The 57,671-nt window shown below is 51.1% G+C and carries 50 protein-coding genes and 2 pseudogenes (2 of these 52 only partly in view); 27 read left to right on the top strand and 25 right to left on the bottom strand.

From position 1 onward, the window contains the following. Window positions 1–74 carry the 5' portion of a tetratricopeptide repeat-containing sensor histidine kinase gene (locus EHT87_RS02775; RefSeq protein ID WP_124903610.1) on the bottom strand. 2,032 nt of this gene lie to the left of the window's left edge, so only the first 74 of its 2,106 coding nucleotides appear in the window; its start codon is at window positions 72–74; its stop codon lies beyond the left edge, outside the window. A gap of 180 nt (window positions 75–254) precedes the next feature. Between EHT87_RS02775 and EHT87_RS02770 the strand changes: the two genes are divergently transcribed. From EHT87_RS02770 to EHT87_RS02755, 5 genes are all read left to right on the top strand, one after another. Next, a complete protein-coding gene (locus EHT87_RS02770; protein WP_124903608.1) occupies window positions 255–488 on the top strand; it encodes a hypothetical protein in 234 nt (77 codons plus the stop codon). 28 nt (window positions 489–516) lie between these two features. Further along, window positions 517–651: a hypothetical protein gene (locus EHT87_RS31720; RefSeq protein ID WP_262707736.1), complete on the top strand. Its 135-nt coding sequence runs from the start codon at window positions 517–519 to the stop codon at window positions 649–651. Window positions 652–675: 24 nt separating this feature from the next. After that, window positions 676–3,570 (top strand): TonB-dependent receptor, encoded by a 2,895-nt coding sequence (locus EHT87_RS02765; RefSeq protein ID WP_124903606.1) that lies wholly within the window; start codon window positions 676–678, stop codon window positions 3,568–3,570. A gap of 89 nt (window positions 3,571–3,659) precedes the next feature. Next, window positions 3,660–3,932, top strand: coding sequence for a DUF4242 domain-containing protein (locus EHT87_RS02760; protein WP_124903604.1), 273 nt, complete (start codon window positions 3,660–3,662; stop codon window positions 3,930–3,932). A gap of 32 nt (window positions 3,933–3,964) precedes the next feature. Then, window positions 3,965–4,477, top strand: coding sequence for an OsmC family protein (locus EHT87_RS02755; RefSeq protein ID WP_124903602.1), 513 nt, complete (start codon window positions 3,965–3,967; stop codon window positions 4,475–4,477). Window positions 4,478–4,557: 80 nt separating this feature from the next. On the opposite strand, the pseudogene EHT87_RS31715 reads toward EHT87_RS02755, so the two are convergent. Both EHT87_RS31715 and hemH read right to left on the bottom strand, forming a co-directional pair. Next, a pseudogene (locus EHT87_RS31715) lies at window positions 4,558–4,809 on the bottom strand (Uma2 family endonuclease); the annotation flags it as partial. 53 nt (window positions 4,810–4,862) lie between these two features. Then, on the bottom strand, window positions 4,863–5,927 hold the full coding sequence (gene hemH / locus EHT87_RS02745) for a ferrochelatase (RefSeq protein ID WP_124903600.1): 1,065 nt from the start codon (window positions 5,925–5,927) through the stop codon (window positions 4,863–4,865). Between the two features lie 254 nt (window positions 5,928–6,181). Between hemH and EHT87_RS02740 the strand changes: the two genes are divergently transcribed. Next, a complete protein-coding gene (locus EHT87_RS02740) occupies window positions 6,182–7,117 on the top strand; it encodes a hydrogen peroxide-inducible genes activator (RefSeq protein WP_124903598.1) in 936 nt (311 codons plus the stop codon). Here the strand turns inward: EHT87_RS02740 and EHT87_RS02735 are convergent. Continuing rightward, entirely contained in the window at window positions 7,114–8,382 is a 1,269-nt protein-coding gene (locus EHT87_RS02735) for a DEAD/DEAH box helicase (RefSeq protein WP_124903596.1), read from the bottom strand. The two genes, EHT87_RS02740 and EHT87_RS02735, sit on opposite strands and share 4 nt — an antisense overlap. 56 nt (window positions 8,383–8,438) lie before the next feature. Continuing rightward, window positions 8,439–9,521: a complex I subunit 1/NuoH family protein gene (locus tag EHT87_RS02730; RefSeq protein WP_124903594.1), complete on the bottom strand. Its 1,083-nt coding sequence runs from the start codon at window positions 9,519–9,521 to the stop codon at window positions 8,439–8,441. Window positions 9,522–9,729: 208 nt separating this feature from the next. On the opposite strand from EHT87_RS02730, the gene EHT87_RS02725 reads away from it, so the two are divergent. The 4 genes from EHT87_RS02725 (at window position 9,730) to EHT87_RS02710 (ending at window position 15,580) form a co-directional block, all read left to right on the top strand. After that, window positions 9,730–11,058 carry a cryptochrome/photolyase family protein gene (locus tag EHT87_RS02725; RefSeq protein ID WP_124903592.1) on the top strand — a complete coding sequence of 443 codons (1,329 nt, stop codon included), beginning with the start codon at window positions 9,730–9,732 and terminating at the stop codon, window positions 11,056–11,058. Between the two features lie 88 nt (window positions 11,059–11,146). Then, the gene (locus EHT87_RS02720; RefSeq protein WP_124903590.1) at window positions 11,147–13,504 is read left to right on the top strand and encodes a TonB-dependent receptor; all 2,358 of its coding nucleotides are present in this window, start codon (window positions 11,147–11,149) and stop codon (window positions 13,502–13,504) included. Then, the gene (locus EHT87_RS02715) at window positions 13,504–14,505 is read left to right on the top strand and encodes a DUF4249 domain-containing protein (RefSeq protein WP_124903588.1); all 1,002 of its coding nucleotides are present in this window, start codon (window positions 13,504–13,506) and stop codon (window positions 14,503–14,505) included. Before EHT87_RS02720 ends, EHT87_RS02715 begins: the two co-directional genes overlap by 1 nt. Before the next feature lie 37 nt (window positions 14,506–14,542). Continuing rightward, on the top strand, window positions 14,543–15,580 hold the full coding sequence (locus EHT87_RS02710; RefSeq protein ID WP_124903586.1) for a DUF4249 domain-containing protein: 1,038 nt from the start codon (window positions 14,543–14,545) through the stop codon (window positions 15,578–15,580). Here EHT87_RS02710 and EHT87_RS02705 read toward each other — a convergent pair whose 3' ends face one another. From EHT87_RS02705 to EHT87_RS02695, 3 genes are all read right to left on the bottom strand, one after another. Beyond that, window positions 15,581–16,825, bottom strand: coding sequence for a lytic transglycosylase domain-containing protein (locus tag EHT87_RS02705; RefSeq protein ID WP_124903584.1), 1,245 nt, complete (start codon window positions 16,823–16,825; stop codon window positions 15,581–15,583). Window positions 16,826–17,033: 208 nt separating this feature from the next. Next, complete coding sequence (locus EHT87_RS02700; RefSeq protein WP_124903582.1) at window positions 17,034–17,951, bottom strand: helix-turn-helix domain-containing protein; 918 nt, start codon at window positions 17,949–17,951, stop codon at window positions 17,034–17,036. Continuing rightward, a complete protein-coding gene (locus EHT87_RS02695; RefSeq protein WP_124903580.1) occupies window positions 17,938–18,930 on the bottom strand; it encodes an NADP-dependent oxidoreductase in 993 nt (330 codons plus the stop codon). Before EHT87_RS02695 ends, EHT87_RS02700 begins: the two co-directional genes overlap by 14 nt. 344 nt (window positions 18,931–19,274) lie before the next feature. Here EHT87_RS02695 and EHT87_RS02690 point away from each other — a divergent pair, with 344 nt between their 5' ends. The 3 genes from EHT87_RS02690 (at window position 19,275) to EHT87_RS02680 (ending at window position 23,207) form a co-directional block, all read left to right on the top strand. Next, window positions 19,275–21,764, top strand: coding sequence for a glutaminase family protein (locus EHT87_RS02690; RefSeq protein ID WP_124903578.1), 2,490 nt, complete (start codon window positions 19,275–19,277; stop codon window positions 21,762–21,764). A gap of 25 nt (window positions 21,765–21,789) precedes the next feature. Continuing rightward, complete coding sequence (locus EHT87_RS02685; protein WP_374756022.1) at window positions 21,790–22,650, top strand: sugar phosphate isomerase/epimerase family protein; 861 nt, start codon at window positions 21,790–21,792, stop codon at window positions 22,648–22,650. A 332-nt stretch (window positions 22,651–22,982) separates the two neighbouring features. Further along, a complete protein-coding gene (locus tag EHT87_RS02680) occupies window positions 22,983–23,207 on the top strand; it encodes a hypothetical protein (protein ID WP_124903574.1) in 225 nt (74 codons plus the stop codon). 50 nt (window positions 23,208–23,257) lie between these two features. Here EHT87_RS02680 and EHT87_RS02675 read toward each other — a convergent pair whose 3' ends face one another. Together EHT87_RS02675 and EHT87_RS02670 are read right to left on the bottom strand one after the other, a co-directional pair. Then, window positions 23,258–25,234, bottom strand: coding sequence for an adenylate/guanylate cyclase domain-containing protein (locus EHT87_RS02675; protein WP_124903572.1), 1,977 nt, complete (start codon window positions 25,232–25,234; stop codon window positions 23,258–23,260). A gap of 18 nt (window positions 25,235–25,252) precedes the next feature. Next, on the bottom strand, window positions 25,253–27,229 hold the full coding sequence (locus tag EHT87_RS02670) for a DUF5995 family protein (RefSeq protein WP_124903570.1): 1,977 nt from the start codon (window positions 27,227–27,229) through the stop codon (window positions 25,253–25,255). 143 nt (window positions 27,230–27,372) lie between these two features. On the opposite strand from EHT87_RS02670, the gene EHT87_RS02665 reads away from it, so the two are divergent. Together EHT87_RS02665 and EHT87_RS02660 are read left to right on the top strand one after the other, a co-directional pair. Further along, window positions 27,373–28,431: a sensor histidine kinase gene (locus EHT87_RS02665; protein ID WP_124903568.1), complete on the top strand. Its 1,059-nt coding sequence runs from the start codon at window positions 27,373–27,375 to the stop codon at window positions 28,429–28,431. Beyond that, window positions 28,428–29,138: a LytR/AlgR family response regulator transcription factor gene (locus tag EHT87_RS02660; protein ID WP_124903566.1), complete on the top strand. Its 711-nt coding sequence runs from the start codon at window positions 28,428–28,430 to the stop codon at window positions 29,136–29,138. Before EHT87_RS02665 ends, EHT87_RS02660 begins: the two co-directional genes overlap by 4 nt. Window positions 29,139–29,146: 8 nt before the next feature. On the opposite strand, the gene EHT87_RS02655 is transcribed toward EHT87_RS02660, so the two are convergent. The 4 genes from EHT87_RS02655 to EHT87_RS02640 all read right to left on the bottom strand — a co-directional run bounded on the left by EHT87_RS02655 (window position 29,147) and on the right by EHT87_RS02640 (window position 34,401). Beyond that, the gene (locus EHT87_RS02655; RefSeq protein ID WP_124903564.1) at window positions 29,147–30,040 is read right to left on the bottom strand and encodes a DUF4249 domain-containing protein; all 894 of its coding nucleotides are present in this window, start codon (window positions 30,038–30,040) and stop codon (window positions 29,147–29,149) included. Between the two features lie 3 nt (window positions 30,041–30,043). Continuing rightward, window positions 30,044–32,716, bottom strand: coding sequence for a TonB-dependent receptor (locus tag EHT87_RS02650; RefSeq protein WP_185716124.1), 2,673 nt, complete (start codon window positions 32,714–32,716; stop codon window positions 30,044–30,046). Window positions 32,717–32,724: 8 nt separating this feature from the next. Beyond that, window positions 32,725–33,720 (bottom strand): FecR family protein, encoded by a 996-nt coding sequence (locus EHT87_RS02645; RefSeq protein ID WP_124903560.1) that lies wholly within the window; start codon window positions 33,718–33,720, stop codon window positions 32,725–32,727. A gap of 75 nt (window positions 33,721–33,795) precedes the next feature. Continuing rightward, window positions 33,796–34,401, bottom strand: a complete 606-nt coding sequence (locus tag EHT87_RS02640; RefSeq protein ID WP_124903558.1) for an RNA polymerase sigma factor — start codon at window positions 34,399–34,401, stop codon at window positions 33,796–33,798. A 212-nt stretch (window positions 34,402–34,613) separates the two neighbouring features. On the opposite strand from EHT87_RS02640, the gene EHT87_RS02635 reads away from it, so the two are divergent. Next, a complete protein-coding gene (locus EHT87_RS02635; RefSeq protein WP_124903556.1) occupies window positions 34,614–35,579 on the top strand; it encodes a fasciclin domain-containing protein in 966 nt (321 codons plus the stop codon). Between the two features lie 84 nt (window positions 35,580–35,663). On the opposite strand, the gene EHT87_RS02630 is transcribed toward EHT87_RS02635, so the two are convergent. Then, entirely contained in the window at window positions 35,664–38,723 is a 3,060-nt protein-coding gene (locus EHT87_RS02630; protein ID WP_185716123.1) for a caspase family protein, read from the bottom strand. A 79-nt stretch (window positions 38,724–38,802) separates the two neighbouring features. Beyond that, window positions 38,803–39,465, bottom strand: coding sequence for an endonuclease III domain-containing protein (locus EHT87_RS02625; RefSeq protein WP_124903552.1), 663 nt, complete (start codon window positions 39,463–39,465; stop codon window positions 38,803–38,805). Window positions 39,466–39,583: 118 nt separating this feature from the next. On the opposite strand from EHT87_RS02625, the gene EHT87_RS02620 reads away from it, so the two are divergent. The 10 genes and pseudogenes from EHT87_RS02620 to EHT87_RS02570 all read left to right on the top strand — a co-directional run bounded on the left by EHT87_RS02620 (window position 39,584) and on the right by EHT87_RS02570 (window position 48,189). Next, complete coding sequence (locus EHT87_RS02620) at window positions 39,584–39,913, top strand: DMT family protein (protein ID WP_124903550.1); 330 nt, start codon at window positions 39,584–39,586, stop codon at window positions 39,911–39,913. Between the two features lie 77 nt (window positions 39,914–39,990). Next, window positions 39,991–40,827: a TIM barrel protein gene (locus EHT87_RS02615; RefSeq protein WP_124903548.1), complete on the top strand. Its 837-nt coding sequence runs from the start codon at window positions 39,991–39,993 to the stop codon at window positions 40,825–40,827. Between the two features lie 507 nt (window positions 40,828–41,334). Further along, a complete protein-coding gene (locus tag EHT87_RS02610; protein WP_185716122.1) occupies window positions 41,335–42,492 on the top strand; it encodes a carbohydrate-binding protein in 1,158 nt (385 codons plus the stop codon). Further along, window positions 42,389–43,876 carry a hypothetical protein gene (locus EHT87_RS02605; protein WP_185716121.1) on the top strand — a complete coding sequence of 496 codons (1,488 nt, stop codon included), beginning with the start codon at window positions 42,389–42,391 and terminating at the stop codon, window positions 43,874–43,876. Before EHT87_RS02610 ends, EHT87_RS02605 begins: the two co-directional genes overlap by 104 nt. An 18-nt stretch (window positions 43,877–43,894) precedes the next feature. Beyond that, window positions 43,895–44,368, top strand: coding sequence for a hypothetical protein (locus EHT87_RS02600; protein WP_124903542.1), 474 nt, complete (start codon window positions 43,895–43,897; stop codon window positions 44,366–44,368). A 153-nt stretch (window positions 44,369–44,521) separates the two neighbouring features. After that, window positions 44,522–44,983, top strand: a complete 462-nt coding sequence (locus tag EHT87_RS02595; RefSeq protein ID WP_124903540.1) for a hypothetical protein — start codon at window positions 44,522–44,524, stop codon at window positions 44,981–44,983. A gap of 1,306 nt (window positions 44,984–46,289) precedes the next feature. Next, window positions 46,290–46,478 (top strand): annotated as a pseudogene (locus EHT87_RS02585) (hypothetical protein); the annotation flags it as partial. 161 nt (window positions 46,479–46,639) lie between these two features. Beyond that, entirely contained in the window at window positions 46,640–46,969 is a 330-nt protein-coding gene (locus tag EHT87_RS02580; RefSeq protein ID WP_124903534.1) for a hypothetical protein, read from the top strand. Between the two features lie 182 nt (window positions 46,970–47,151). Beyond that, window positions 47,152–47,544 carry a hypothetical protein gene (locus tag EHT87_RS02575; RefSeq protein WP_124903532.1) on the top strand — a complete coding sequence of 131 codons (393 nt, stop codon included), beginning with the start codon at window positions 47,152–47,154 and terminating at the stop codon, window positions 47,542–47,544. A gap of 180 nt (window positions 47,545–47,724) precedes the next feature. Continuing rightward, window positions 47,725–48,189, top strand: a complete 465-nt coding sequence (locus EHT87_RS02570; protein WP_124903530.1) for a hypothetical protein — start codon at window positions 47,725–47,727, stop codon at window positions 48,187–48,189. A 617-nt stretch (window positions 48,190–48,806) separates the two neighbouring features. On the opposite strand, the gene EHT87_RS02565 is transcribed toward EHT87_RS02570, so the two are convergent. After that, the gene (locus EHT87_RS02565; protein WP_124903528.1) at window positions 48,807–49,568 is read right to left on the bottom strand and encodes a LytR/AlgR family response regulator transcription factor; all 762 of its coding nucleotides are present in this window, start codon (window positions 49,566–49,568) and stop codon (window positions 48,807–48,809) included. A 159-nt stretch (window positions 49,569–49,727) separates the two neighbouring features. Here EHT87_RS02565 and EHT87_RS02560 point away from each other — a divergent pair, with 159 nt between their 5' ends. Next, window positions 49,728–50,387 carry a hypothetical protein gene (locus tag EHT87_RS02560; protein ID WP_124903526.1) on the top strand — a complete coding sequence of 220 codons (660 nt, stop codon included), beginning with the start codon at window positions 49,728–49,730 and terminating at the stop codon, window positions 50,385–50,387. Window positions 50,388–51,187: 800 nt separating this feature from the next. Here EHT87_RS02560 and EHT87_RS02550 read toward each other — a convergent pair. The 8 genes from EHT87_RS02550 to EHT87_RS02515 form a co-directional block, all read right to left on the bottom strand. Beyond that, complete coding sequence (locus EHT87_RS02550) at window positions 51,188–52,096, bottom strand: helix-turn-helix domain-containing protein (RefSeq protein WP_124903524.1); 909 nt, start codon at window positions 52,094–52,096, stop codon at window positions 51,188–51,190. A gap of 15 nt (window positions 52,097–52,111) precedes the next feature. Next, window positions 52,112–52,456, bottom strand: a complete 345-nt coding sequence (locus EHT87_RS02545) for a hypothetical protein (protein WP_124903522.1) — start codon at window positions 52,454–52,456, stop codon at window positions 52,112–52,114. 136 nt (window positions 52,457–52,592) lie between these two features. After that, window positions 52,593–53,369 carry an SDR family oxidoreductase gene (locus EHT87_RS02540; protein ID WP_124903520.1) on the bottom strand — a complete coding sequence of 259 codons (777 nt, stop codon included), beginning with the start codon at window positions 53,367–53,369 and terminating at the stop codon, window positions 52,593–52,595. A 120-nt stretch (window positions 53,370–53,489) separates the two neighbouring features. After that, on the bottom strand, window positions 53,490–53,918 hold the full coding sequence (locus tag EHT87_RS02535; RefSeq protein WP_124903518.1) for an SRPBCC family protein: 429 nt from the start codon (window positions 53,916–53,918) through the stop codon (window positions 53,490–53,492). Between the two features lie 591 nt (window positions 53,919–54,509). After that, window positions 54,510–55,574, bottom strand: coding sequence for a serine hydrolase domain-containing protein (locus EHT87_RS02530; RefSeq protein WP_124903516.1), 1,065 nt, complete (start codon window positions 55,572–55,574; stop codon window positions 54,510–54,512). Continuing rightward, on the bottom strand, window positions 55,571–55,789 hold the full coding sequence (locus EHT87_RS02525) for a DUF4287 domain-containing protein (protein ID WP_124903514.1): 219 nt from the start codon (window positions 55,787–55,789) through the stop codon (window positions 55,571–55,573). Before EHT87_RS02525 ends, EHT87_RS02530 begins: the two co-directional genes overlap by 4 nt. Before the next feature lie 113 nt (window positions 55,790–55,902). Then, window positions 55,903–57,207, bottom strand: coding sequence for an amidohydrolase family protein (locus EHT87_RS02520; RefSeq protein ID WP_124903512.1), 1,305 nt, complete (start codon window positions 57,205–57,207; stop codon window positions 55,903–55,905). Between the two features lie 76 nt (window positions 57,208–57,283). Next, a protein-coding gene (locus tag EHT87_RS02515; protein ID WP_124903510.1) for an amidohydrolase family protein crosses the window boundary here: on the bottom strand, window positions 57,284–57,671 show its end. The gene runs 2,663 nt beyond the window's last position; only the last 388 of its 3,051 coding nucleotides appear in the window; the start codon falls outside the window, past its right edge — the gene reads right to left on this strand; the stop codon is at window positions 57,284–57,286.

Below are 57,671 nucleotides of genomic sequence, written 5' to 3'. Positions count from 1 at the left end.
TAACGCTGGGCCTGAAGCGCAAAACTTACGCCAAGCAAGCCCATAAATAACACCAGGTGTTGAAACAATTTCATACAATACGCTGAACGGTCACCACGGCTTTTATCTCGACCTGCAAGCACCCATCTGAAAGCAAAATCACGGATTTCAGTGACAGGAAATCACGGATTTCGGTGATTTTTCGGATCGACGAAAGCAGGACATTTGTACCGTTAATTTTCTGATACACACCATAAAGGTACTCTTCTTACGCTGTGAAACGAATCACTTTAGCAACCGCTTACTTAACGGTCATCGGCATTCTGGCTTTGCTCCGGTTGCCCGGTTTTTTATTCGCCTGCAACAAGCCCTTCGAGACGTTTCTTTCGGGCGATCAACCGCCGACCTTGACCATCCAGGAATGCGATGAGTCGGCCCCGGCTCCCCCGTCAATTTACCCAACACGGCCCAACCGGCCCCTTCCCGACATTCAGATCGTACAACTCTAAGCCAATTCTATCCATTTCAGTAGTGCCCATGAAAACCCTTTTTATTTCCCTGACCACCGTCTTGTTTACCCTGGTTCTGCTCGGCTTTTCCCGTTTCGATTTCTACGATAATGACGAATCGGACATCACTTGGGATGAAATCGACGAGGACTTATGGCCGTAGTATTTCCACTTCATCTCCGTACCTATGAACCTCTTAAAAAAAGCAAAAATTACGCAGCTTCAGGTAGTGATCGGTTTATTACTAAGTATGGCGGCTCGGGCGCAAACCGTTCGGGGACGCGTCACGGATGCCGCTTCGGGAAGGCCCATCCGTGGCGTTAGCATCGTGGGACTCAACACCCAAACCGGTACAACAACCGACGCCAACGGCTCGTATTCCCTGCGCCTGAGTCCGGGCAGCCACACCCTGCGGTATAGCTTCGTTGGATACGAAACCCGGAGCGAACCGGTTCAGATTCAGGATGAAACAACGGTTTCCATAAACATCAGCCTGACCGAGTCCCGGGCCAGCCTCAACGAGGTGATCGTTGTCGGATCACGGGCGCAAACCGCCCGAACCAACATCCAAACGCCCGTACCCGTCGATGTGATCGGTTCGAAGGAACTCAAAGCCTACGCCCAGACCGACCTTTCCCAGATCCTGAATTATGCCGCACCTTCGTTCAGTTCAAATCGTCAAACCGTGTCCGACGGCACCGATCACATCGATCCGGCGTCGTTACGCGGCCTTGGCCCCGATCAGGTGCTGGTGCTTGTCAACGGAAAACGGCGGCATACCACGGCGCTCGTCAACATCAACGGCACGTTCGGACGTGGAACCGTCGGGACGGACCTGAACGCCATTCCGGTGGCGGCCATCGAGCGCATCGAAGTGCTGCGCGACGGTGCTGCGGCTCAATACGGTTCCGACGCAATTGCCGGAGTAATCAATGTGGTGCTCAAAAAAGAAACCCCCTGGGCGGCCAGTTTGCAGTACGGACAACACGCTTCGCATACGCTGGGCCGCCACTTCAACGACGGGGCAACGACGCAGTTCGATCTGAGCAAAGGATTCCGCATCGGTCGGCGCGGTTCCATCAGCTTCGGAGCCCAGTACCTCGACCGGGGCGCTACCAACCGGGGCGGCATCGACACGCGGCCGCTTCTCTATAGCAACCTGCCCACGCGGGGCGCGAATGAATCCGAAACCGACTTCGGGACCCGCTACCGGGTTCTAAAGGCCGACGACGATGCCAGGGCCCAGGCAGCCGGTTTGGACCGCAACAATATGCGGGTCGGCAATGCCGCCGTCCGGAACCTGGGTTTTCTGGTCAACGGTGCGTTCGGAATCGAAAAAACCGCCGAAGTCTATTTTCAAACCGGCTTCACCGACAAACAGGGCAAAGCGGCCGGTTTTTACCGGCTTCCGTCGCAAAGTACGCAGGTCGATCTGACTCTTTATCCCAACGGTTTTCTGCCTTTTATCCATACCGGTGTTCAGGACCTTTCCGCATCGGCGGGGCTGCGCGGTTTGGCGGGCGGCTGGCATTACGACCTGAGTAATACGTTTGGGCAAAACCGCATTCGCTTCGACATCACCAACACGGTCAACGCATCCCTGCCGACCGGAACGAGCCCCACCGAATTCTACGCCGGAACCTTGCGTTTTGCCCAGAACACCATCAACGCCGATGTTAGCAAACGGCACGAAGCCGGTGGTATTTTAACCGCCCTGAATACCGCTTTCGGGGCCGAATTCCGAATCGACTCGTACGAGATTCAGGCAGGAGACGAGTTGTCGTATTCGTTCGGTCAGCCGTCTCAAGGAATCGAGGGTCGCAAAATCGGAACGGCCTTCACCGCGGCCGGGGCGCAGGTGTTTCCGGGTTTCAAACCAGCGAACGCATTGACCAAATCGCGGAATAACCAGGGGTTGTATGCCGATCTGGAAGCCGAATTTGGCCCCCGGTTTTTGCTGGGTGTTGCGGGTCGCTACGAAAACTACAGCGATTTTGGCCACAACTTTTCCTACAAAGCCACGGGGCGGTTTACAGTTTACAAAGCCATTTCGATCAGGGGCGCGGTGGCGACCGGTTTTCGGGCTCCGTCGCTCCACCAGCGGTTTTTCAACAACGAGAGCACGCAGTTTGTCAACAACGTACCCCGTCAGATTCTCACGGTCAACAACGACAACGGCATCGTCCGGCAGTTCGGCGTTGGCTCGTTGAAGCCCGAGCTGGCGACGAGTTACAGCCTGGGTCTGGCGGGCCAATTGGGTAAAACCGTAACCTTTACCGTCGATGCCTACGAGATTGCCATCAAAGACCGGATTGTTTTTTCAAGCCAGTTTGTCCGCGAAACCGCCCCCACCGGAACCGTCAACACCATTCTGAATACGGTGGACCCGAACCAGCAGATCAACAGCGTTCAGTTTTTCACCAATGCCATTTCGACCCGGACGCAGGGCCTGGATGTGGTGTTAACCGACCGCATCCGCATCGCCAGAAACAGCCTGACACTTTCGGCGGCTGCCAACTTCAACCAGACGAAAGTGACCCAGATCAAAGGGTCCAGCACCCTTGAAACCAATCCGGATCTGCGCGCCCGGCTCTTCGACCGAACCGAACAATCGCGGTTTGAATCGTCGGTTCCCAAGAGCAAAATCAACCTCAGTGGCGGGCTTACAACGGGGAAATGGGATTTCCTGATCCGGGCCCTGCGTTTCGGCGAAGTGACGTTCCTGAGCACGACGGACCCGTTTACCACCGACGGAAAACCGCGGATTGTGGATGGCGTGCCGTATCCAACGGAAAACGACCAGACTTTTTCGGCCAAATGGGTCACCGACCTCACCGTGACGTACCGGTTTCTAAAAACCGTCTCGGCGACCCTTGGCGCAACCAATCTGTTCGATGTGTACCCGGATCGGGCCTATCTCAACCCCCGAAACAGCGAAACAAACCTGACCGGCGACCCCGCGACGCGGTATTCGGGCAACCTCGACAACACCTCGAATGGCCGGTTTCTCTACAGCCGGACGGTTACGCAGTTCGGCTTCAATGGCCGGTTTCTTTTTGGACGCATCAATCTTACATTTTAGTATACCTGTCCAGTGGAGACCAGAAACCACTCAAAAAAACGGAACGAAGCCGAAAGGCCAATTATGTATTCAACCAAAAATTAACGATCATGCCTAAGTATGTCATTGAAAGGGAAATTCCGGGAGCCGGAAATTTAACCGGCGACCAATTAAAAGCCATTTCACAAACGTCCTGCAACGTGCTGACCAAAATGGGGCCTCAAATTCAGTGGGTTCATAGCTATGTGGCAACGGATAAACTGTATTGCGTTTACAATGCTCCAAACAAAGAAATGGTACGGGAGCACGCCCGGCAGGGCGGTTTTCCGGCCAATTCGATCATGGAAGTTTCGGTCATTATCGACCCGGTAACGGCCGAATGATTCGTTATTTCAACAATTGGTTACCTTGCTACATGAATTCAGACGAACTAAGAAACCGACAGGCGCCACTCAAGGATCAATACCGGGCGCAACCCGAATCCGCGATTCTAACGCTGAAAGCAACGGGAAAACTAGGCGAAGGCATTTCGTGCAAAGTGGAAACCGGCCGCGCCTTGGTGGAAGCCGGGTTGCATCCCGCAACGGGGGGCGATGGTCTGCTGGTTTGCTCGGGCGATATGCTTCTGGAAGCGCTGGTTGCCTGCGCCGGTGTGACCTTGCGCGCGGTGTCGACGGCCATCGGTATCGACCTGAAAGACGGCACGATAAGCGCCGAGGGCGATCTGGATTTTCGCGGAACGCTGGGCGTTTCAAAGGAGGCACCCGTCGGTTTTAAAACCATCCGGTTGTCTTTCCATCTGAATACGGACGCAACGGATGAACAGCTGCAGACGCTGGCCAGGTTGACCGAGCGGTATTGCGTGGTTTACCAGACGCTGACCCGGGGTGTCTCCGTGGAAACCCGGTTTTCAACTAAGTCGATGTGAACACAAGGGATCAGGGGTCAATTCAGATGCTTTATCTGACGGTTTAAATGAGAGAAGGCCCGCTGCTGAGCGGGCCTTCTCTACTCTTCGTCTTCCCGAACATCAAGGCCGAGGTAAATCTCGCTCATGGGAATCTCCGCATCGACGGATTCAAGTCGAACGGTATGAGCCCATTTCCAATAAGAAGAGATTTTCCACAAGTTATCTTCCATTTTCGTAAATACTTCAACCAAGACACTGTCGGGACTAATTTGAACGTATTGACGAAAAGACGGTATTTGACGGTATAATCTAAATTTTTTGCGTTTATCGTACCCTTTAGTTGAGGGAGAAAATACCTCTAAATGACAACTGGATTAGCTGTCAATATAGTGAAAATCTGCTATTAAGCCGGTCGTTTTACCAAATCGACCAGCGTTTCGATCCAGATCGGGCTGTCGTTCAGGCTCTCGACCAGTTGCCAGTGTTCTCCGCCAAATTTCTCGAACAGTTCCCGGTATTCCACGCCCACTTCGATGATCGTTTCCAGACAGTCGGCCACGAAGGCGGGCGAAAAAGCCAGCACCCGTTTGACGCCTTTCTGCGCCAGTTGCGGAATCACTTCATCCGTATAAGGCTGAATCCAGGGATTTTTCCCCAGCCGCGACTGGAACGAGGTCGTGTATTTTCCTTCCGGGATGCCCAGTTCCCGTACCAGTCGCCGGGTGGTGTCGAAACACTGCGCCCGGTAGCAATACTGGTTCATGGCGTGTAACGAATCGCAGCAATCGCCCAGTTTACACACCTTTCCGGTAACGTCGCCCTTTAGAATCTGGCGCTCGGGCAAGCCGTGGTAGCTGAACAGAATGTGATCATATTCCTCCCGTTCCAGGTATTTACGGCCCAGGCGGACAAATCCTTCGATAAATTTGGGATGATCGGAAAACCGGTTGGTGAACCGGATCTGCGGAATCACCTGCCATTGCCCCACGATTTCCATCACTTTTTCATACACCGAACCCGTGCTGGCCGAGGCATACTGCGGAAAAAACGGGATGACAATGATCTCCGTCAGACCCAGTTGCTGAAACGCCGAAAGCCCGGCATCGATGCTTGGATTCTGATACCGCATCGCCAGTTTGACCACGTAATCGTCGCCCAGCGCTTTTTGCAGTTCCCGCTCCACTATTTCACCATAATACTTTAAGGGAGAGCCGTTTGTGGTCCACACTTCGCGGTATACTTTCGCGGATTTGGGGGCGCGAAAAGGCGCAATGATCCCATTGACCAGAAACGTACGGGAAACAACCGGAATATCGATCACCCGGCCGTCCATCAAGAACTCGCGGAGGTATTTACGGACATCCGGCACCGATGGGCTGTCGGGCGTCCCCAGATTGACAATCAGAACGCCGGTTTTACCGGGCTGTTTCTGAACGGGTATTGATTGCTGCAAAACAGGCACTTCCATAGCGAATAACTTGATTGACAAATCAAAATTACAACGGAATTGGTATCAACTCAATCAATATGTTTTATTTTTACATCGAAATAATCGATATTAATTAGAGGGTTAAAAAGGGTTGGGATGGCTGGAATGGTTAAACGGTTAAAGATGGTTGTCCGGTTAACGACTCTTAACCATTCCAGCCATCTTTAACCATTCAAACCATTTTAAGCCATTCAACCGTCCCAGCCATTTCCAACCATCGTACCCATCCGTTCATGACACTTTCGCAGTTAGAATACATTGTTGCCGTTGATACCTACCGCCATTTTGCCACTGCCGCCGACCATTGCCACGTAACCCAGCCGACACTAAGTATGCAAATTCAGAAGCTGGAGGACGAGTTGGGTGTTTTACTTTTTGATCGGTCTAAGCAACCCGTTGTCCCGACCGAAACCGGGCAACTTATTCTGAATCAGGCGCGTGATGTGTTGCGGACCGCCCGCCGGATTCCGGAAATCGTGAAAGAGTCGAAAGAAGATTTTAGTGGCGAACTACGGCTGGGCATCATTCCAACGCTGGCACCGTATCTGTTGCCGTATTTCATCGGCCAGTTCATCGACCACTACCCGGCCGTGACGGTGCAGATTCAGGAAATGATGACGGAGCAGGTGCTGGAGCGGCTGAAAAACGGACTCATCGACGTGGGCATCGTCGTAACGCCGTTGGACGAGAATGGGCTGCTGGAAATTCCGCTGTTTTACGAACCGTTTGTGGTGTATGCGGCCAACTCGCATCCGCTTTTTCAAAAAACCACCATTTCGGCCACCGATCTGAAAACCGATGGATTATGGCTATTGACGGAAGGTCATTGCTTTCGGAATCAGGTCGTTAGCCTTTGCGGTACGGATAAACGGCTAAACGGAAGTCAACCGTTGCGGTACGAAACGGGTTCGCTCGAAACACTGATCAAGCTGATTGACAAACAGGACGGTTTTACGCTTCTCCCCTACCTGGCGACGATTGACATGGACAATGTCCGGAAGGCCCGCACCCGGCCTTTCGAGGCTCCACAGCCGGTGCGGGAAGTCAGTCTGGTGATGCACCGCAGTTTTCTGAAGCGGAAACTGATCGATGCGTTAAAACAGGAAATAGTAACCCATTTGCCCGCCGAACTGACTACGAAGAAAAAAAATACCGTCGTCGGGATTTAACGGCGTCCAAACCGCCGGCGGCTACCGCCCCGGAAATCATTTCCGGCGGATTCGCTCCGGTTTCCGTTGGAACCACTCCCCGATTGCGACCGTGCCGATTGGCCCGTGCCCGATGAGGCAGCCGCGGTTTCCATCGGATACGGATGGTTATCGATCACCGGAATGGCTTTGGTAATCAGCTTATTAATATCGCGCAAATATTCTTTTTCTTCCGCATCGCAGAACGACAGCGCGATTCCGTCGTGACCCGCCCGACCCGTGCGGCCAATGCGGTGTACGTAGGTTTCGGGAACGTTCGGCAGTTCGTAATTGATCACGTGCGAGAGTTCGTCGATGTCGATTCCCCGCGCGGCAATATCCGTAGCGACCAGAACCCGTGTTTGCTGGGTTTTGAAGTTGGTCAGGGCGCGCTGACGGGCGTTTTGCGACTTATTACCGTGGATGGCTTCGGCCTGAATACCGGCTTTCACCAGATCTTTGGCGACTTTATCCGCACCGTGCTTGGTGCGGGCAAACACCAGTGCCGAGGCAATGGCTTTGTCGTTGAGGAGGTGAATCAGCAGGCGTTTTTTATCGGTTTTGTCCACAAAATAAACCGCCTGTTTCACCTTTTCGGCCGTCGAAGAAACCGGCGTCACTTCCACCCGAACGGGTTTTCTCAGAATGGTATCGGCTAATTTAGAAACGTCCGGCGGCATGGTGGCCGAGAAAAACAACGACTGACGTTGCGCGGGCAGTTTGGCAATTACTTTTTTGACGTCATGGATAAATCCCATGTCTAGCATCCGGTCGGCTTCGTCGAGCACGAACAGTTCAATGTTTTGCAAATGGACAAACCGCTGATTCATCAGATCGAGCAACCGGCCCGGCGTGGCAATCATGATGTCGACGCCCGCTTTGAGGGCCAGCGTTTGCGAATGTTGCGGAACACCCCCAAAAATAACCGTGTGACGCAGGTTCAGATATTTGCCGTAGGCGGCAAAACTTTCACCGATCTGGATGGCTAATTCACGGGTAGGCGTCAGAATAAGGGCTTTTATGGGGCGGGGCCCACGGTCCGGGGCTTTTTCGGCGCTCAGGATTTGTAGAATCGGAATGGCGAAAGCGGCCGTTTTGCCGGTGCCGGTCTGGGCACAACCCAGCAAATCCCGACGTTCCAGTAAAATGGGAATGGCCTGTTCCTGTATGGGTGTGGGAGTGGTATAACCTTCGGCGCTCAGAGCCTTCAGAATTGGCTCGATGAGCGATAATTTGGTAAAAGACATGTGTTGAATTTTGGTACTTATACGTGTACAACTGTTTCGGTACAAATAAAGTGCCATTACACCATCAACAACCGCCAAATGCCCGAGATTAGCAGCAGGATCAACCCGATTGGCGTCAGCACTTTCCAGCACAGGAACATCATCTGATCGACCCGCACCCGGGGCAGCGTCCAGCGAACCCACATCTGTACCAGCACCGCCAGCATGGCTTTTGAGAAGAGCCAGAAGACCCCCGTGATGTTCCCCCAGGCCGTGCCCGGTAATCCGCTGGTCCAGTCGGCCAGGCGAACCGGGCCGAGGTTCGGCAGGGGCGTATTCCAGCTTCCCAGAAATAAAATGGCCCCCAGAAACGAAACCAGCAGCATCATGGCGTATTCCGACAGCATCAAAAGCGCAAACCGCATGCCGCTGTATTCGGTATTGTACCCCCCAACGAGCTCGGATTCGCCTTCGGGTAAGTCGAACGGCGCGCGGTTGCTCTCGGCCAGGGTCGTGATGAAAAAGACGATGTAGGCAATCAAAAGAAACGGATTGCGGAGAATGTTCCAGCTAAAAATACCGCCCCAGTTCGTAACGTCGATGCCCAGCGCTTTCAGACCGAACAGGTAATTCGTTTCTTCCGCATAAATGCCCTGCTGAAAACTGATGGTCTGCAAATTCAGTGTCTGGCAAACCATGACGGCGCACAGAATCGTCAGGCCGAGCGGTATTTCGTAGGAAACAATCTGGGCCACGGACCGCATGGCCCCAAACAGTGAATACTTGTTGTTGGAACCCCACCCCGCCATCAGGATGCCAATCACATCGACGGACACAATCGCCATCAGGTAAAACACGCCGACATCCGTGGTCGAACCCTGCAAATCGGGGGTCAGCGGCATCACGGCGTATCCCGCAAAAACCGACGCAAAAATCACCAGCGGAGCCAGCAGAAACAGCTTTCGATCGGCGGCTTTCGGCACAATATCCTCTTTCTGAAGCAGTTTCAGCAAATCCGCAATCAGCTGCAGCAGGCCGTATTTCCCCACTTCCATCGGGCCCAACCGGTCCTGAATGAAAGCCGAAACCTTGCGTTCGAGGTAAACGCCAACCACCACAAAACTAACCGCAATGACTAAAAATATCGGAAGAGCGAGCATATTCGTATGTACCCACGGACTTTAGTCCGCGTTTGAGACCTGAGCATTCAAATTTTCATCAACAGTCAAATATAGGCAGCTTGGCCTAATTTTACGGTCTTAAGGCTGTCAGTACTGTTAAAATACGGACTAAAGCCTGCGCGGCCCGGTTCGTCGGTACGGCAAACATTTTTATTCAACCGACCGTTGCCCAGAAAAACCCCATCGTATGACAAACGTATCGCCTGAACCTGTGGCCCTGTTCTGGTATCGCCGGGATTTGCGCCTGCACGACAATGCGGGGCTGTATCATGCCCTCCGCAGCGGCCTGCCGGTTGTGCCCGTTTTCATTTTCGATCAAACCATTCTGGACGCGCTCGACGACAAACACGACCGTCGGCTGGAGTTCATTTACAACACCATTCTGGACCTGCAAACCGAGTTTCGGAAACTCGGAACGTCACTGGTAGTTCGTTACGGAAAACCGCTGGAGGTGTATAAAGACTTACTGAAAGACTTTGACATTCAGGCAGTTTACACCAATTACGATTACGAAGGATACGCCAAAGCGCGCGACAAATCGGTGGCCGATCTGCTCTATGAAAACGGCGCGGAATTTTATGCTTATAAAGACCAGACCATCTTCGACCGCGACGAGGTGCTAACCGGCAGCGGATCGCCCTACACGGTTTTTACGCCTTACAGCCGCAACTGGCACCACAAGCTGAATGATTTTTACCTCAAATCATATCCGACCGAAAGCTACTTCCGCAACTTCCTGAAAAGCGATGCCCAGCCGATTCCAACGCTGGAAGAACTGGGGTTTAAGCCCCTGAATGAACCGTTTCCGGGCAAAACCGTCCCGTCGGATGTGCTCAAAAATTACAAGGAAACCCGCGATTTTCCGGCCATCAAAGGCACCAGCGAGTTGAGCATCCACCTCCGTTTTGGCACCATCAGCATCCGGGAACTGGCCCGAACCGCCCGGAAACTCAACTTTACGTTTCTGAACGAACTGGTCTGGCGGGATTTTTATTTTCAGGTGCTCGACCATTTTCCGCACGTCGAAACGAATTCGTTCCGCCGGGAATATGACAGCATTCCGTGGCGCAACAACGAAGCCGAATTTCAACGCTGGTGCGAAGGCCGGACGGGCTACCCGATTGTCGATGCCGGTATGCGGCAACTCAACGAAATTGGCTGGATGCACAACCGCGTCAGAATGATTACGGCCAGTTTTCTGTGCAAACACCTGCTGATCGACTGGCGCTGGGGTGAAGCCTATTTTGCCAAAAAACTCCGCGACTACGACCTCTCGGCCAACAACGGCGGCTGGCAGTGGGCGGCCGGTTCGGGCACGGATGCCGCCCCCTATTTCCGGGTTTTCAATCCAACGTTACAGGCGCAGAAATTTGATCCGAAAGGCGAATACATCCGGCGGTGGGTACCCGAATTTAATTCGCTCGACTATGTTCCCCCGATGGTCGAGCATACGATGGCGCGAAACCGGGCAATAGAAGTTTACAAAAAAGGGCTTTTGGCAGGGAAAATGGCGTAAAATTGCATTAATAAAATTGTATCTTGGATCATTACAACGTACAAGCTCGTTTTGGTGTCTATACGAATACAACCCATCTGCCCTTTGCATGCTCAACCGTTACCTTTTCTGTTCCGTTTTTTTACTACTCAGCTTTCAGGAACTTATCGCTCAACGGGTCACGCTGAGCGGTACCGTTATGCGGGCCGATACCGCTCTTCCCGTCGTGGGAGCCAGCCTCTTCGTGGTTGAATCCGGCGCGGGGACGACCACCGATGAGCAGGGTCGCTTTACGGTTTCGCTGCGCCCCGGATCCTACCACATCAACCTCTCGGCAGTGGGCTTCAAGTCCGATCGTCCGTTCATCGTAGTCAACGCGAATCGAACGGCGGTTTTCCGGTTGATTTCCCAAACTTTCGAACTCGACGAAGTGGAAGTTCGGGAGCGACGCGCCGACCAGAATGTGAAGGACATCCGCATGAGTCAGATTCAGCTGGATGTCCGGCAATTGAAAAAAATGCCCGTGGTGCTGGGTGAACCCGACATCCTGAAAGCCCTCACGCTACAGGCTGGCGTTTCGACGGCGGGCGAAGGCGCGGGCGGTTTCAACGTCCGCGGGGGCCGCACCGACCAGAATCTGGTGCTGCTCGACGGTGCACCGATGTACAACACCTCGCATTTACTCGGTTTTTATACCAACGTCAGTTCGGACGTGGTGCAGGATGTTAACCTCTACAAAGGCAGTTTCTCGTCGCAGTACGGCGGCCGGATTTCGTCGTTGCTGCTGGTCAACACCCGGGCCGGAAACAGCGAACGCTGGCGGTTGTCGGGCGGAATCAGTCCGATCAGCGGACGCGTGGTGGTCGACGGCCCAATTGCCAAAGGGCTGACGCTGATGGCCGCCGGTCGGGTTGCCTATCCGAACTGGATCTTGAAGTCGTTTCCGGAGCGCAGTGCGGCCAAAGAAAGCCGGGCGTTTTTCTACGATGGCAACCTCAAACTCAACTACTCCCCCAATGCCGCCAACACGTTTTCGCTGTCGGCCTACCGCAGTGTGGACCACTTCAAGTTTCCGGGCGACACCACCTACGGCTGGCAGTCGAACGTCGTGTCGGGCCGGTGGAGCGGTTTGTTAAGCCGGAATTTACAACTGAATATCAATGCGTTATACTCTGGCTATCAATACCATGTCGATGGCGAAACCGAGGGCTACACCTTCCGGCTGACGTCCTATATCCAGCACCGTGAAGCCAAAGCCGATCTGTTTTATACGTTGTTCGATAAGCACAAACTACAGCTTGGAGTAAACGGTATCCTGTATAAAATCCAGAAAGGCGATCAGGAGCCGACCGGGGCCAATTCCAGCATCAATCCCAAACGCCTGGAACCCGAAAACGCCCGCGAACTGGGCGCGTATGTCAACACGGAATGGATTCTGACTCCGGCGATTACGCTACAGGCGGGTTTGCGGTATTCTTCGTTTAGTCAGCTCGGCCCCCAGACGGTGTATCGCTACGCCGGACAGGCCCCCCGAACGCCCGAAACCGTGCTCGATTCAACGGTTTATGGCGACGGAAAAACCATCCAGACCTACGGTGGCTGGGAGCCCCGGCTGGGTTTACGGATGCAACTGGCGTCGGACCTTTCCATAAAATTGAACTACAGCCGAAACCGGCAATACATCCATTTGATTTCCAACACCACCGCCATTACGCCGTCGGATTTCTGGAAGGTGAGTGATTCGTATGTGCCTGCTCAGGTGGCGGATCAACTCGCCATCGGATTGTTTAAGAACCTGAACGACAACGCAATCGAGCTGGCCATAGAAGGGTATTATAAAAACATCGATAACCTGGTCGAATACCGCAACGGCGCCACGCTGCTCCTGAACGAACGGCTGGAAACGGATTTGTTGCGAGCGCACGGCAAGGCGTATGGCGTCGAATTGTCTGTTGCCAAAAACAAAGGTAAGCTGACGGGGCAGTTCAATTATTCGTACGCGCGATCGCTGGTTGCGGTGCAAACGGCTTTTAGTGAGTTGCAGGTTAATCAGGGGGCTTTTTACCCGTCAAATTTCGACAAACCGCACAACCTGAATGTGCAAACCCGGCTGGCGATGCGCTACAACTGGACGTTTACGACCAACTTTGTGTACAGCACCGGCGTTCCGGCCACCTACCCCGACGGCCAGTACGTTTTTGCCAACCAGCCGACGCTGAATTACTCGAAACGCAACGCCGACCGGGTTCAGGATTACCACCGACTGGACATGGCTTTCTCGAAAGACACGCGCCTGAGCAACCGCCAAACCCGCTACAGCATCTGGACCATCGGAATTTACAACGTTTACGCCCGCAAAAATCCGTATTCGGTCTATTTCAACCGCTCGAACGCGCGAACGGATGCGTACCGGCTGGCGGTATTCGGCACGATCATTCCGTCGGTTACGTATAATTTTAATTTCTGATGAAGCGGTTTTTTCTAACCACGGCGCTGCTAATCGGATTGGTTTCGTGCATCGATCAGGTCTCCCTGCCGATCCGTAACGAGACTCCGCAGTTGGTGGTCGATGGGCTGATCACGAACGAAAAACCGCCTTATAACGTCCGGCTATCGTATTCCGGAAGCTTTACGTTCGATGGCGAAACTCCGCGGGATGTGATGGTACGCGCTGCCAACGTCCGGATTCGTGATGATTCCGGGCATTCAACGGCCTTGAGAGAAACACAACCCGGCAATTATCAGACTACGGACTTATCGTTTGTTGGTCAGCCGGGCCGGACGTATACCCTTGAGATTGGGCTGAACGATGGCACCCGGTACGTTTCGCAGCCCGAAACCATGCAGCCGGTTGCTCCCATCGACACCATTTATGCCGAATTGAATCGAAGCGAAACCGACCTGATCGATACCTACCGCTTCTTTTTTTATATCGATACCAAAGATCCGGCCACCGAACCGAATTTTTACGGCTGGACGGCCACGTCTTACAATGTGCAGGGCGGCCCACGCGAGTATTGCTGGGTAAAAACCCAAAGTCCGGGCCTCACTATTTTGGCAGATCAAGCCATCGATGGCCGGGAGATCCGAAAAAAACTGGTCATTAAGTCTCCCATTCGCAGCATCGGGCCGCATTTTGTAGAAGTGAAACAGTACAGTTTGACCAAAGAGGCCTACCAGTTTTACCGGCTTTTTCAGGAACAGCAGTCAAGAACCGGCACCATTTTCGACCCGCTGCCCGCTTCGGTGATCGGAAATATCAGACAGGAGAATAAGCCGGAACAGCGTGGTCTGGGATTTTTCAGGGCGTCCGCAGTGACCGTAAAACGGATTAAATCGTATCGGGAAGACGTGTACCAGCCTCAGTTACAACAATATCTGACCACCCTGATGGCCAACGGGCGTCAGTGCTGCTCCGATCCCTGTTTTTCTGAATTAAAGATTGATCCTCCCGGTTTCAGTGAATGATCTACAGACCAATCCAGGGAATTTAAAAAAATCAAGAATGAATAAGTTGATTGTATTTCTGGTCATCATCTCCGCGCTGCTTTCCTGCATCGACAAAGTGGCGCTGCCCATCCGCAATGAACCGCCCCAACTGGTGGTCGACGGGTTGATTACCAATGAAAAACCACCTTACAGCGTCCGGCTTTCCTATTCCGGCAGTTTCGCATTCGACCAGGAAAATCCACAGGATCAGAAGGTTACGAATGCAACCGTCACCTTAAAAGACGATGCTGGTCACACGACTCCAATGGTGCACGACGGCGTTAATCCTGGCTATTACCGGTCTACGGATTCCTCCTTCGTTGGGCAACCGGGCCGAACCTACACGCTGACCATTCGGTTATCGAACGGAAAAACCTACGCTTCGGCACCCGAAAAAATGCCCGCCGTTCCAGGTATCGACAGCGTCTACGCCCGGTTTACGCCCACCGAAAGTGTGGCGCTACCGTATCAATATTACTTTTATCTAGACGCCACCGATCCGAAGTCCCAGCCCAATCAATACCGCTGGACGGCGTATGCCTACACCGCCCGCCGGTCAACCGGCATACCGTGTTGCCTGGGTTGTCCGGGAATTTGCTATGATCGGTGCTGGGTGCAGTATACCAGCCAGGACATCAACATTTTGTCAGACAACGGTATCGACGGAAACCGCCTGCGCCAGCAGCTTGTGATGCGCACACCCATCTATACGCCCGGGCCAACGCTGGTTGAGGTGCAGCAGTACAGCATGACCCCGGCGGCCTATCAATTCTGGAAACTTTTTAAGGAACAGCAATCCCGCACCGGCACCATTTTCGACCCCTTGCCCGCTTCCGTTACCGGCAACATCACCAATGCCAGCGATGCCAGCGAGCAGGCGCTGGGCTTTTTTGGCGCGTCGGCAGTGGCCCGCAAACGGTTTCGGGAACGGGGTGATGCTACCTACGGCACGGCAATTTACGGCTTCATCAGTTCCGTTATTGTTCCGCAGGGCGATTGCCGCTATACGTATGGATTTCAAACGCCGGTTGTGGAACCGCCGGGCTGGCAATAATTACAAGACTTTCCAACCCACCGTCCAGACCCGGCCGCCCGGTTTGAGCTGGTCGGCTTTCGGCAACGGAACGCCCGCCAGACCGGTTTGCGGATTCAGGCAAATCAGGGTTAACGGATACGCTTTTTTATCGGTATCGGACACTAACTTGGTGGAACGCAGAAAAATCTGACCTGATTGCCGGTCGATATCGTCCACAACCGCATACAGCCAATCATTTTTATCCAACTTCTGATCGCCAATCTGAACGCCCTTTGTCAGTCTGAATTGCCACATTTGCCCGACAGCCACCTTGCCCGGTTTGATCAGTTCGGCTTCCACTTCACCTTTGAACAAAACCGCATTTGTGGCTTTTAACTTCGTCAAGGTTCCCAGCAGACTATCCACCGATGCGGTTTCAAACCGGAGTTCCATGCTTTCTTTGGGTTCAATGGCTATTCCGACGGGCTCGGGTTCTTCCATCGGAATCAGTCCTTTTGCCTGGGCTTCGGCCCGCTCGCGCTCGTACGAATTCCCCGCCGATGCCATCAGATTGCTGGTCAGGTACTGGCCCGGAAATAGAAAAAACTCCTTGACAGCCACGATTTTATAGAGATAATCGCTCGTTTCGGGGTTCATCGACAGAAAATAATAATTGCTCTGGCCCTGCTTTTTCATGTGCGACTGCATCCGGCCAATACCGCCGTTGTAGGCAGCCGCGACCATCGTCCACGAACCCAGATTTCGGTACAGAATCCGCAGGTAGCGACAGGCCGCGTCGGTCGATTTGAGCAGATCTTTGCGTTCGTCCACCTTGTCCGTCACTTTCAAACCGAGTTCATCGGCGGTTTCAGGCATGAGTTGCCAGTAGCCCATCGCCCCTTTTCGCGAAACCGCATCGGCTTTCAGTCCGCTCTCGACCACGGCCAGGTATTTGAAATCGTCGGGAATGCGGTATTTCCTCAGCATGGGTTCAATGATCGGAAAATAGTTCGCAATGGCCCGACGGCGGAAGCTGATCAGGTAGTTTTGCGACGACACATTGCGCATGAGGGCAATCGCCAGGTTGTGTGCAACGGACCCGCTTTCGATCGGAACGGGCTCCCCGCAGAAATTTACGGCGGCCGGTTTAGGCACCGAAACCGTTCGGACGGGCGTTTTACGTTGGTTTTTGTTTAGAGTACGTTGAGCAAAAACCGCCGTGTCGACGATGGTGCTGAAGAGACTGATGAGGGTAATCGAAAAAAATAGCCGGTGTTGATGCACGCCTTAGAACGCTGGTTGTCAATGTACAAGAACGCTCATCGGCGAGTTTGTGTTCATTTCACGCGCGGTTTTTACGAAGCGGTCACGATTTCTGGGGTGTTGCCGAAGCTAACCCGACCCGATTCGTGGAGGCTGGCGAGCCTGGTAATCATCCGTTATTACTGCCGGGAATACGAAACCGGGTCGAGCGAGCGGTGTTTTGTACACTTCAATGGAAGGACGCTCTAAACTCCAGCGGTGACTGATTCGTTTTGGCTTTGAACAGCTTGCTAAATGATTGTAAATGCTCAAATCCTAGTTCGTAAGCAATTTCGCTGATGGTTAACTCCGTGGCCGACAGCTTTTCTTTCGCTTTTTCGATCAGCTTTTCGTGAATATGCTGCTGGGTATTTTGTCCGGTCAGCACTTTTAACACACTGCTTAAATACTTGGGAGACACCTGTAAGGATTGGGCGATATGCCCCACAGTTGGCAGTCCTTTGGAGATTAAATCTTCCTGGTCAAAATACGCACTCAGCAGATGATCCAAACGTTCCAGCAGCTGATGACTGGATTTCTCCCGGGTAATAAACTGCCGATGGTAAAACCGGTCGGCGTAGTTGAGCAGTGTTTCAAGGTGCGAAATGATGATGCTTTTCGTGAACTTGTCGATATTCGCCTGGCACTCCCGCTGACAATTTTTGATGATATCGACCAGGACGGCTTCCTCTTTTTCGGATAGAAACAAGGCTTCATTGACCGAGTAACCCCAAAAATCATAGTGCTTGATGGTTTTGGCCAGGGACGTATTCCACAGAAAATCAGGATGGATGAGCAGCATCCACCCTGATTGTTTGAGTTGTGAAACGCTCTTGTCAACCGCCAGACCTAACACCTGATTGGGCGCGATAAAGGACAAAATACCCTCATCATAATCATAGGTCTGCTGTCCGTATTTTAATTTAACTTCATCGGAACTGGCCACTCTTTTCAGACCAATGCAATAGAAATCATAAATACAGGTTGTCGGTTCGCTCAGTTTTACAATTTCAACCGACTCCACTTTAAACACACCGATCAAAGGGTGCTCCGGTTTGGGAAGTTGCCTGAACTGCAGAAATTCGCTGATGGTTTTAAAACGCTTCACCCGGTTTGATTTCCTTTCTGATTTCAAGTACAATTTTACCGCGCACGTGTTTGGTTTCGCTTTCGCGATGGGCTTCGGCCACCTGGTGCAACGAATACACTTTGCTCACCACCGCTTTCACTTTTCCCTCGTCGATAAGTTGGGTGGTACCGCTCAGTGATGACGTATAGGTGGTTATACTGCCTCCGCCCACCAGGGTTCCGGTGGCATTCTTTCTGGCAAGTGCCTGCAGCAACTCATCGGATAGGGGTTGATCGAGGTGCGTACAGACAAAGAGGCCGCCTTCCTTTACTACATCAACCGATTTTAATCGGATGTTGTTATCCCGAATGGGCGTAGCGTTGAAGACCAGATCAATAGCGTGCACCACGTCTTCGAAGTTTTGACTGCGGTAGTCGATCACCTCGTCGGCCCCCAATTCCTTCAGGAAATCAATGTTATAAGCCGATGCGGTTCCGATCACATAGGCTCCTTTTGCTTTGGCAAACTGCACCGCCAGATTGCCTACGCCACCGGCCGCCCCGTGAATGAGCACGCGCTGCCCCGGCTGAACAGACCCCAAATCCACGATACCATTCCAGGCAATAAGCGCACAGGACGGAAGCGCCCCGGCTTCGTTAAAGGTAAGGTGGCGCGGCATTAACGAAAACTGGCTTGCTTTCGCGGCAATGTATTCAGCGTAACTTCCATCGCCGGGAAAATTGGGAACCCCGTAGACTTTGTCACCTTTTTTAAAACCGGTTACCTCCCTGCCGGTTTCTTCCACTACACCGGCGACATCCAACCCCAAACCCAGAGGTAACTTCAGGAAAGACCGCAAAACCTCATTTCCGCCCTGGCGGATAACGTAATCGGCAGGATTTACGCTGCTGGCGTACACGGCCACTAAAATCTCATCGTCTGCCGGAACAGGGCGGTCCACCTCTTCCAGCTTCATCACCTCTGGTCCGCCAAATTCGTGAATTCGGATTGCTTTCATCGTTCTCTGTTTATGTTCATGCAAAGGTCTGCATTGCTTTCAAAACAGATTTAGCCGAAATGCCCTTTGGTTTAGTCTAAATTCCGGCCGGTTTGAGGGAGTCGGGAAGTTTCCGATTTTTCCGTTGCTGGTTGAGATCGGTTTTTCCTGGCTATATGTGGGCACCCATGCAGACTTCTTCCACCATAGTCTTTGCAGAAGCGGAGAATTGAAACGTCCCTCCTGCTCTAATCTTTTCGTGCCAAGTAGAAAACGATCATCCGATGATTTATACTACATTCGCACCATTCAACGGTAGTGACATCTTTCCGGGTTAAAATTGCACTCAACTAACTAGTCTCCCCATGCGAAAGCGCGGTTTCGGTCTTGTTTTCTTTTTTCTTAGTACCATCTGGTTATCAGCTCTGGCTCAGCGCCCCCCCGCTTATCCCCTGGTAACGATTGACCCTTATACCAGCATCTGGGCGTTTACGGACCAACTCAATGAGTCGCCCACCCGCCACTGGACGGGCAAAAACCAGCCGCTCGACGGCCTGATTCGCGTCGATGGCCGGACCTACCGGTTTATGGGCGCTCCGATGACGACGCTCAAAACCGTCATTCCGACCGCGCAAACAACGGCGTATGAATTGGTCTACACGTTTCAGAAACCAGACGAAGGCTGGGAAAAATCAGGCTTTAAACCCTCCGGTGACTGGAAAACCGGACAGGCTCCGATTGGCGACGGCGCGTCCAGCAATCCGGTTAAACCCGCAACGCTCTGGAAAACCAAGGAAGTCTGGTACCGCCGGACGGTGAATGTTTCCGATTTAAATTTCGAAAATCCGGTTTTATACCTGAGTCATGACAACGATGTGGTGGTTTACATCAATGGCGTTAAAGCGTTCGATAGCGGTCACGGTTACATCGGCGATTACAAGGTTTTCCCCCTTTCTCCCGAAGCCCGAAAGGCGTTAAAAAAAGGCGCGAACGTGCTGGCTGTCAGCTGCATCAACCCGTCCGGGGGCGGCTATGTGGATGTGGGACTGGTCGACGAACGGAAGGTCAATCTGGGTGCTCCCGTGGGGCTGGCCCGGCAACTGAGCGCAAAAGTTCAGGCAACCCAAACGGAATACCAGTTTGCCGCTGGCCCGGTCGCCCTGACCGTAACCTTTACAACACCGCTCCTGCTGGATGACCTGGATGTGGCAACCCGCCCGGCTTCTTACCTGACTTACACCGCCCAGTCAACCGACGGAAAGCCGCATCCGGTTCAGGTCTACACGGCGGCTTCCGGCCTGCTCAGCGTCCATCAGCCGATGCAGAAAGTTGTCGGCAAACGATCGTCGGCCGACGGGCTGACGGTTTTGTCCATCGGTACTACCGAGCAGAACATTCTGGGGCGCAAAGGCGATGATGTCCGGATCGACTGGGGATATGCCCTGCTGGCAGCTCCGACGGCTTCAACCACGCAGACGGGAATTGGGCAACCCGCGGCTTTGTTTCGCAGCTTTGTAGGCCAGGGCAACGTAACCGATGAAGCCAATCAGCCCACTACGGCCGACAACCGGTCACTGGCCGTTTCGCAATCGCTGGGCACCGTGACACAAACGCCAAAAACCGCTCACGTCATTCTGGGGTACGATGATCTCTACTCGGTCAACTATTTTGGCAAGAATCTGCGGGCGTGGTGGCGCCGGGATGAAACCATGACCGCCGAAAAGATGCTGGCAGCGGTGGAGAAAGGGTACAGCCAATTAATGGAAAAATGCCGTCAGTTCGATCAAAAGCTCTATGCTGACGCCGAGAAATCGGGCGGAAAAGAGTATGCCGGTCTTTGCCAGCTGGCCTACCGGCAAGCCATTGCGGCCCACAAAACCGTGGCGGGTCCGAAAGGCGAAGTGCTGTTTCTGTCCAAAGAAAATTTTAGCAACGGCTCCATCGGAACCGTGGACGTCACTTATCCGTCGGCACCGTTATTTCTGATTTATAATCCTACGTTGCTGAAGGGCATGATGGAGCCGATTTTCCAGTATTCCGAAAGTGGAAGGTGGACCAAACCGTTTGCGGCTCATGATGTGGGAACGTATCCGTTGGCGAACGGCCAGACCTATGGCGAAGATATGCCGGTGGAAGAGAGTGGCAACATGTTGATTCTGACCGCAGCCATTGCTGCAACGGAGAAAAACGCCGGCTTTGCCAAACAACACTGGTCAACCTTGACCACCTGGGTGGACTTTCTTAAGAAAGAAGGTTTTGATCCTTCCAACCAGCTTTGCACGGACGATTTTGCCGGTCACCTCGCCCGCAATGCCAACCTGAGCATCAAAGCCATCATGGGCATTGCCTCGTACGGGTATCTGGCAAACCAACTGGGGCAATCCGACGTGGGCGAACAAAATCTGAAACTGGCGCGCGAACTGGCGCAAAAGTGGGTTCAGATGGCGCAGGATGGCGACCACTACGCGCTGACGTTCGACAAACCGCAGGGAAGCTGGAGCCAGAAATACAACCTGGTTTGGGATAAACTACTGGCTCTGAAGGTGTTCCCGTCGGACGTAGCCGAAAAAGAAATCCGGTATTACCTCACCAAACAGCAACCCTTCGGCCTTCCGCTGGACAGCCGCCGGACGTATACCAAATCCGACTGGATCATCTGGACGGCCACTATTGCCACCAATCCGCAGGATTTCCAGCAATTGATTGTGCCGATTTTTAAGTACGCGGACCAAACCCCCAGTCGGGTCCCGCTGTGCGACTGGCACGAAACGACCGATGGCAAACAGGTGGGTTTCCAGGCGCGTTCCGTGGTGGGCGGTTATTTTATCAAGCTGTTAAGCGATCAACTTCATTAATTCACTTTTTCTAACTAAACCCATGATGAAACCCCACATTTCGTTAGCACTGATGGCCACCGTCCTGCTCACTGGCGGCAACGGCTATGCCCAGTCGGGCAAGAAAATTTACACCTTTCCAATTGGCGTTCAGTCGTATACCTACCGCAACAGCTTCCCGAAAGGCGTTGCTGCGACCCTGGACACCATCCAATCATTGGGCATCACCGAAATGGAAGGTAGCACTCCAAAGGGCGTAACGACCGAGGAATTCAAGAAGATGCTGAAGGATCGGAACATTTCAATTCCGGGTACGGGTGCCGGTTATGAGCAACTGGTGAAAGATCCGATGGAGGTTGTTCAGAAAGCCAAAGAGCTGGGATCCCAGTTTGTTATGTGCGCGTGGATTCCGCATCAGAAAGGTAATTTTACGTTGGAAAACGCGAAAAAAGCCGTTGAAGATTTCAATCGCGTTGGCAAGGTGTTGAAAGAAAATGGCTTGACGTTTTGTTACCACAACCACGGCTTCGAATTCCAGCCGTATGAAGACGGAACGCTGTTCGATTACATCGTAAAAAACACCAATCCCGACTACGTTTCCTTCGAAATGGATATTTTGTGGGCCACCCACGGCGGTGCGGATCCGGTTAAGCTGCTCAACAAATACGGTAACCGCTGGAAGCTGATGCACTTGAAAGACCTCAAAAAAGGGGTAAAAGGTGACTTCACCGGCAACACGCCCCAGGAAAACGATGTGATTCTGGGAACAGGTCAGATTGATATGCCGATGGTATTGAAAACCGCCAGGAAGGTCGGAATCAAGCATTATTTTATTGAAGACGAAAGCAATATCTGGAGTTATCAGCTACCGAAAAGTATCGCTTATCTGAAGAATTTGACGGAATAAGGTCGGTAGTGTATGGGTTCCTCAGCAGTCAGGAGGAAGTTGCTCAGGTGACTTCCTCCTGACTTTTTAATTGCCCATCGCGTAGGTTCCAATTTTATTGACCGGTTGGCAGTACTTATCCTTCGGTGCAGGCAGCTCGTCAATTCCACTTAATTTTGTAACAAAGTCAATTAACCTAAAGTTACCGGTTTTGGTCGCCTGAGTGCTTTAAAGTAGCGCGTAAAACCAAAAAATCGAAGAATCATAGCACTGTTGGATAAAGATGGCACAAAGTTTGGGATGCAGTATATACCAGCCTATTCAATTGTCAACTCTACTATCGACACGATCTTATGATTACTAAAACTGTTTTCAATGAAGCAATTAACCTGATTGGGGTTACTAAAATTGAAGCCGTACCCAGTACTCATAAAATGGCAAAATACCGCAAACGCAGGCCTTTTAAACTCAATATCACTAAAGCAGGCGTATGGTTTCTCATACTTTTGGTAGCTTTAGGGTTTGCGTTTCTATGGTATAAAGTGATTGCAGAAGTAGTTCGTGCGGTTTTTGAGTAGCTTTGCCCAATTTTGGCTTGAATCTTGCTAGGCAACCCATTTTGAACGATTCAGCTGTTTTTGAGGTCTTTTTCAATCACTTCCATCATCTCCTCCGCAAAATACATATCCACGGCTTCCTTATTCTTTATCGCTATTTTCCCGCGGTATTTGCATTGAAAATGATCTTTCACCAGTTGATAGGTGGCAGCTGAAATGTTGACCTTGCCCACTTCGCCATGCTGTTCCATGCGGGCCGCCGTGTTGACGGTATCGCCCCAGATGTCGTAGGCAAACTTGCGAACACCCACAATCCCGGCCACCACCGGCCCGGTATGAATCCCAATCCGAAACTCGAAATGCTGCTGCCCCCGGGCTCGTCGTTCCTGCTGGTTGCGGAGCATGAACGTCCGCATTTCCAAAGCCGCCCGAACCACTTCAACCGGGTTTTCGGGGTAGATCACCGGCAATCCGCCAGCACACAAATAAGCATCGCCAATGGTTTTGATTTTTTCGATGCGGTAGCGACTCAGAATGTCATCGAATGAACGGTAATAAAAATCGATTTCACTGACCAGTTCTTCCGGCGAAAGCCGCTCCCCCATGCTGGTAAAGTTCTTGATATCGGTGAACAAAACCGTCACCCGCTCAAACCGGCGGGGCTTCGATGTGCCGGTCAGCTTGAGTTCTTCAACCACCTCCGACGGCAAAATGTTGAGCAGCAACTCTTCCGATCGCTGCTTGGCTTCCTGAAGTTCTTCGGTACGCTGTTGCACTTTGTGTTCCAGAATCTCATTCTGCTCCGTAACCAGGCGCTTGTTTTCCACCAGGAGACGAATCTGCTCCCGTTCGGCTTCCTGCCGGTGTTTTTTCAGCAGATTGACGCTGTAGGTAAGGGCCACGGCGAAGAAAATGATTTCGATCCCAACCCCGAGGTGAATACTTTCGTACGTCCAGAAACCGTAGGGCAACTGGCCGAACGAATACAGGAGAAAAACGAAAATGCCGACGTAGAAAAACACATTTCCAACGATGTAGAACAAAGCCGGACGAAATCCTTTGCGCAGCGTGGCAATCCCGGCGGCCACACTAAACACGCCCTCCACCAAAACGATCAAGGGCACAATGTCGATCTGCCGGCCCAGGCTGTGATCCAGGCTCACATCCAACACATTCATTACGAAACTGATCAGGTAAAGACCCAGAATGCCAAGACCCACTTTGTAATACCGGGGTGCCAGCAACCGGAGCTGAAGAAAGGTTAGCGTAAACAGAATGTGCAGCACGCCCGTGACTGATGCCAGGGCGGTGGCATACCGCTCGATGGACGGATTCGAGGGCCAGAAAAATTCACTGGTATGGCCGCGGAACAACGCCATTTGTAGTCCGATAAAGAACACCCAGATGGCGTATCGCAGATTCCCCACTTCCTGCAAACGGGCGTACATAATCAAACTGTAGACAATGATAATCAGGATAATACCGTAGTAAATGCCGTAAAATAAATCGGAGCGATGCTGGCTTTCCAGGAGCCGGGCCGTCGAAAGGGCATAGATAGGCAATGCCGTTGCGTTGATTCCCTCCATGTACACATAAAACAGGTGGGTCTGTCCGTTGCGGACCTGAATGGGGCAAAACAGGATGCTTTTGCGGAACGGCTCACCCGTTTCGGGCTGCAGGCTTCCCAGCTTTTGAACGGCCAAAACCCGGTTTCCGGCGGTTTCATAAATTCGCATCAATTCGGTTCCGGCATAGATAAACTGCAGGAATAACTCCCGATCGGTCTCATTCGTAATCTGGAACCGGAACCAATAGCCCAACTGGTGTTCCTTGGGCTTGATGAGCCGGTTTTGGGCGGCAACAAAACGGAATTTTGCCGGGTTTTGCACCAAATCGTCAATGGATACCGTACCGGTTTTTACCTCTAAAAGCTCGCTGGCTTCAAAGACGTTGTAGGCCTGAGCCAGGTCGCGGATCCGAATCGGTTCGGCTTCCGCGCGGCCAATCAATACTAGACATACCAGCAAAATCGGTAAAAGTCGCGTCATCGTTTCGGGGTTTTCCGTTCAGGAAACAGTGGGTAACAGGGCTGTTCGCAACATCACATCGACTTTGTGGGCGGTGGTGCCGAATTCTTTCCGGGCCACATAGGTCAGCGGCACCCGCAAAAACCAGGGTGGCCGGGCCACCAGCTTTCCCATTTTAGCCGAATCCGCTTCCAGTCGGGCCAAAAGTTGCTGCCGTTCGGTTTCACTTTTCGATTGATGCAACCCGACGCTTTTTTCCCAGGCCAGATCGCGCCCCTGCTTCATAACGGATCGTTCGATGTTTTTAATCTTGTCTGAAAAATAGGTTACGAACGTGCCAAACGGTCGAAAGACCCGGCCCACATTATCGTTCATCTGATCGTACATATCGTCGAACAATTCGTTCATTTGGGCAAAATCGTTCTTGAATAAATCGATGTTTTTTCCTTTATAAACTTCCGCAACCACAATCGGCAGGTCGAATGAAATATGCGCATTGGCCGCCGAAAAGATGTATTGGTCGGTCGTAATGACCGTCCGGGCGGCATCGAACGACAGTTGCCAGGGAGCCGACGCGGGTTTGCCGTCGAAGTACTGATTAAGGGCTTCAAAATACCGGTTGCCGAAGCCCACATCGACCCGCTCCATCTCCACCGGATTTTCAAACAACCCCAACCGGATTCCTTCCGCAACCCGCTGGGTAACCAGTTTGTAGATGGCGGCAAACAAACCCATCGGATTGTTCTGCGACCGCAGGTGCCGGGCCACTTTGTCCAGGTAAAAAATCACCTCATCGATGCGCTCGGCGGGCGGAATCCGGAAGTCCGGCGTTTCAGTTTGCCAGGTGTCAGTCAGCGCCGACGGCAGGTAAAACTGCTCGCTTTTGGCCCCGTTGTGATACGACAGCACCAGATCGATCATCTGGTTGCTGAAGGCCCGGCCCACCGCGCCCATCAACAAATGCCGGTCGCCGACGGAACGAAATCCCTTGTCCAGCCACTGAACGGCGTTCATCACCGGCGAATCGTTTTCGTCATCGTCTTTGGCCACTTCGAGCAGATCGGCGTAGTGGTCGCCAATGAAAAACCGGACAAACAGGGGCGACAACCGCTGAAACGGGCCAAACGACAGCCGGGAATTCATCAGATCGATACAGGCGTCGGTCAGTTCCGCGCCTTCGCGACCGCCGTCGGGCGAGCGCCCCGCCTGTTGTTCCAGAATCGCGTTCATCAGGTGCCGGCAATCGGCTTCGTTTTCCGAATTCAGGTCGTCATCGACGCCGATCATGTGCCCCACCACTTTCCAGAGGTGCAGATAAGCCTCGCTTTCTTCGGGTGTCAACTCGATGTCCATCTGTTTCAGGCCGTCGATGATGACCACGCCAAACGACAGCAGCGTACCGACCAGATCCTGCTGGTTGATCGGAACACCGTATTTTTCAACATCCCAATGGTGCTGCTGGGCGTGATACCGGATCACGGCGTGGATGAGCCGAACTTTCTGGATGGAGACAACGGCCAATCCGTCCTGCTCGAAACCATTCAAAGTCAGCATGTTAACCACAAACTGAGCGGTTTCCATCAGCCGCCGGGTGAACGAATCCAGCGACCCGTCGTGTACGCGCAGGCGACCCGTGCGGTAGAGCACTTTGGCCCCGCGCCAGCAGGTGTAACAGAGCGGCAGCGATTTGCAGAGCAGCAGCAGCAGAATTTTGGGACCGTATTGTTTAAAAACATCGGCCGCCACCATCAGCTTGAACGGTTCGGCCCAATCGGGAAGTTGCCGGGTTTTGACAAAATAATCTTCCACGATCTGTTTCAACCGATCCGGCAAAACGTCAAACGCCGGGTTCGGAAAGTTGCGGTTTTGAACCAGCATCTGGAAAATCTGATCGATCTCGCCTTTCTGGTTGTCGAGCAGGATGGCGGCAATGGTTTCGTCGGCGAGCGGGTCGCCCATCCGTCGTTTGCTCCACAGAAATTCATCGGTCCAGGTAGCAACTGAAGGGCTATTCATCGTAAGGAAAGAGGAGCGTTAAGGTTACTACAAATAACTATTTTAGTAACTCATTTCCAACTTCTCCGGCACATTCTCCCTTTCTACCGCAATCATTTCCATGCAGTTAAGGCATTTTGTATTTTAGCACCACGATCCGCGCCATGAAACGAACCCTTCCCCCCTTCCTGATTCCTATTCTCATTGGTCTGGCGTTTCTGGCCCTCCCGTACATTTTTGCACCGGGCGGCTTTCCCGGACTGACGCAACTGATCAGCAATCCGCACGAACGGACCAATTTTCTATCCTATCTGTTCATGCTGGTGTTTTTTTACGTCAATTACTACGTCCTGATTCCAAAGCTCTATTTATCAGGAAAATACATCCTTTATGTTACCAGCGTCGTCGGTTGTTTTCTGGTTATCATCAGCACCGTCGTGCTGCTGGATCGTCAGGATCTGTTGTCGGGCTCCTTCCCGACGGCTCCCCGTTTTCCCGTTCCCCGAGGGCCCGTTCCGGGCGGTTTGCACCAAAAACCGCCTTTTGGTTTTGAGTTAAGTCACGCACTTTTTCTGTTTCTGGTCGGCATATTCGTTTCTCTTTTTTTACAAATCAACAACCGCTGGCGGCAAACCGAGCAGGAAAAACTGGCGACGGAACTGTCGTATCTGAAAGCGCAGATTAACCCGCATTTCCTGTTCAATACGCTCAACAGCATCTATTCGCTGGCCATCGAGCAGTCGGACCGAACCGCCGATGCGATCGTAAAGCTCTCGTCATTAATGCGATATGTCATTCGGGATGCCGGCAGCAACCAGGTCCCGCTTGCCAAAGAGGTGGAATACATCGATGATTACATGGCGTTGCAAAAGCTGCGCCTGGGGGACACCGTCCAGATCGAATACGCCAGTAGCGGTCTGTTCAACGGCAAACAGATTGCCCCGCTCATCCTGATTTCGTTCATCGAAAATGCGTTTAAATACGGGGTCAATCCGGAAGAAAAATCAATCATTCAAATTACAATATCGTTGAAAGAGAACAACTTACGGCTGTACGTGTTCAATAAAAAAGTACGGCTTTTTCACAACGACGAAGCTTCGGGCGGTATTGGTATCGAAAACACCAAATCCCGCTTGCAACTGGTTTATCCCGACAAACACACGCTGACGATAACCGACAATCCGACCGGTTTTGCAGTCGAATTAATCCTGAATCTGGCATGATCCGAGCCATTGCCTTAGACGACGAACCGCCCGCCCTGCGGGTATTGACCCATTTTTGCAGTCAGATTCAAGCCATCGATCTGCAAAAAACCTTTCTGCGCCCCGACGAAGCCCTCGATCACCTGCATCAGTCACCAACGGACCTGCTTTTCCTCGACATCAACATGCCGTCGGTATCGGGCATCGACTTTCACAAAGCCATTCCGGAGCAAATAATGGTGATTTTCACGACTGCCTACGCCGAATATGCCGTGGAAGGCTTCACACTGAACGCCGTCGATTACCTGTTGAAACCGTTTACCTTCGAGCGGTTTCAACAAGCCGTCCATAAAGCCAATGAATACCACCAGTTCCGAAACCAGACCGAACCCGCAAAGGAAGCCTATCTGTACATCCGTGCCGATTATACCCTCCACAAAATTGCGCTGTCGGACATCCTGTTCATCGAAGGGCTGGACGATTACCTCAAAATTCACATCCGGTCCACGACCCGCCCCATCGTGGCCCGCATGACGATGAAAACCATGCTGCAAAAATTGCAGGAAGCCGACAAGGGCAACGAGCGGTTTATCCGCGTGCATCGCTCCTATATCGTAGCTTTTAGCCGAATCGAGCAGGTCAGAAACCGGATAATTACGCTGGCAGGTGAAGAAATTCCGATTGGATTGAGCTACGAAACGGAGTTTTTCAAGCGGTTTCAAAGGTGACGGTGTTCCTATTTTTTGCTAACCGGCTCATTCATGGTTATATAGCTGCCATTGTAAGCGGCAAACACGCCATAACCACCCGCGATATTGGAAAACAATACCGTCGGCTCGGCAAAGTTCTGGCTCTGACTCGTAAACTGCTCCCGCAGCGAGGTGTGATAGCGGTAATAATTTTCGTCGGTAGTGAGTAAACCGGCGCGAATTCGCTGCGTCCGGGTGGTCGTTTTCGGAGCGGTCAACAAAGAATGCGACCCCGCCATCAGCCGTGGTACCCCGGCCGGGCCGGCTTCGCGGTCGACAAAGAAAGTCGGCTGGCTGATGCGGCTTTCGATTCGGGAACCGGTCCCGTCGTCCACAATTTCCTGCTCAATCTCGGCCCAGCCCCGGTAGTAACGGGTGACATTCCCCGGCGATTTCCAGTAAAGGGTGGTGGTATAATTCGTCAGCGCTGCGTTCGCGGTATTGCGCGTCACCGTCGAGTCGAGTGATACCCGGTCGATGGGCACCGCCTGCGGCACCGTAGCCTCCGCCGTCACGCGCCGGTTGCCGGTCATGCTCACCGTCAGGCGGTAGGTTACGCCCGGCCGAATGGGAAACCGTCCCTGGGGAACCGCCCGGTAATACCGGAGCCGGTCGTCGTAGGCCAGTTGAATGGTGCGTATGCTGTCGCTCAAAAACACCACCGCATCTTTAACCACGAGCGACTCGGTAAAGGAAGACACGATCTGCGGTTCCGACATGGCAATTTTGGCGGCCAGTACGGTATCCTGCGGAGAAATAAAGCAAATCACGTTGGGTTTGGTTACCCGGTCGATGGGCAACGCATCGACGGATAATTCATCGACCGTACGAATGCAGCCGCCCATCAAAACCACCAGAAGCACGCAGAAAAAGGTTCGCATCGGTCAGAAATGGATGAGGTAGTTGAGGGAGGGAACAAACGTGAAAAGGGCAACCCGGCGGAGTGAAAGCTGCCCGGCCGGGTTGATCATCAGGTCATAATAAAACGGATTCCGGCGACCGTAGGCGTTCACGGCCCCAAGCTCCACCCGGTGGCGGAACCGCCGACGCCCAAAATCGGCCTGAAGCGTTACGTCCAGTCGGTGGTTGGCTTCGGCTCGGAAGTTGCTGAAAGAAGTCCGAACCTGAACCAGCGGAGATTCGGTGCCGAACAATTGCTCCGTGGGCGTAACGACAATATCCGACTTGCCGAGTCCCAGATGTCCAAAACTGGGCACACCCGAAACCGGTACGGAAAACGGATTTCCGGAACTGTAGGTCCAGGCCGCCGACAACCGCAGCCGCGGCCCGAATGTGTAAAGCCCGACAATCGAAAGGCTGTGCCGACGGTCGTGGAGCGGGTAAAAGGCATTGCCGTTGTTGAGTTCGGGAAATTGCCAGCGGGTGATCGACCAGGTGTAGTTGAGCGATCCGGTCAGTCGTCCCGACCGCGACTGCAGGGTGGTTTCCAGGCCCGAAGCGTGGCCGTTGCCGGAGGTCACGTTGCGCTCCCAGCTGATCGCATCGTTGCGCACAGCACTGGTAATACCCAGAAAATCAGCCCCTTCGCGGTAACTGATTACGTGGTACATCCATTTCCGGTAGCCTTCGACGGTGAGTTGCCAGCGCGGATTAAAATCATGGATAAACCCCAGAACGACCTGCCGCGCCCGCTGCGGTTGAACCAGATCGGTGGCCGGCACCCACAAATCCGTCGGCAAACCGAGCCCCGTGTTCGACAGCAAATGGATGTACTGGTTCATATCGGAAAACGAACCGCGAAACGCCTGCTTTTCGGTCAGCTTTACGGCCACGGAAGCGCGGGGTTCGGCCCGTAGGAAGTTATTTTGCCGGATTCGGTAGTGCGTCACCCGCCCGCCCAGACTCAGTTTGATGCGGCTGCCGAGGTTCCACAGGTCTTCGGCGTAGGCCGAGGTTTCGACCGATTCGGATTTTTCCAAACCGGATTGATTGCCCAGCGACGACAGCGTAACGCGCTGAAAACCATTCAGGCGATAGGCCCGGCGGGTACTGATCAGCCCGAATTGCAGATGCTGGTTCGACGTCGGAAAATAATCGAAATCGGTTTTCAACGTCAGATCGGTGATGCCGTCGTAATACCGCCAGAGATCGGTCGTCTGCCCGGATGTCGGCTCGGCGGTACTGATGTTTTTTCGGTGGGTTTCGAAGTTGTAGGTACTGAAAACCAGCGACGTATTGCTGAATAACTTTTCAGAAAACAGGTGATTCCAGCGCAGATTACCGGTTTGATTCTGCCAGGTGAGCACATTCACCCAGCGTTGCGTCCGGGTCAGGCTGTCACCACCGCCGAAGTAATTCCGGCCAAAATAGCCGCTCAGGTAGAGTTTATTCCGACGGTCCAGGTCGACGTTCAGTTTCGCATTGATGTCGTAAAAGTTGGCTTTCCAGGTGGTTCCCGAATAATCCTCAATCACCGAAGCCACAAAATTGCCCAAAACCGTACTCAGATTGGAGCGCCGGGCCGCCAGCAGAAACGAAGCTTTTCCCGCGGCCAGTGGCCCTTCCAGCAGCAACCGGGATGCCACAATACCGGTTCCGACGGCCCCCCGCAGTTGTTGCCGGTTTCCCTCCCGCATGGTCATGTCCACCACCGACGACAGCCGACCGCCGTACCGCGCCGAAAAACCGCCTTTTTCTACTCTCACACTTTTCAGCGCATCGACGTTGAACGCCGAAAAGAAACCAAACAAGTGATTGGCGTTGTAAACCGGCGCTTCGTCCAGCAACAGCAGGTTCTGGTCGGCCCCGCCCCCACGGACATGCAGGCCCACCTGGCCGTTCAATCCCGGCTGAATACCGGCCACAAACTGGAGTGTTTTTAAGACGTCTTTTTCGCCCAGCAGCGCGGGTATGTTGCTGATCTGGAGGGCTGGCAAGGTTAGCTGGCCCGTTTGCGTCGAACTGAACGCCCGTTCACCGGTCGCATTGGTCAACACCACTTCATCCAGCAACGTATTGGGAATCAACGCGATGGCAAGAGACACGGAATTGGGCACAGGGATTCGCTGGTAGAATCGCCGGTAGCCGACCATCGAAACCACCAGCTCGACGGTGTCGCGTTCGGGAATGGTCAGGGCGAAAAAGCCGTAGCGGTTGGTGGTCGTCACGGTATTTCCGGCGTAAACCGTTGCGCCGTTCACCGTTTCCCGGCTGTCCTTTTCGTTCACAAAGCCGCTGATGGTAACCCGTCCGACCGCATCGCGCCCACTCCGCCGGACGCTGGAAGTTGGCGTTCCGGCTTCAATGGCATAACAGTCGTTGATTTTCCGAAACGTGAGGCCGGTTCCCGACAAGGCAGTCTGCAGCATCGATTCGGTAGTGGCTTTCCAGTTCACGGGTGCATTGATCCGAACGCCGTTCAGCAAGCCATCGTCGTATAAAAAATAGGTCCCCCGTTTCTGATTCAGGGTTTGCAGGAACTCTTTCAAGGCCATTGGCGACTGCCCACGCGCCAGGGTTCCGGTTAGTAAAAACCAGATCAGCCAGCCGGTTTTCCAGCCCTGGCCGGTTTTTTCGGAGCACAACAACCGCTTCATCGGACGCATTACCGGGTCAATACGTATGACTTGCCCTCGTGACTCACCTTCAAGTGGTGGTAGCTGGCCAGCGTATTCACCACTTTCTCCGGATCTCTCAAGGGCAAGATACCGGTGAAGCGACGGTTGCTGACATCGGCGGAATTAAAGCGAATCTGAATACCAAACTGTTCTTCTACCTGACGAACAGCCTCGGGCAGGGTGGCACCCTCGAAAACGAACTGGTTGCGGAGCCAGGCGTTATACCGCTCCGGGGGCACGTTGCGCCGGATTAGCGTACCGGTGGCGTCCAGTTCGGCCAACTGCCCCGGCTCCAGGGTCAAAGTCGCTCCGTCGGCGGGTCCGCCAACCCGAACCCGGCCGCGATTCAGGACCACGCGATTGAGCCCGGCGCGGTGGGTCATCGTAAATTCGGTACCCAGTACCTGCACCGTGAACGAATCGCCGGTGATGACCCGAAACGGTTTTTCGGTTTCCAGATGGCGAACGGCGAAAAATCCTTCGCCGTCCAGCGTCACATCGCGACTATCGCCAGTAGTCCAGTTGCGTCGGTGCTGAAGTTTGGAATGGCTGTTGAGGGTCACGGTCGACCCATCGGGCAGCGAAACGGTTTTCTGCTGACCATAGTCGGTCTGGTACGAAATGGTTTGATTCTGCCAGAACCAGTAACCGCCCAGGCCACCCACCAGCAGCAACGAAGCGGCCACCGCCCACCAGCCCGTCCGGAAGCCGGTACGCTGCGGTTGCCAGTCGATCACCTCCGGCGTCGGTTGCTGCTTGGTGATGAGCATTTGCAGTTCGCTGAACGATTCTTCGAGGCCCGGTTTCTGGCCACTGAGCAGATCGTAGATGCGTTCGGCCTCCCGGAATTCCGGCAGATTGGCGGGTTGCCCGCTTTGCCAGTGCGTCCAGAAAGCGATTGCCCCGGAATCCGTCCCCCGGCGATAAGCCACGAAGCTGTCATCCATCAAAAAGTCATCGGCCGTGTAGTGATCAAACTTCATGAATCAGGTCAATTACCGGAAAGAGGACCGGTTTTAGTAATGTTCTGGTCAATAGTACGGTAAAGGGACACAATCTCACAGAAAAAATACCGCAAATAGTAGCCACCACATGGGAATCGGCGTACTTTTTTCTTTCTGGTTCATCGTCTGCCGCAGGATTTTTAGAGCCGATGAGAGGGTGTTATAGACGGTATTGATGTGCATTCCGGTGGCCTCCGCAATTTCTTCGTTGCCTTGATTCCGGAAAAACCGCAATTCAATGAGTTGACGCTGGCGGGGTGTCAGTTGTTCGAGCGCCCGGCGAAGCTGGCTGCGGACCTGCTCCTGCTCCTGGGCCCGCACAAGTACCTCTTCATAGGACGCTTCGCTGACCGTCTCCATTCCGGTCAGTTCGGCAAAGCGCTCATCCCGGTTTTGCTCTTTCAGCAGCTTCCGGCGCAGACCGGTAATGAGATACGACCGGATGTTGAGTACAACCGGCAGCTTCTCTGCCCGTTCCCAAAGCTCGGCATACAGTTGGTTGATGGCATCTTTGGCCACCGTTGGCGTAAAGCCAAAATAGATCCCGAAGTTCAGCAAATCAGGGTAAGTCAACCGGTATAAATCGCTTAAAGAGGCTGAATCGCGCTTTTTCAGACCTTCCCAAAGTGACTGGGGGATTTCCGGCACAGCGTGGGGCATACGATTGGGTGGTGTTTAGAGCAAAGGTTGTGGAGGTAACCGCCTGATTGACAAAAATGTTACTTCCTTTTTTTCCAAACGGTGGGACGAAAGGTATAAAAAAATCGAAAAAGTTTTGTGAGATCCGGTCGAAGCCGCGCACTATATCCCGACGGCCACCCCATCGCGGAGTGAACCCGCTTATTCATCACCAACAATCAATTATTTACCGTATGAAATCCAACCCATTTAAGTTTCAAAATGTAAACCGCATCAAATTCGCGGTCATCGTTCTCCTGAGTTCGACCCTTTTCAGCCTCACGTCCTGTGACAAGGATGATACGACGGACGAACCAGCTGCGCAAACCATTACCGATATTGTCGTTGCCGGTGCGGATTTTACGCTGCTGGAAGCCGCGGTGGTCCGGGCGGGCCTGGCCGAAGCTCTGAAAACCGGAACCTTAACCGTGTTTGCCCCCACGGATGCGGCCTTTAAAGCCGCCGGTTTTGCGGATGCTGCCGCCATCAATGCCGCTCCCGTGGCCACCTTGCAATCCATTTTGCAGTATCACGTTGTGGGTCGGCGCATCGCTGCCGCCGATATTCCAACGGCGGCCAACACCATGGTGCAGACGCTGAGCAACGGCAATGTGTACGTAACGAAAGACGCTTCCGGCGTTTCGGTGAATGGCGCCCGGGTGACGCAGGCTGACGTTTCGGCCGCCAATGGCGTGATTCACGTCATCAACAAAGTATTGATTCCGCCGACGCAGAACATTGTTCAGATCGCCCAGGGCAATCCGAACCTGAGTCTGCTGGTGGCCGCCGTTACCCGCGGTGGGGCACCGGTGCTCGATGCGCTGACGGCCGCTGGCCCGCTGACGGTGCTGGCACCCACCAATGCGGCTTTTCAGGCCGCCGGTTTTGCGGATGTAGCCGCCATCAATGCCGCTCCCGTGGCCACTCTGACCAGCGTGCTGACGTACCACGCCATCCCCGCCCGGGCTTTCTCGACTAACCTGACCAATGGCGCTACGATCACAACGGCGCAGGGCGGAACGATCACCAGCAACGTATCGGCAACCGGTGTTAGTTTCCTTGGAAAAGGCAACGGCAACCAGGTAGCCAACGTCACGAGTGCGGATATTGTAGCGACCAACGGCGTCGTACACGTTATCGACCGGGTTCTGCTACCCTAAGGTAGCCGAATCCTATATGGGGAATGCTTAGCGGACAGCCGGGTTTCTGGCTGTCCGCTTTTGTGTTAATTAAGGAGGGCGTCGTTAACCCGTTTTTCCTGATCGCTCGCGTTCCAGTTTGCCGATAAGCTGGGCGTATTTCGTAGCGATGCTCAGAAAGCCTTTGTCGTTCGGGTGAAACTCATCGTACCAGTATTTCAATTGCGCCGTGGCTGGGCGCATGGTCCCGCGCAAGTCCATGTAGGTTACGTTATCGTATTGACTGGCAGCCCGTTGCAGTCGCTCATTGAACGCATCGACCATGTACCGAACCAGGTTTTGTTGGTCAGCCGGGTCCGTCACACCGCGCTCGGTGAGGCATTTGGCCATCTGACCCGGTTTGCCGGACTGCGTTTCCTCAACGGCCGGTATCAGGTAATCGTAGCCGTGAACCAGTACCTGCACGCGGGCATTCTGCAACCGGATCAGGCGAAAAAGCCGTTGAAAATCCTTCTCCAGTTCGTCCAGCGCGGTAGTGAATTCGTCCGTCAGATACCGCTGCGGAATCGGCAGGCTTCCCTCCCGGGTTGCGCGGATATAGGTCGGAAAATCTTCACCAAAAACGTGCGTTCCTCCGCCACTCAACAGAAAATACCGCGGACTGACCTGGGCGATGGTTTCCAGAAATTTCGATTTTTCGATGTAGTTTTTCAACGATTTACCCACCGCCGACGTGCAGTTCACGGTATAAACCCGCGCCAGATAATCGACAATATCGCTCAATAACGGATACTGAAACCACGAATCGCCCCCGGCCACCAGCCGAACCCGGTCCGGGTATTTCAGAAGATTCTGCTTATACTGGCGGTTTCGGACCTGGTACGCAATCTGGTCACTGACCAGCGTTTTCAAGTCGCCCCACAGTCCGCGCTGCTCCTCGCCCGTCACCTCCAGGTCCTCCCGAAGCGCCAGCGTTGCATCGATCGGGTCGGGCCGGAAATAAAGCCCCAGGGCAAAATCAGCCATCGGATTCGCTTCCGAAACGCCATCCACCACCACCGGTTCCAGCATGCGGTTCAGTTCGCTCAGATCGACTTTGTTATACAGCGGATTCGGAATCCGGAGCGTAACGGTTTGCGTACTCCAGTCCGGAAACTCCTCCTCGTCTTCGGATGTGTCGAAGGCCGAAGCCCGGTTTTCGTCCGACGCCGGTTTTTCATCCAGCGTGTGGGGCGACGGCAACACGTCCAGTTCCAGCATCGTCAGCGTCGATTCAGAAAGGGGATCGACCGAAACGATGACCTTGAAATATTCCGTCACTTCCGGCCAGTTGTATTGCCGCACGGGTTCTTCCAGGGTAAACCGCACGGTGTCCAACCGACCCGTCAGCGACTTTCGACTCGGCAAGCCCAGTACTTCCGATTTTCCCGGTTCGAGCCGGTAATTGCCCACCTGTAGACGGTCGTTGATCGGCAGGAAACTCTTTGTTGCCATAAAATCCCGCGACAGGTACAAAACCGTGCAGTACAGAACCTGAGCCGTTGGATTGGTCAGCTCAATTTTCACTTTATTGGCCCAAACGGTTTTGCCGGTGGGTGATTTGCTTTCGCGCAACGGTATGGTTACAGCCGCCGGATGTGCGGTCTTCAGCATGACGGTTTCGCCTTCTTCCGGCGTTACCGAAAGGGCCAGAATCGGCTCCGTCGTTTCAGGATTCCGGAGTGCTTTTAGGTATTGCCAGGCCGCCAGGTGCCGCAAGACGGTGGTCAGTTGGTCATACGCCAGCTCCAGATTGTCAGCCGGGACGGTTCGGATCAGCGGACGGCTTTCATCGGTCGGGCGCGAAAAATAGATCAACCCGTTGCGGACGTGCAGGGTGTAATCCGCGTTCTCTTCCACTTCTTCGGGTATAAAAAAAGCCCCGGCTTTTTCGGTCAGCGTTTTAATCAGCAACGCCTGTTCGGCCACATCGCCATTGTGGTTGATGAAATGGAGTTTGATGGGCTCGCTGAGCAGCCCTTCGACCTCGGCCCGGTACGCTTTGCCCGGGTCGAGTCCGGCTTCGCGTTCGGCCGGTATTTTCAACAACGTATAATCAGCCCCCACTTTTAGCGGGGTGACCGCAAAAGCCGGTTGGCCGTTTTCATCCAGCAACTGAATGGTTTTGGTGGTGCGCCCGACGCCGTGAATGGCCCCGACATCGAGCATCCATTGCCGTTTGGTGGGGTTGAAGGTGATTTCGGCAAGGGCGGTTTGGGAATCGACCGGGCGATTCAGAAAACCGGTCAACAGCAACTGGCCGGAGGAGTCGCCCGCGGCCGAAATCCGGGGGCGTTGCTCGTAGGCAAACCGCATGTATTGCCGAACGCGGTTGTGCAGGGCCTGATACGAAATGGCGCTGTTGGCAGCTTTCAAAACCGCCACCAGATTTTTGGTAAAAACGCCTTCCTTGTTTTCCCGGTCTTCCACGGCCGCTTCGTCCGACTCACAGGCCGCCAGCTGAATATGGGTTCCCAGCGGGATCAGCTCATCCAGTCCTTTTTGCCGAAAATCATCTTCGGTAAACTGATCACTAAAAATAAATCCATCATAGGGCCGCATCGGAGCCGATTGCGACAACCGCCGTTCCTGCATATTCTGCCCTTCGGGCGTGGCCGACAGCAAATCGAAAAACCGGGTATTATCGCCCGAATGACAGCAGTCAAAAATCGTGACTACATGCGCGCCGGTTTGGCTGAGTTCGGCAATCAAAAACCGCAACTCCTTGTCGGCCAGCAGATACTCCCAGGTATTTGCGGACTCACCGTCGAAACAGACGATGCTTTCCAGCTTGCCATCGGTTTCGGTCGGCCAGAGCGTCGGGTCGGCGGCTTCCTGGGCACCGTGTCCCGCAAAATAAAACAAGGCGGTATCGGTCGGCCCGGCTTGTTTCAGGTGATTCCTGAACCCATCGACGACGGCGGTTTTGGTGGCTTCGTGGTCGCTGAGGTGGCGTGAATGCCGTTCAAAATCGGTCAGACTGGTTAGGTACTGTTCGATGGTTGCCGCATCCTGCACGGCGCCGTTCAGCTTCCGGACCTGCTGGTAGGCGTTGATACCGACGACAAAGGAATAAAGTTTCGGTTTGGCTGACAGGTCAGCGGAAACAGGGCTTGACGGATTCATTTTCAGGGTTTGGAGGAATTGGGGTGCAAGCTGGCCATAAGCCATTGATCGCTAGAAATATAGGAAATTAATTACAATTTCACCTATTTTCCGTTACGCCCACCCGTTCACACCATTCCACTACCGGACACGTCGAGCAATGCGGCAGTTTGCCGGTGCAAATGTGCTTTCCAAACGGCATGAGCAGCCGGTTGATGTCGATCCATTGCGCCACGGGCACTTTTTCTTCCAGCACCTTCAGCGTCTGTTCCGGTTCGCGGGTCTGAACGAAACCCCAGCGGTTGGTAACCCGGTGAACGTGAATATCGACGCTGATGGCCGCCTGCCCGGTTGCCACGCCCAACGTCAGATTGGCGCATTTGGGGCCGACGCCTTTGAACGAGGTGAGGGTTTCGAAATCGGCGGGAACCTGCCCGTTGAACTCTTCCACCGTACGCTTGGCAATTCCCAGCATGGTATACGCCTTCTGTTCAGGGTATTGCGTCCCGTATAACAATTTCGCCAAAGCCGCCGGATCGAGTTTCAGCAGTTGTTCGGGCGTTCGGGCGACGGCAAAAAGTCGCAATGAAACCGGAATGGTGGTTTCGTCCAGGGTCCGGATGGAGATAATGCATGCGATGAGTTGTTCGAACACACTGCTGTAACCCCGCTCGAAGAGGTCGAACATGGCGGCTTTCGGATACGGACGAATAGCGTCCCCGATGCGGTTGAGAACCAGCGTTAAATCAAAATTGGGCTTCACGTTCTCTTTAACCCAAAAAAAGCCGGGTGGTTTATGGTTTCCACGAAGAGTTCGCAGAGATTTACAGGAAAATGGCTGCAAACGCTATCAACCCATTCTGATCTTTATCAAAACCGTTATGCGAACCATCGTTTTATTAGTCTTTTCCAATATTTTCATGACCACCGCCTGGTACTGGCACCTGCGGTACAAAGGCGAATCGCTGTGGAAAGTGATCCTGATTAGCTGGCTCATTGCGTTTGTGGAATACTGCCTCGCTGTTCCGGCCAACCGCATCGGATCGTATCAGTTCAGTGCGTTTGAACTCAAAACCATTCAGGAAGTGGTGAGTCTGCTGGTTTTTGTCGCCTTTGCGGTTTTGTATCTGAAAGAAGAAATCAAGTGGAACTACATCGTCGGCTTTGCGCTGATTGTGCTGGCGGTATTTTTTGTATTCAAGAAGTGGTAGTTACCGGGCAAACCGGGCTAGTAGACTTTGCCGACCCGTTCCTTTGGTAGTTGATCAATCCGTATTCTATCGAATGTATGACAACACGACGAGATTTTTTGAAAGCGACCGGCAGTCTGGCGGTCGGTGCGCTTTTAGTTCCCACCCAAGGCGAAGCCGCCAAAGTGAAAAATGTCGGTATTCAACTGTATACCGTCCGCAAGGAAATGCTGGCCGACGCCGTGGGAACGTTGAAACAACTGGCGAAGATTGGGTATAAAGAACTCGAATCGGCCCGCAGCGATAAAGGTAACTTTTACGGTTTGAAGCCAGCCGAGATCAAAAAAGTCGCCAAAGACCTCGGCATGAACGTCCGCAGTGGTCACGTTCACATCGATAAAGACTGGAAAAAGTCGGTGGATATGGCCGCCGAAGCCGGGCAGACTTACCTGGTGTGCTCGTCATTGCCGACCGAAGGGCAAACCGTTGCCAACTACCAGCGTTGCGCCGACACGTTTTCGAAGGCCGCCGAAGACTGCAAAAAAGCCGGTCTGGTGTTCGGCTACCACAACCACGATTACGAGTTTGAGAAGAAAGACGGAAAACCGCTGTATGACATTCTGGTCGAGAAATCGGACCCGAATCTGGTCAAAATGGAGATGGATCTGGGTTGGGTGATCGTGACGGGCAACGACCCGCTGAAGTATTTCGCCAAGTATCCGGGCCGTTTCCCGCTCTGGCACCTGAAAGACATGGATAAGGTCAAAAAGGAAAGCACCGAGTTTGGAAAAGGGCAGATCGACATTGTGAAAATGCTGAAAAACATCGACAAATCCGGGATGAAATACTTCTTCGTCGAGCAGGAAGAATACCCGAAAACCGCCCTAGAAAGCGCCACGTATGATTACAACTATCTGGCGAAGCTGACGTATTGATTGCAACCCAGTCAGCGACGGGCCGTTGCTGACTGGGTTTTCTACCCATTTTTCCTGCAAGAATATTCCTCCTTCAAATTGTCGCCCGACTCTGGCAACTGGAATCTCTATAATTACCAGTACGCCCGATGAAGCTCACTTGCTGTTCCTGAAATAGCAATTTAGGTTATAAATTATAATGTTACCAATAATTTATATAACAAAACATAAAAATCTTTTTCATTACTTGCTTGCATCACTGGTTCTTCTTGTCTTATAATTGCTTGCACATCATAAAATTTATTCAGTATGATCAAGTATTTACGAAGCAGGATTGCGTTCCGATTCGTGGCTCTTACCCTGACTTTTCTTATTACAATCGGGGCCACGAGCCTAAAAAAGGGCGAACCCAGAAATATAGAACGAGACCCGGTTTTCCGGTCGGAGAAAATACCGGCTTTTACGGCACCGCGACCATCTACCCCGAAGCTAAACCGGACGTTCGATAATGACCCGATCCGCTTTCGTATGCAATCCAATCGAACGAAAACCGCAGTAGGGCAACCCGTTGAACTAACGATTACCGCTCAGTATTTCAATCTCTCGCCAGCCCTGCTATATACTTTTGCCAGTTCCAATAGCTTCCGGCTGAAGCTGATCCTGCCCGAAGGGTTTGTCCGCACGGGGGGCGATTATGCTGATTTAATCAGTACCGAACTTTCACCCACCCGGTCATTCGTTCGGTATACCGTAACCGGGTATTTTACACAAGCCGGGTCTGAAACCACTTTTCGGCTCTTGCGCAGCCATGCGAATGCCGACCAGACGAGTCTTTTCGTTGAAAAGGCACGGCTTTCCCTGACGGTCGTCAATTCGGCCGAACTGGTCAGTAACCGTCAGGCTCGGGAAGGGGCCGCTAGCTGTACCTCGTTTGGGGAAATCTGTTCCGGCAATCAATTCGAAGTGCGTTACCAGACCATTTCGGTAGCTACCGAAGGCGATTATCCCATGGCGGTTTCTTACCGGTCGCATGAGAAAGCGGTTAACGGGTTTATCCGGGTCAATAACCGGGCGGCTCAGCCTGTCGCATTCCCGATGACAACCACATTTCAAAATCAGGCCGTAGGCACGGTTCATCTCCAGGCCGGGAACAATTCCATTGGATTGAGTACCGGACCGGCGGGGGGCTATATCTGTTTCAATTCCATCTGTCTGGACGGAGCCAGTACTTCCGGAGCAGGGAATCCTACCCCACCCGCCAGCAATCCATCGGGCGGGAATTATGATGGCAATTTCGAGGGAGCAAACTGCGATAACATCTGGGGGTGGGTCTACGACCGAAATAACCCGAATGCGCCGGTCACCATCGAGGTGCTGGCCAATGGTCAGGTCATTGGCAGCATTTCGGCTGCAGAATATCGGCCGGATTTGCAAAATGCGGGCAAAGGCAATGGGCAGCACAGTTTCAACTTTACGCCCCCGGCATCGATGAAGAACAATCAGAATCAGTCGATTAGCGTGCGGGTGCAGGGCAGTGGTTATACGCTGGTGAATGGTCCTAAAACGATCCAATGTGCGGGCAGTGGAAATTCTGGTGGGAACGGCATCTCCACCCACCAATCCGGGAACAACCACGCCCCCACCAACCAGCAACGCTTCGAATGGCAATTACGAGGGCTACTTTGATGGAGCCGACTGCAACAATCTGTGGGGCTGGGTTTATGATCGTAATAATCCCAACGCACCAGTCACCGTTGAAGTAATAGCTAACAATCAGGTGATCAGTAGCTTTACAGCCGCGGAGTATCGACCGGATTTGCAAAATGCGGGCAAAGGCAATGGGCAGCACGGTTTCAACTTTGCGCCCCCGGCTTCGATGAAGAACGGGCAAAGTCAGTCAATTAGTTTGCGAGTGCAGGGCAGTGGTTATACGCTGGTGAATGGACCTAAGACCATTCAGTGTGCGGGGAGTGGCAGTAGTGGGGGAACGGGCAGCAATCCGGGGACAGGAACACCTTCAACGGGTAGTTGTTCCGTAGGAAATCCAAAGGGAAATTTGGATGTTGCTACTATGTATTCAGTAGGTGGTTGGGCACTTGATGAAAATAATCTGAATAAGACAGTGCTGGTCGAGATTTTTGTAAATGGGGCCAAATTAGCCACCGTGGAAGCCAATGAAGACCGGCCAGACTTAGTTGGGGCCTTTGGCAATAATCCCGCAGCTCGGTACCATGGATTTAGGGCGGAGTTTGGTATTTCAGGTTATGGAAGTGGAATCGGCAATGTCACCACACGAATTTGTGGTTCAACTACCGATTTGCCTGCAACCGTCACCACTCAAGTCAATTTCGAGTCAGCCTTCGTCTTGTTCCCATTCCCCATTACTATTGATGGCGGTACGCTACCCGTCGTTGTAATTGTTAGAGCGCAAAAAGGCAAAGCTAGTGATGAAGATACAGGTAATGGGAATGACAATGACGATAGCCCTAAAATAAACCTGGGTGGAGGATACTCAGTTGGGGGAAGTGGTAGTGGTTCAGGCAATAATCCCGATGCTTTGACGAAAGTATGTTCTTACACAATGACCATTGGCGATCAACAGAAATACCCAAAATTCACTGAGTTGGTTCGTAATCTACCTACTTTTGTACAGAATAATCCTAAAGTTCTCAAAGCTTTAGTAGACTGGACAGGCTTCTCAGCCGATAAAGTAAGAGAGCTTTTAACATTTGGAAAGGGTCCAATTGTTAAAGTAATGGATTTAAGAAGTATAAAAGGACCAGATGTCTATGGTCATTGCTTATGCCCAGGAGTGCCCCAAACACAGATTGAAATAGAAGTTGCATTTGTTAATGGGCTAGAAAATGCTTATTTTCAGAGTACTCAGGAGGCAACGGCGTTTTTATTGACAGTAGTTCTATTGCATGAATTTGTGCACTGGGGTGCTATGACAAATGGGATAAAAGAATATCCTATGGAATTTGGTAACGAGTTCGAAAAACAGGCTTTTAATCTTAGAGTAACAAAAAATAATGCTGGCAAGTATTATTACGAATACATAAAGAAATAATCACAAGTCAGTTCACTCATGAAACAGTCAATGCTTCCCATCTCTCTATTTGTTATTGTGCTCTCATTTCAATTTTGGTGTAGCTCATGCCAAACGAGAGATCAAAAAGATAGCTTGAATTTTTCAAGGAATGATACTATTTCGGTTATTCAAACTGCCCTTGAAGATGCAAAACTCGATTCAATCTTTAAAATGGCTTTTCCTGGTAAGGAACTTAAGTTAGTACGTAATAATTATGTCAAATCAGACTACAAAGTGATCTACCGAGGTAAGCAGACGCTAATTGTAAATTATGATTCTTCTTACTATTACCCATCCAATGATCCAAAAGCGGCTCGATTTTTTGGAGTTGTCAATCTATTTAAGAGAATTTCAAAGGATCAGGCTAAAGTTGTTTTATTATTTCATGGGATAGGAGTTGTAGCCGACTTCCATGTTGATAGAGTAGATGAAAAATGGCAGATAAGCAAACGCGTATTGGGTCGGTTTTAATACTACCAGTCATAGGGTCAGGGTCCATTCTAAATTTCTGTAATTTTCATAAAAAATGCTAGCAATAATGAATAAGTACTGGTTGTTACGCCGACATCGTAAAGGATAGATTATTATCAAAAAGCTGTTTTATAAAAATTTAATACAGGTTGAATGTTTAGCCTTTTGAGGAATATTTTACTGATTTGCTCCGCTTTTTCCTGGCGTTCTTGTCAGGAAAAAGCGCGTACTGAAAAGATGATTCTTTCTCAAAAGGACACTATTGCGATTATCGAAACTGCACTGGCAGATCATGAATTGAATTCTATCTTGTATGGCTCCTTTCCTGGAAAGAACATGAAAATAGTTAGTAATGAATTTGTAAAACCTGGTTATAAGATTACTTTTAATGGTAAACATGTTCCGATCGTCAACTATGATTCAACTCTCCACAATCCAACTTTTTACCCTATTCCAGCTCGTTTTTTCGGAGAAGTCTTTTATTTCAAAACACAATCAGATCAACAAATTAATATTTATTTGTTATATCGTGGTACCGGCTTAACTACTGATTTTAGTATTAAAAAAATAAATAATAAATGGCAGGTAACCAAGCGAATATTTGGGAAAATTTAACAAATTTATAGGAAGCAATAAGTAATACATTAGTTCAACAAAGTGAGTTTATAAATAAACTCACTTTGTTGAACTAATGTATTACTTATTGCTTGTGCTAAAAAAAGCACAGAGCAATTGGAAAATTCTCAAGAGGCCACTATTTCGGTTGAACCGGGATAATGCGGTTTCCCAAACTGGTTCTTTTAGGATACCGCCCAGGCCCGCGCTAACCAGATGTGAAAAATATCAAAAACCGGTTTCCTAAACTGGTTTCCTAAATCAACGTACACTATATTGAAAAAAGGTTAAGTTTAGTAAACTCCCCAATCTATGCTTTTTGGCTACGGAAGAGATTGAGCAGAGACCAGAATCTCGTGTTGTCGCTCGCGTGTCGCGAGTGAGCGCTATCCGCAAGGGCCTCCGGCCCGGGGTTGGCTTTAAGGAGTTCGCTACGGGCGGAGAGGAAAGAACGGGCCGCAGGCCCTTTGAATAAAAGTCACTCGCGACACGCGAGCGACAACGGTGTTTGTCCATTATGGACGCGATATAAATCAGCTAAGTAGGGAATTGGCTAACGGAGGACTTTTTGAATTTGGAAATGAATTTGAAAAAGCAGCCTTTGGAGTTGAAATTACCAGATCAAACGCCGGACAGTATAGCTATATATTCTATGAAAACAAATAATGAATATTTAACCAAGTTAATAGTTGCCCTTTTTACAGTAATTGGTATATCATTGGGAATCCTATCTTGTGACTCTTCCAGTAAAAAAGAAAATTACCAGTTGAGCAGGCGGGATACTAATACCGTACTCCAAACGGTCATCAATGCGTATAAACCGAGATTTAATAAAACGTATGTTGGGCAGCCCATGCGAATACTCCCAAACCGCTATATTAAGCCAGGGACACGACTCCATATCAATGGGTATGCAGTGACTTATTCAGAGGTTGATTCTTCCAAATTGGCCCCGAGGTATTCCAACCCCCTCTTCTTTGCCACCATTGACGAACTCCGTTTTGATACAGACAGCACTGCCTATCTCGACATTAGTTTTCGTCATGTTGGGGACGGAGGTGAATTCTGGCTAATCAGGAAACCCAAAAAAGGATGGATTGTCATCAAAAACCAATTTTATCAAATATAAATTGGGGTAAATACTAAATCCCTATTTGTTTGGTATACTGTTTTCCACCCGGAAGGGCCTCCGGCCCGGGGTTGGTTTTAAAGAGTTCGCTATGGGCGGAGAGAAAAGAACGGGCCGCAGGCCCTTTGAATAAAAGTCACTCGCGACACGTGAGCGACAACGGAGAATTTAAAAAGTACTCAACAGGCAACGGCTTTTTTATTGTCAGTCATTTTGTTGCATGAATTTGTACATTATGGTGCAAACACAAACGGTATTGGAGAATACCCTCAGGAATTTGGCGATGAATTTGAAAAGCAAGCATTTAAAGCATTTATCACTAAAGATAATGCTGGTAAATACTATTACGACTTTATGCAGAATTGAAGAACCAAACAGGTCAAGCAATGAAATCATTGATCTATAAATTTTTCTGGTTTACGATAGGGATCCTTTCCCCATTCTGCTGGTATTCGTGTCAGCAAAAGAAGCAGGCTAAAAAGGAAAGCTTCTCAAAACAAGATACCATTGCGGTTTGAATAACCGCAATGGAAGACCCGCAATTGGATTCGATATTCCATCTGGCTTTTCCGGGCCAGAATCTCAAATTGGTCAGCAATGAAATTGTGAAACCTACTTATAAGATCATGGTTCAAGGAAAATCGATACCCGTCGTCGACTACGATTCTACAACAAATGAGATTCGTTTCTTTTATCCTGGCCGTTTTTTTGGAAGTGTTATGATGTTTAAAAAACACAAGGAGCAAGAAGTTGACCTCTACCTTTTGTTTCGTGGCGCAGGCTTAACGGCCGATTTTAAAATCATTAAAACTGATGATCAATGGCAGGTAATAAACCGAGTGTTCGGAAAAGTGTGACTTAACATTACTGGCTATTTAATTCTGTGGGGATTATCCTGCAATTAATATTCACACCCTAGGGCGTCTTTTTGTTCCCATAAACAGAAATACAGGGCAGAACTATATTTTCAGGTTGAAAGAAGTACAAAAAATTGCGCATTTGCTAACAGCGGTCGTTAGTTCGGTTATTATCTCATGTAGTGACTCAAAAAAAAGAATATGCTTATCAACTGAATAATCAGGATACGACAATTATCCTTCAAACTGTAATTGATACTTATAAGCCGCGCTGGGCAGAAGGTTTCAAAGGTCAGCCTATGCGGATTTTACCAAACAAATACATTAAGCCCGGTACATCCATCATCATCAATTACCGAAAAGTAGCTTACTCAGAAGTAGACTCTTCAAAGATCGATTCAGTATTTTCTATCCCGAAGTTTTTTGCAACCATTGAAGAATTTCGGACACCAATGGATAGTTCAGCTTATGTTGACATTAGCTTTCGCGATATAGGCGACGAAGGGAAGTTCTGGCTAATCAGGAAACCCGGAAAGGGATGGATTATCATTAAAAAACAATTTTATAAAATTTAGGCGTACGTCATTCTATTATTCTTTTTTGATCTTTGTAGCACACTACATCCCTGCTAGTGTAGTGCGCTACAGAGATCAAAAATATTTTATGCGGTTCAACTATTGCCAATCACATGAACCCCTGCCTGATTCGAGTAAAATTAACTTACTGATTTTTCAATCTTAATCGTCTGAGTGAATATGACTAAACGTATTTTATTACCTCCCTTCATTTTTCTTGTGGCCTTAAGCCTTACCTCCTGCCATAGTGGAAGTAACGAAAAATTATCTGGTAATAGAAGCCTAACGATATTGGATACCAATACGGTTCTGGAAACTACAGTCAATGCATTTGATGATAATTTTGGAATAACTTTTGAAAATCAACCTCTAAGGGTACTTCCCAATAAATTTATCCAAGCTGATAAATACCTTATTATTAAACGAAAGCCTGTTAGGTTTGTGGAAGCAGATTCATCACAAATGGACCCGGTTTTTTCAAGGCCCTTATTTTATTTGACCCTATTCGACTTCAAGTTTTTAACAGACAGTACGGCAAAAGTTAGTATTGTATTCAGAGATGTTGGGGATGGAGGACGGTTCTTATTGTTACGTAATCCATCAAATCAATGGATAATTACTAGAAAATCCTTTTTTAAACTGTAGTTTAAAAAAAATGATCTAAGATCAACAAAGCGAGTTTATGAATATACTCGCTTTGTTGAATTAATGTCATTTCTGATCTTGCTTGTGCTAGAAAAATATATAGAGCAATTGAAAAGTTCTCGCGTGTCGCGAGTGAGCGCTATCCGCAAGGGCCTCCGGCCCGGGGTTGGCTTTGAGGAGTTCGCTATGGGCGGAGAGGAAAGAACGGGCCGCAGGCCCTTTGAATAAAAGTCACTCGCGACACGCGAGTGACAACGGAGCAGGAATGGTTGATTGTTTTGACATGTCAGGCAGCGTCGCAACGAATGGGTTAGTAGGTCCACCCGGTTTTTCAAAATCTAAATAATGAACGGCAAAGCGGATGTAATACTTCAAATGGGAGCAGCAATACCCAGCCTTATTGGCAAGTACCTGCTTCCCTTCCACTTTATATTGCCCTGTTGGTCAGCTAACTGAAGTTGAAATGATGTTTTCTGAACGGACTTGTTGACCCCAAACAGGCTGGTCATTTACATTAAGGATGGCTAGAATCAAAAAAGCGATCGATTTGGATTGATCCCGTTTCACTTCTCCCCTATTTCACCAGTATTCACGGGCCCACTTTTCAGGAAAAAAAGTCAGACCGAATCTTCTCCCATAAATTGATCGGCGACATAACGCTTGTACACCTTCCCAATCGGTAGTTCTATAGAACCGATCCAGACTGCCGTTGATTCCCGGCGGTCTATTTGTCTTCTATTGACGATATACGACCGGCTGATGCGAATAAAGTGGCCTTTGGGCAGCCGCTCTTCGGCTTCTTTCAGGGTTAGGCGTGTCACGTAGGTTTTTGATTTTGTGATGATTTTCAGGTAGTTCTCTAGACTTTCGATATACTGGATTTGGTCGTGCGGAATGGTCAGTCGCTTCCCCTCGACTAGGCAATCGAAATCGCTCTTTTCCCCGGCGGCAGCCAATGGCACCACCCTGGGATGATCAACGCTTTTCTGATCCGTCCGTAAATAGCGATACGTAACAAAAACACCCAGTCCGGTTACCGTATACACCCAGAAATTGACCAGATACGGTAAGGATCGGGTTATAGCGAACTCGGTCTTCAGAATGAAATTCATGTTAAATGACCCCAGTGCCATCAGCAGAAACAGCCACCCGAAATAAACCGCTTTCCGTCCTTGCAGGAACTGTCGCTCAAACAGAATTCGATTGTGAAAAAGGATCCAGCCATAGAGCAGTAAGAGGTACAAATAGGGAGATAGTTTAGAAAAGCCCGACCGCTTACCGAGGGCATACAGGTCCGTCAGGTAGTGGGTCAGCAACAGGGCTAGCAACCCCAGCAGATTACGTACGACAAAATGATCCAGGAGCCGACTCAGTTTCATTCCGCCAAATTACGAATCAGAAGGTATTGCACAATCCGCAACGTGACAAACGGCTTTTGTCACAAATCGTAGCATCTGGTCACCTAATCCTTGTCGCACTCCGGGCAACCAACCAATTTTGAGCCCGTGCCGGCCAGCATCAATAGTCGGCGCGTTTCTATGCAACAGCTTCATACACTAAACATTTTAACGCACATCGCCCTGGGCACTTTGGGATTATTCCTGGGTATGTTGGCGCTGTGGTTTCAGAACAAGGCCCGTCAACACCGTCGCTTCGGACGCTATTTCCTGTATGCCCTGACGGTGGTTGTCGCCACGGCATTCATCGGCATCCTGTTTTTCCGTTCCAATCCTTTTTTGCTCCTGCTTACCCTTCTGGGTGGTTACGTGGGGTATTCCGGGTATCGAGCGGTGCGACTCCGGGAACAAAAGAGTTCTTTGTGGGATGTGTCGATTTCGGTGTTGGTAGTGATGGCAGGTGGGCAGTACCTGAGATTGATTCAAGAAGGTGAAAGTACCTGGTCACCGGCCGTCGTCTATCCAACGCTGTCGGCGCTGGTGTTGGTGGCCGGGTATGATTTGATTAAGCACTTTTGGCTCTACAAACGACTCCGGATGTGGTGGCTCTACGAGCATATTTACAAAATGCTGTCGGCCTACAGTGCCATCCTGTCGGCGTTTTCGGGAACCGCATTTCCGCAGTTTAAACCGTATAGCCAGATTTTACCATCGGCACTTTGCATGAGCGCAATCGTCTATTTCATCAGGGCCCGAATCCGATCGCGTAGGCTTGTCGAAGCCCAAAAAGCCGACGGTTAGTTCGCATTTGAAGCCTTTTACAACGCTGATCTTCAGGAAGAATTTGAGTACCAACCTGGGCACCTGGGTAAAAAAAGCCCAATGGCGTATGTGAAGAATGTTCTCGGTTTCATTCCCCCGTTTATGGCCCGACGGACTAGGAAAGCTTATTTCCCCCCTTCTTACCTGAATCCGCTCTTGGTTCGTCATCATATCGCCGAGGCTTTCCGCCAGTTCCGCCGAAAGAAAAGAGACGATTCGTCGATTAGATGATAGACTGTTTATACCGGCGTAAGGTGTGGCTTCACCAACACGCAAGTAGCTGTTTTTGATCCGATAGGTAGAACCAAAAGAAACAAGCAATTTGCCATTTTTCACGGCAGACTCAGAAAGCTATCAAGTTATAGTTTCTCATAGCCCCTCAAAAAAGGAAGAATGATAGAACGTGAAAGTTGCAGGTTAAATTCGGAGCCGATTTTACCCCAAAATCAGCGGGGATGGCGGCTCCGTAGTCGTCTAGCTGCTGGGTGGTCATACCGGGTTGCGCATAATTTCGAATGGCCTTTAAGGCGTACGCAACGGCCTCGCTGGCTTTTTGCAATCCGGTTAATTCCGCTTCTCTGGGAATTGACCCCGTCGTTTTCGTTTCTCCGGACTGTCTGTGTAGCCTGACCGTTGACGGCTTGCGTTTGTCCGAAGGTGGGATCTTAAGTACCGAACCTCGATAGAAATACCAAAGCAAAGTTCAACCAAAACCCAAAGCTTATTAGAATTCAGCGCCCTCCTTGGCAATACCTTGCTAGCCACCGGGCTTTCGTCGATCAATTGAACGAAGCTCTGAATTCCAACGGACTTTGCTTCGTTTTTGTCTTGAATAATTTGCTGAAGGATTGCGAATGTTCAAATCCCAGTTCAAAAGCGATTTCACTGACCGACAATTCGGTCGTGGACAGTTTTTCTTTGGCCTTTCCGATCAATTTTTCGTGGATGTGCTGCTGGGTCGTCAGCCCGGTAAGTTGTTTCAGCAAACTGCCTAAATATTTGCTGGAAATGGTAAGGCTATCCGCAACATATTGCACGGTGGGCAACCCTTTCGAGAGCAATTCCTGCTGGTTAAAATAGTCATCCAATACGTCTTCCAATCGGGTTAAAATCCGGCTGTTGGTAATTTTACGGGTGATGAACTGACGTTCATAAAACCGCTCGGCATACGTGAACAGAAGCTCCAATTGAGCAATGATAACATCCTGGCTAAATTTATCGATCGGTGCGTTATACTCCTGCTTAATGTTGTCGATGATCCCATTCATCAGCGTTTCCTCCCGATCGGAAAGAAACAACGCTTCGTTGGTGGCGTACCCAAAATAGTCGTACTTTTTTATTTTTTTAGCCAGGGACGTATTCCATAAAAAGTCGGGATGGATAAACATCATCCAGCCCTGGAGGTTGGGCGGACGACCGTTTTCTTCACCCCGCAGAATCTGTCCGGGTGCCATAAATGCCATCAGGCCTTCGTCAAAATCGTATTTCTGCTGCCCGTACAACAGGTTTTCGCAGCCCCGCTTCAGCGATACGACGTAGAAGTCGAAAATAACCGCCTGAATATCGGAATGATTTTTAAACTGAGCCACATCCACCACACTGATCAGCGGATGATGCGGCTTTTCGAGCCCCGTTAACCGATGCCCTTCGGTTATGGTTTTGATTCGGCGTGGCGTTGGAAGCGACATCGTTTCTAATCGGTTTTAAAATTTAAACGGATACTTCAACGCAATCAATACCAGCGGAATGGCAAGAAACGGAATTTCCAGCAAGGCCATTCGATAATCCCCCGCCCGCAACGCCAATGCCATGATCAGAACAATGGAAAAGGCGTTGAGCAAATTGGCCGCGAAAAAGGTCTGTGGGAACAGCAATAGCAAACCTGCTGCCAGGGAAGCCACGCCAAAATAGGGTAACACGGCTTGGGAAATGCCCAGGGTTGCCATCATTTTTGCCTGTTCGGCATTACCGGGTTGAAAGGCATCCCACCCGTGTTTGACACCCAGAAATGCGGATACCAGAAGAAGAATTAGACTGATGATTTTCATTTTTTTAAAAGCTGTTTAATGACTATGTTTTATTGACAGGAACACGGATTCGGCGGATTGAACGAATTGGCGCAGATAAAAATCCGTTTTAATCGGTTCAATCCACCGAATCCGTGTTCCCGTCCAAAGCAAAAAATCATTTACCGTACATCGTCGAAGCGCCCATTTTCCCGGCTTGTGCGATCATAAACCGGGGCGCAATCCGGCTCATCACCCGCATGACTTTCGCCAGGCCCGGATAGATTTCGTCCTTGTCGTTTTTCATTCCTTTGAGGGCGGCATCCACAATTTTTTCGGGGGCCATCAGGGCGCTGGCACTAAATCCGTCTTCGTTCCTGAACTTATCATTCAAGGGGGTCGAACTTCCCGGGGCTACTAATTCGATCACTTTTATAGCCGTGTTTTTGAGCTGTACACGTAAAGCCTGGGTATACGCCCGCAGTCCCGCTTTGCTGCCGCTGTAAATGGGTGAAATCGGAAAAGGCGACAACGCAATGCCCGAGGTGACATTCACGATGGCCGCGTTTTTCTGTTTTTTCAGGTGGGGCAGAAACTGCTGCACCATCCGGATGGGCCCCATCAGGTTGATTTCAATTTCCCGGGTGATGTCGGTCAGGTTGTGGGGCTGATGCAGACTGATTTTTCGCATTTCACCGGCATTGTTGATGAGGATGTTCAGGTCGGGAAATTGTTGGGTTACCTGTTTATACAACCTGATGATGTCGTCGGCATTGCCCACATCACTCTGGATGGTATGGACGGCTGGCAGTTTGCGTTTCGTTTCCTTTAACTTTTCCGGATTTCGGCCGGTGATGATGACGGTGTTGCCCAGCGCCAGCAATCGGGAGGCAAATTCGATGCCGAAACCGCTGGTTCCGCCGGTCACTAAAATGGTGTTGTTTTGAAGATTCATGATTCTGATCGTTTGATGCTGCAAAGTTCAGCCGGGATCAGAAAACCGCTGTAGCCAAAAGTCGTATTGTTGTAGTTGAAAGGGCGGATGGTAACTAAACGACTGGCTTTTTGTCTTTCATCAGGATTTGGTACTGCTTTCCAGCAGTTGCCTCAGGTTGTGGCCAAGCAGCATCTCCCACCCCCATTCAAACCGCTCCCGCTTGAAATGCGGGTGATCCGGAAAACTTTCCAAACCGGTTTGCGTCACGCTTAGTTTGGTTCCGTTTTCGACCTCAACCAAATCAAACAGCACCTCCGAACGTCCCGAATAGCCTTTATACGCCCAACTGTGCGCCAACGTTTTCCCTTCGATCACGTTGGTTACGATCCATTCTTTCTGATAGGCCTGATGGTCATCCTCAAACTGAAAGGGGTAGCCAACGACCGGTTCAAATTTTTGCAACTGCGGAAAATACCACTCCTTCATCTGGTCCACCTGCGTTAGAGCTTGCCAAAGTTTTTCTGGAGGTGCTTTGTAGATAAACTCTTTAATTAGGAGAGTTTTCATGGTTTTTTATTCTTTAAACGTTAACCAATTTACAATCATTCAGCAGCTAGCTAAGCAGGTCAAAAAGCACGTTGAATAAAGTAATGCAAAACGTATTGATACTATTTTTTTGAATACCACTACTGAGAATGCGTCAGCATTCAGGCCTTTCGAGAACCCCAGCGTTGCGTGTTCGCCTTTTTCGAGCGTGTCCATCCCATTCCCGATGCCCACGATTCAAACCATTCCTAACATCTTCGTCGGCTTTAATTTTAACGCGAACAAGGAGATTATTTCCTAGCCTACCAGTTGTTTAAGTGCCAGCGGCACGTAATGTTAATAGCAAATGGGTATTCATGAGCACTCCAGGCGTGCCGATAGGTACGCAACAATTGGCAGTTTAGTCGCGTACTTCCGACACGCGGGGAATTCTCAGCACACCGGTTTGCTACAAACATTCGACCCCTCCGGGGTCAATAATCGCATCGTTCGTGTTCACTATAGATTTTTCACCGTCCGTAAACATCGATAGGCCATTTGAAAAATGGCAGGCCAATGGGCCATGCTATTACGTCTCCCCCACTTGCCCAAAACCGTTTGTTTGTGGCCACGCTATTTCCGGTCAAAATAAGGCAAAATGTAGTTGATCAGGATATCAAAAGGCAGTTTTGATTTGGCAGAATTGTAGCTATTGCCCGTAAAGGTTACAACCAAATCCAGATCTCTGATTACCATGATATACTGCCCGCCATTTCCGGAAGCAAAAATAACCGTGTGCTTCCATTGATCCGTTTTTATTTCTTCCGTATACCACATATACCCGTAATAAGTGGGCTGCGGAATAGCGGTTTTATTTTTGGAAATCCGCACATTGGAAAAATCTTCAATTTTTGTACGCCCTGCCGTCATGGTGTCAATCCATTTCGCGGAAACCACTCTTTTACCAGCATAAACACCGTCATTTAAAACCACTTGCCCAATTTTATTCAGGTCTCCGGGAGACATATAAAAAGAACCCGCGGTCGTTTCGTGGCCGAGCGGATCTTTTGTCCATCGGTACTGGGTAATTCCCAACGGTTTGAACAGATATGTATTGGCAAAATCCGAAACCGACCTATGGGAAGCATGAGCAATGATACCGCCTAATAGCATGGCATTGATCGATGTATAATCCCAGTGCGTCCCCGGTTTATTTTTTAAGGGCAAGTCAAGACAAAATTTGATCCAGTCCTGCGTATTTTCCATATCGTCTTCACAATCCTTGCTTCCCTCCCATTCTTCGCAGTCAAAACCGGATTTCATCGCCAGCAAATGCTCAATGGTCATGCTGTCTTTTAAAGCAGTCCAGTTTCCGTAGGGCTTATACTCCGGGAAAAAAGAATATACTTTTTGATGTACATTTTTAATAAACCCTTTGTCGATCGCAATACCGATCAAGAGCGCCGTAACGGACTTAAAAGCAGAACGCGTATCGTGCAGACTGTTCTTCCTTAACCCATGAAGATAGGTTTCAAAAACAAGCTTGCCACGTTGGGTGATGGTAACTCCTTCCAGGTTGGGATACGTGCCGTTGTTCCCTGTAATCGCAATACTATCCAGGAGATTTGCCGGTATTTTCTGGGCCTTTCCGGAAAAGCAAAAGCATAGATATACAATCAGCGTTGTAAATTGTCTCATTCCGTTTTGCCTTTCAATGTCGCATAAATGGCCATTGCATGTCCGTGTCCCAATTCAAATTCATCCTTCAACCAGTTTGTTATTTCTGTCGCTTTTACTTTTGGATTAAGTTTTCCGTCAAGGATAAATTCTTTTTCTTCCGCTAATTTTTTAAAGTCCGCCGGGGTCATTCCCGTCTTGGCTTTAATGTTATCCAGGTAGGCTTGAAAAGACATACTAGTAAAGGGTTTTAGAGTTTACGTTTGGACACCCGTTGCGATCTGCCAACACGAAAAAAGGAGCCCAATCTTTTGATGATCGAGCTCCCCAATACTACAAAAATTCCCCCTTATTTCCCCAAATCCGGCTGCCCATACTTCTCGCGGTACATGTGGTACAACCGCTTGTGTTTGTCATCCAGATTGAGGTGACGGCCCTGAATAAACGCGTGTTCGATGACGTTGGTCCGCATGTCCAGCAAATCGCCTTTCGACACCACCAGTGTGGCGTGTTTGCCTTTTTCGAGCGTGCCCACCACGTTGTCAATGCCCATGATCCGGGCGGTATTCGAGGTAATCATTTTCAGGGCTTCCTCTTTGTCGATACCGCTGAAACCGGCGGCTGTTCCGGCCTGAAACGGCAGGTTGCGGGTGCGCCACCATTCGCCGTCGTAGCTCAAACTCACCAGCACCCCGGCTTTTTGCAGCAAACCGGGCAGTTTATACGGCAGATACACATCCTCGTCCTGCAAGGTCGGCAACCGGTGCATGGCCCCCAGAATGACCGGGACGTTGTTTTCTTTCAGAAAATCGACCACCCGGCCCGCATCTTCGGCCCCAACGATGACCGGTTTCCGAACGCCCATCTGCCTGGCAAACTTAATGGCTTCGATGATGTCCTTGCCGTAACTGGCGCGGATGTACAGGCATTTCGAGCCGTCGAACAGACCCTTCATCGCTTCCAGTTTGAGGTTTTTTGGCGCCGGATTTTTCAGGTCGGCATACGCCCTCGCATCCGAAAAGGTGGCCGTTAGTGCATTGATGCCGTCCTGCTGCTGTTCGTTCTTTTTCAGGCTGACCGCAAACGTATCGAAATCGAAACTGCGGGCAAAATACCCCGGCCAGTTCAGCCACAGGCCGTCGTCGGCTTTCAAAACCGCATCTTCCCAGTTCCAGCCGTCGGTGTGCATCACCGACGAACTGCCGGCTATCACGCCCCCGTCCGGCACGGCCTGCGTCATCAGCAAGCCGTTGTTCCGAATGGTCGGAATCACTTCCGAATCCGTGTTGTAGGCAATCAGCGCCCGAACGTTGGGGTTCAGCGCCCCGGTTTCCTGGTAATCGAGCGTCGCCCGAACCGAGGCAAATTCCTGCAAACCGACCGTTGCGGCCGGTGAAATCAGGCCCGGATACACGTGTTTCCCGGCCACACTGATCACCTCCGCGCCGTTGGTCGGCGTGTTTCCGTCACCCACGGCGGTAATGATGCCTTTATCGAACAGAATCACACCATTGGTAATCACCTGGCCGTTGCCAACGTGAATCGTCGCGCCCGTCAACGCAATGGCCCGCACCTGCGGACCCGCCGGAGCCGGATTCTGGGCAAAACCGCTGAGGGATGCCAGGAGGAATATCGAGAGTTTTAGATGTTTCATTTGTTGGTTAGAAGTGAGAGATGAGACAAGAGAATAGAGGCTACTTCAGTTGGTCTCTTGTCCTTTCTCTCTTGTCTCATTTCTCTTGTCCAGCACGTTGTTCCCCTTCGGCCATCACGCCTTCCACGTCTTCACAATGCCACATCCGCTGACGGCGGAAGGTCGGGCGCTGGGTCGATGCACCCCCGGTTTTGGCGGTTAACATTTTCTGAATCAGGCGGGCGCGTTCTTTCTGCAACTCGTCGCGTTTGCGGTCTTCGTCCTGCGCATCGAAATACACCGTGCCTTCGATGATGGTTTTCTCGGGCCGGGCGTAAATGGCCAGCGGATTGTTGTTCCACAGCACCAGGTCGGCGTCTTTGCCCGCACGGATGCTGCCCAGACGGCTGTCGAGGTGCAGCAGTTTGGCCGGATTGAGCGTCACCATTTTCCAGGCATCTTCTTCCGACATACCGCCGTATTCA

This window comes from Larkinella knui (genome assembly GCF_003858645.1).
In the GTDB taxonomy this organism is placed as follows: domain Bacteria; phylum Bacteroidota; class Bacteroidia; order Cytophagales; family Spirosomataceae; genus Larkinella; species Larkinella knui.
This window is presented reverse-complemented; position numbering and strand designations above follow the sequence as displayed.

What these genes read in the sequence shown, in the direction of transcription:
- EHT87_RS31720 (WP_262707736.1), top strand. Translation starts at nt 517, where the DNA reads ATGAAAACCCTTTTTATTTCCCTGACCACCGTCTTGTTTACCCTGGTT.
- EHT87_RS02765 (WP_124903606.1), top strand. Translation starts at nt 676, where the DNA reads ATGAACCTCTTAAAAAAAGCAAAAATTACGCAGCTTCAGGTAGTGATC.
- EHT87_RS02760 (WP_124903604.1), top strand. Translation starts at nt 3,660, where the DNA reads ATGCCTAAGTATGTCATTGAAAGGGAAATTCCGGGAGCCGGAAATTTA.
- EHT87_RS02755 (WP_124903602.1), top strand. Translation starts at nt 3,965, where the DNA reads ATGAATTCAGACGAACTAAGAAACCGACAGGCGCCACTCAAGGATCAA.
- hemH (WP_124903600.1), bottom strand. Translation starts at nt 5,927, where the DNA reads ATGGAAGTGCCTGTTTTGCAGCAATCAATACCCGTTCAGAAACAGCCC.
- EHT87_RS02740 (WP_124903598.1), top strand. Translation starts at nt 6,182, where the DNA reads ATGACACTTTCGCAGTTAGAATACATTGTTGCCGTTGATACCTACCGC.
- EHT87_RS02735 (WP_124903596.1), bottom strand. Translation starts at nt 8,382, where the DNA reads ATGTCTTTTACCAAATTATCGCTCATCGAGCCAATTCTGAAGGCTCTG.
- EHT87_RS02730 (WP_124903594.1), bottom strand. Translation starts at nt 9,521, where the DNA reads ATGCTCGCTCTTCCGATATTTTTAGTCATTGCGGTTAGTTTTGTGGTG.
- EHT87_RS02725 (WP_124903592.1), top strand. Translation starts at nt 9,730, where the DNA reads ATGACAAACGTATCGCCTGAACCTGTGGCCCTGTTCTGGTATCGCCGG.
- EHT87_RS02720 (WP_124903590.1), top strand. Translation starts at nt 11,147, where the DNA reads ATGCTCAACCGTTACCTTTTCTGTTCCGTTTTTTTACTACTCAGCTTT.
- EHT87_RS02715 (WP_124903588.1), top strand. Translation starts at nt 13,504, where the DNA reads ATGAAGCGGTTTTTTCTAACCACGGCGCTGCTAATCGGATTGGTTTCG.
- EHT87_RS02710 (WP_124903586.1), top strand. Translation starts at nt 14,543, where the DNA reads ATGAATAAGTTGATTGTATTTCTGGTCATCATCTCCGCGCTGCTTTCC.
- EHT87_RS02695 (WP_124903580.1), bottom strand. Translation starts at nt 18,930, where the DNA reads ATGAAAGCAATCCGAATTCACGAATTTGGCGGACCAGAGGTGATGAAG.
- EHT87_RS02690 (WP_124903578.1), top strand. Translation starts at nt 19,275, where the DNA reads ATGCGAAAGCGCGGTTTCGGTCTTGTTTTCTTTTTTCTTAGTACCATC.
- EHT87_RS02685 (WP_374756022.1), top strand. Translation starts at nt 21,790, where the DNA reads ATGAAACCCCACATTTCGTTAGCACTGATGGCCACCGTCCTGCTCACT.
- EHT87_RS02680 (WP_124903574.1), top strand. Translation starts at nt 22,983, where the DNA reads ATGATTACTAAAACTGTTTTCAATGAAGCAATTAACCTGATTGGGGTT.
- EHT87_RS02675 (WP_124903572.1), bottom strand. Translation starts at nt 25,234, where the DNA reads ATGACGCGACTTTTACCGATTTTGCTGGTATGTCTAGTATTGATTGGC.
- EHT87_RS02670 (WP_124903570.1), bottom strand. Translation starts at nt 27,229, where the DNA reads ATGAATAGCCCTTCAGTTGCTACCTGGACCGATGAATTTCTGTGGAGC.
- EHT87_RS02665 (WP_124903568.1), top strand. Translation starts at nt 27,373, where the DNA reads ATGAAACGAACCCTTCCCCCCTTCCTGATTCCTATTCTCATTGGTCTG.
- EHT87_RS02660 (WP_124903566.1), top strand. Translation starts at nt 28,428, where the DNA reads ATGATCCGAGCCATTGCCTTAGACGACGAACCGCCCGCCCTGCGGGTA.
- EHT87_RS02655 (WP_124903564.1), bottom strand. Translation starts at nt 30,040, where the DNA reads ATGCGAACCTTTTTCTGCGTGCTTCTGGTGGTTTTGATGGGCGGCTGC.
- EHT87_RS02650 (WP_185716124.1), bottom strand. Translation starts at nt 32,716, where the DNA reads ATGAAGCGGTTGTTGTGCTCCGAAAAAACCGGCCAGGGCTGGAAAACC.
- EHT87_RS02645 (WP_124903560.1), bottom strand. Translation starts at nt 33,720, where the DNA reads ATGAAGTTTGATCACTACACGGCCGATGACTTTTTGATGGATGACAGC.
- EHT87_RS02640 (WP_124903558.1), bottom strand. Translation starts at nt 34,401, where the DNA reads ATGCCCCACGCTGTGCCGGAAATCCCCCAGTCACTTTGGGAAGGTCTG.
- EHT87_RS02635 (WP_124903556.1), top strand. Translation starts at nt 34,614, where the DNA reads ATGAAATCCAACCCATTTAAGTTTCAAAATGTAAACCGCATCAAATTC.
- EHT87_RS02630 (WP_185716123.1), bottom strand. Translation starts at nt 38,723, where the DNA reads ATGAATCCGTCAAGCCCTGTTTCCGCTGACCTGTCAGCCAAACCGAAA.
- EHT87_RS02620 (WP_124903550.1), top strand. Translation starts at nt 39,584, where the DNA reads ATGCGAACCATCGTTTTATTAGTCTTTTCCAATATTTTCATGACCACC.
- EHT87_RS02615 (WP_124903548.1), top strand. Translation starts at nt 39,991, where the DNA reads ATGACAACACGACGAGATTTTTTGAAAGCGACCGGCAGTCTGGCGGTC.
- EHT87_RS02610 (WP_185716122.1), top strand. Translation starts at nt 41,335, where the DNA reads ATGCAATCCAATCGAACGAAAACCGCAGTAGGGCAACCCGTTGAACTA.
- EHT87_RS02600 (WP_124903542.1), top strand. Translation starts at nt 43,895, where the DNA reads ATGAAACAGTCAATGCTTCCCATCTCTCTATTTGTTATTGTGCTCTCA.
- EHT87_RS02595 (WP_124903540.1), top strand. Translation starts at nt 44,522, where the DNA reads ATGTTTAGCCTTTTGAGGAATATTTTACTGATTTGCTCCGCTTTTTCC.
- EHT87_RS02580 (WP_124903534.1), top strand. Translation starts at nt 46,640, where the DNA reads ATGGAAGACCCGCAATTGGATTCGATATTCCATCTGGCTTTTCCGGGC.
- EHT87_RS02570 (WP_124903530.1), top strand. Translation starts at nt 47,725, where the DNA reads ATGACTAAACGTATTTTATTACCTCCCTTCATTTTTCTTGTGGCCTTA.
- EHT87_RS02565 (WP_124903528.1), bottom strand. Translation starts at nt 49,568, where the DNA reads ATGAAACTGAGTCGGCTCCTGGATCATTTTGTCGTACGTAATCTGCTG.
- EHT87_RS02560 (WP_124903526.1), top strand. Translation starts at nt 49,728, where the DNA reads ATGCAACAGCTTCATACACTAAACATTTTAACGCACATCGCCCTGGGC.
- EHT87_RS02550 (WP_124903524.1), bottom strand. Translation starts at nt 52,096, where the DNA reads ATGTCGCTTCCAACGCCACGCCGAATCAAAACCATAACCGAAGGGCAT.
- EHT87_RS02545 (WP_124903522.1), bottom strand. Translation starts at nt 52,456, where the DNA reads ATGAAAATCATCAGTCTAATTCTTCTTCTGGTATCCGCATTTCTGGGT.
- EHT87_RS02540 (WP_124903520.1), bottom strand. Translation starts at nt 53,369, where the DNA reads ATGAATCTTCAAAACAACACCATTTTAGTGACCGGCGGAACCAGCGGT.
- EHT87_RS02535 (WP_124903518.1), bottom strand. Translation starts at nt 53,918, where the DNA reads ATGAAAACTCTCCTAATTAAAGAGTTTATCTACAAAGCACCTCCAGAA.
- EHT87_RS02530 (WP_124903516.1), bottom strand. Translation starts at nt 55,574, where the DNA reads ATGAGACAATTTACAACGCTGATTGTATATCTATGCTTTTGCTTTTCC.
- EHT87_RS02525 (WP_124903514.1), bottom strand. Translation starts at nt 55,789, where the DNA reads ATGTCTTTTCAAGCCTACCTGGATAACATTAAAGCCAAGACGGGAATG.
- EHT87_RS02520 (WP_124903512.1), bottom strand. Translation starts at nt 57,207, where the DNA reads ATGAAACATCTAAAACTCTCGATATTCCTCCTGGCATCCCTCAGCGGT.